General features: G+C 36.5%; 69 protein-coding genes, 1 tRNA gene and 3 pseudogenes (2 of these 73 only partly in view). 64 read left to right on the forward strand and 9 right to left on the reverse strand.

Translation table 11 applies throughout. The features are described 5' to 3' along the window. Positions 1-169 carry the end of a DNA repair protein RecN gene (recN, locus tag IGM04_RS03585; protein WP_086317714.1) on the forward strand. Its footprint begins 1,505 nt before the window's first position, so only the last 169 of its 1,674 coding nucleotides appear in the window; the start codon falls outside the window, past its left edge; it ends in the stop codon at positions 167-169. A 90-nt stretch (positions 170-259) separates the two neighbouring features. Here the strand turns inward: recN and IGM04_RS03590 are convergent, their stop codons facing one another. Both IGM04_RS03590 and IGM04_RS03595 read right to left on the reverse strand, forming a co-directional pair. Beyond that, positions 260-370: a DUF4044 domain-containing protein gene (locus IGM04_RS03590; protein WP_002383399.1), complete on the reverse strand. Its 111-nt coding sequence runs from the start codon at positions 368-370 to the stop codon at positions 260-262. Between the two features lie 67 nt (positions 371-437). Next, positions 438-1,403 carry a magnesium transporter CorA family protein gene (locus IGM04_RS03595; protein ID WP_002386196.1) on the reverse strand — a complete coding sequence of 322 codons (966 nt, stop codon included), beginning with the start codon at positions 1,401-1,403 and terminating at the stop codon, positions 438-440. A gap of 244 nt (positions 1,404-1,647) precedes the next feature. On the opposite strand from IGM04_RS03595, the gene IGM04_RS03600 reads away from it, so the two are divergent. The 17 genes from IGM04_RS03600 to ileS all read left to right on the forward strand — a co-directional run bounded on the left by IGM04_RS03600 (position 1,648) and on the right by ileS (position 20,143). Beyond that, positions 1,648-2,040 (forward strand): DUF3397 domain-containing protein, encoded by a 393-nt coding sequence (locus IGM04_RS03600; protein WP_002383401.1) that lies wholly within the window; start codon positions 1,648-1,650, stop codon positions 2,038-2,040. 233 nt (positions 2,041-2,273) lie between these two features. After that, positions 2,274-2,759: a division/cell wall cluster transcriptional repressor MraZ gene (gene mraZ, locus IGM04_RS03605; protein WP_002383402.1), complete on the forward strand. Its 486-nt coding sequence runs from the start codon at positions 2,274-2,276 to the stop codon at positions 2,757-2,759. Between the two features lie 14 nt (positions 2,760-2,773). Further along, positions 2,774-3,730, forward strand: coding sequence for a 16S rRNA (cytosine(1402)-N(4))-methyltransferase RsmH (rsmH, locus tag IGM04_RS03610; protein WP_002355891.1), 957 nt, complete (start codon positions 2,774-2,776; stop codon positions 3,728-3,730). Positions 3,731-3,746: 16 nt separating this feature from the next. Next, complete coding sequence (gene ftsL, locus IGM04_RS03615; RefSeq protein WP_002358883.1) at positions 3,747-4,154, forward strand: cell division protein FtsL; 408 nt, start codon at positions 3,747-3,749, stop codon at positions 4,152-4,154. Next, positions 4,154-6,382 (forward strand): penicillin-binding protein, encoded by a 2,229-nt coding sequence (locus IGM04_RS03620; protein WP_002381310.1) that lies wholly within the window; start codon positions 4,154-4,156, stop codon positions 6,380-6,382. Before ftsL ends, IGM04_RS03620 begins: the two co-directional genes overlap by 1 nt. Before the next feature lie 27 nt (positions 6,383-6,409). Then, positions 6,410-7,375, forward strand: a complete 966-nt coding sequence (mraY, locus tag IGM04_RS03625; RefSeq protein ID WP_086317715.1) for a phospho-N-acetylmuramoyl-pentapeptide-transferase — start codon at positions 6,410-6,412, stop codon at positions 7,373-7,375. Between the two features lie 22 nt (positions 7,376-7,397). Continuing rightward, the gene (gene murD, locus IGM04_RS03630) at positions 7,398-8,768 is read left to right on the forward strand and encodes a UDP-N-acetylmuramoyl-L-alanine--D-glutamate ligase (RefSeq protein ID WP_002397923.1); all 1,371 of its coding nucleotides are present in this window, start codon (positions 7,398-7,400) and stop codon (positions 8,766-8,768) included. Between the two features lie 4 nt (positions 8,769-8,772). After that, on the forward strand, positions 8,773-9,864 hold the full coding sequence (gene murG, locus IGM04_RS03635) for an undecaprenyldiphospho-muramoylpentapeptide beta-N-acetylglucosaminyltransferase (RefSeq protein WP_002378131.1): 1,092 nt from the start codon (positions 8,773-8,775) through the stop codon (positions 9,862-9,864). Between the two features lie 8 nt (positions 9,865-9,872). Beyond that, positions 9,873-10,997, forward strand: coding sequence for a cell division protein FtsQ/DivIB (locus tag IGM04_RS03640; protein WP_010818305.1), 1,125 nt, complete (start codon positions 9,873-9,875; stop codon positions 10,995-10,997). A 173-nt stretch (positions 10,998-11,170) separates the two neighbouring features. Continuing rightward, complete coding sequence (ftsA, locus tag IGM04_RS03645) at positions 11,171-12,493, forward strand: cell division protein FtsA (protein ID WP_002355898.1); 1,323 nt, start codon at positions 11,171-11,173, stop codon at positions 12,491-12,493. A 26-nt stretch (positions 12,494-12,519) separates the two neighbouring features. Continuing rightward, positions 12,520-13,752: a cell division protein FtsZ gene (gene ftsZ, locus IGM04_RS03650; RefSeq protein WP_002355899.1), complete on the forward strand. Its 1,233-nt coding sequence runs from the start codon at positions 12,520-12,522 to the stop codon at positions 13,750-13,752. A gap of 16 nt (positions 13,753-13,768) precedes the next feature. After that, positions 13,769-14,446, forward strand: a complete 678-nt coding sequence (locus IGM04_RS03655; RefSeq protein ID WP_002358890.1) for a YggS family pyridoxal phosphate-dependent enzyme — start codon at positions 13,769-13,771, stop codon at positions 14,444-14,446. Positions 14,447-14,459: 13 nt separating this feature from the next. Continuing rightward, entirely contained in the window at positions 14,460-15,104 is a 645-nt protein-coding gene (locus IGM04_RS03660) for a cell division protein SepF (RefSeq protein WP_002355901.1), read from the forward strand. 28 nt (positions 15,105-15,132) lie between these two features. After that, positions 15,133-15,390: a YggT family protein gene (locus tag IGM04_RS03665; protein WP_002355902.1), complete on the forward strand. Its 258-nt coding sequence runs from the start codon at positions 15,133-15,135 to the stop codon at positions 15,388-15,390. 26 nt (positions 15,391-15,416) lie between these two features. Continuing rightward, positions 15,417-16,199, forward strand: coding sequence for an RNA-binding protein (locus tag IGM04_RS03670; RefSeq protein ID WP_002355903.1), 783 nt, complete (start codon positions 15,417-15,419; stop codon positions 16,197-16,199). A 151-nt stretch (positions 16,200-16,350) separates the two neighbouring features. Continuing rightward, positions 16,351-17,052, forward strand: coding sequence for a cell division protein DivIVA (gene divIVA, locus IGM04_RS03675; protein ID WP_002355904.1), 702 nt, complete (start codon positions 16,351-16,353; stop codon positions 17,050-17,052). 310 nt (positions 17,053-17,362) lie between these two features. Further along, positions 17,363-20,143 (forward strand): isoleucine--tRNA ligase, encoded by a 2,781-nt coding sequence (ileS, locus tag IGM04_RS03680; protein WP_086317716.1) that lies wholly within the window; start codon positions 17,363-17,365, stop codon positions 20,141-20,143. A 51-nt stretch (positions 20,144-20,194) separates the two neighbouring features. Here the strand turns inward: ileS and zwf are convergent, their stop codons facing one another. The 3 genes from zwf to IGM04_RS03695 all read right to left on the reverse strand — a co-directional run bounded on the left by zwf (position 20,195) and on the right by IGM04_RS03695 (position 22,926). Continuing rightward, positions 20,195-21,718, reverse strand: a complete 1,524-nt coding sequence (gene zwf / locus IGM04_RS03685) for a glucose-6-phosphate dehydrogenase (protein WP_002355906.1) — start codon at positions 21,716-21,718, stop codon at positions 20,195-20,197. Beyond that, positions 21,718-22,386 (reverse strand): metal-dependent transcriptional regulator, encoded by a 669-nt coding sequence (locus IGM04_RS03690; RefSeq protein ID WP_010822636.1) that lies wholly within the window; start codon positions 22,384-22,386, stop codon positions 21,718-21,720. Before IGM04_RS03690 ends, zwf begins: the two co-directional genes overlap by 1 nt. A gap of 171 nt (positions 22,387-22,557) precedes the next feature. Further along, positions 22,558-22,926 carry a DUF4828 domain-containing protein gene (locus tag IGM04_RS03695; RefSeq protein WP_002355908.1) on the reverse strand — a complete coding sequence of 123 codons (369 nt, stop codon included), beginning with the start codon at positions 22,924-22,926 and terminating at the stop codon, positions 22,558-22,560. Positions 22,927-23,124: 198 nt separating this feature from the next. Here IGM04_RS03695 and sfsA point away from each other — a divergent pair, with 198 nt between their 5' ends. The 15 genes from sfsA (at position 23,125) to IGM04_RS03770 (ending at position 37,485) form a co-directional block, all read left to right on the forward strand. After that, positions 23,125-23,856 (forward strand): DNA/RNA nuclease SfsA, encoded by a 732-nt coding sequence (gene sfsA / locus IGM04_RS03700; RefSeq protein ID WP_010822637.1) that lies wholly within the window; start codon positions 23,125-23,127, stop codon positions 23,854-23,856. Between the two features lie 105 nt (positions 23,857-23,961). Beyond that, positions 23,962-24,960, forward strand: coding sequence for a Gfo/Idh/MocA family protein (locus IGM04_RS03705; RefSeq protein ID WP_010822638.1), 999 nt, complete (start codon positions 23,962-23,964; stop codon positions 24,958-24,960). A gap of 26 nt (positions 24,961-24,986) precedes the next feature. Next, entirely contained in the window at positions 24,987-26,288 is a 1,302-nt protein-coding gene (locus IGM04_RS03710) for a DEAD/DEAH box helicase (protein ID WP_086317717.1), read from the forward strand. A 44-nt stretch (positions 26,289-26,332) separates the two neighbouring features. After that, the gene (locus IGM04_RS03715; RefSeq protein WP_002355912.1) at positions 26,333-29,038 is read left to right on the forward strand and encodes a sigma 54-interacting transcriptional regulator; all 2,706 of its coding nucleotides are present in this window, start codon (positions 26,333-26,335) and stop codon (positions 29,036-29,038) included. 227 nt (positions 29,039-29,265) lie between these two features. After that, positions 29,266-29,583, forward strand: a complete 318-nt coding sequence (locus IGM04_RS03720; RefSeq protein WP_002355913.1) for a PTS sugar transporter subunit IIB — start codon at positions 29,266-29,268, stop codon at positions 29,581-29,583. A 141-nt stretch (positions 29,584-29,724) separates the two neighbouring features. Then, entirely contained in the window at positions 29,725-31,188 is a 1,464-nt protein-coding gene (locus IGM04_RS03725; RefSeq protein WP_002364646.1) for a PTS sugar transporter subunit IIC, read from the forward strand. A gap of 43 nt (positions 31,189-31,231) precedes the next feature. Continuing rightward, complete coding sequence (locus IGM04_RS03730) at positions 31,232-31,450, forward strand: hypothetical protein (RefSeq protein ID WP_086317718.1); 219 nt, start codon at positions 31,232-31,234, stop codon at positions 31,448-31,450. Positions 31,451-31,463: 13 nt separating this feature from the next. Further along, positions 31,464-31,664, forward strand: a complete 201-nt coding sequence (locus IGM04_RS03735) for a DUF3188 domain-containing protein (RefSeq protein WP_002355916.1) — start codon at positions 31,464-31,466, stop codon at positions 31,662-31,664. Next, positions 31,664-32,074, forward strand: a complete 411-nt coding sequence (locus tag IGM04_RS03740) for a DUF3284 domain-containing protein (protein ID WP_002355917.1) — start codon at positions 31,664-31,666, stop codon at positions 32,072-32,074. Before IGM04_RS03735 ends, IGM04_RS03740 begins: the two co-directional genes overlap by 1 nt. 275 nt (positions 32,075-32,349) lie before the next feature. Then, the gene (locus IGM04_RS03745) at positions 32,350-32,676 is read left to right on the forward strand and encodes a PTS sugar transporter subunit IIB (protein WP_002355918.1); all 327 of its coding nucleotides are present in this window, start codon (positions 32,350-32,352) and stop codon (positions 32,674-32,676) included. Positions 32,677-32,698: 22 nt separating this feature from the next. Further along, a complete protein-coding gene (locus IGM04_RS03750; RefSeq protein WP_002355919.1) occupies positions 32,699-33,019 on the forward strand; it encodes a PTS lactose/cellobiose transporter subunit IIA in 321 nt (106 codons plus the stop codon). A 65-nt stretch (positions 33,020-33,084) separates the two neighbouring features. Then, positions 33,085-34,362, forward strand: a complete 1,278-nt coding sequence (locus IGM04_RS03755; RefSeq protein WP_002355920.1) for a PTS sugar transporter subunit IIC — start codon at positions 33,085-33,087, stop codon at positions 34,360-34,362. Between the two features lie 83 nt (positions 34,363-34,445). Next, a complete protein-coding gene (locus IGM04_RS03760) occupies positions 34,446-35,840 on the forward strand; it encodes a glycoside hydrolase family 1 protein (RefSeq protein WP_010822641.1) in 1,395 nt (464 codons plus the stop codon). 57 nt (positions 35,841-35,897) lie between these two features. Beyond that, the gene (locus IGM04_RS03765) at positions 35,898-37,091 is read left to right on the forward strand and encodes a GNAT family N-acetyltransferase (RefSeq protein ID WP_002378142.1); all 1,194 of its coding nucleotides are present in this window, start codon (positions 35,898-35,900) and stop codon (positions 37,089-37,091) included. Positions 37,092-37,411: 320 nt separating this feature from the next. Then, a tRNA-Arg gene (locus tag IGM04_RS03770) sits at positions 37,412-37,485 on the forward strand. A gap of 70 nt (positions 37,486-37,555) precedes the next feature. Here IGM04_RS03770 and IGM04_RS03775 read toward each other — a convergent pair. The 4 genes from IGM04_RS03775 to IGM04_RS03790 form a co-directional block, all read right to left on the reverse strand. After that, the gene (locus tag IGM04_RS03775; RefSeq protein WP_086317719.1) at positions 37,556-38,692 is read right to left on the reverse strand and encodes a site-specific integrase; all 1,137 of its coding nucleotides are present in this window, start codon (positions 38,690-38,692) and stop codon (positions 37,556-37,558) included. A gap of 74 nt (positions 38,693-38,766) precedes the next feature. Continuing rightward, the gene (locus IGM04_RS03780) at positions 38,767-39,504 is read right to left on the reverse strand and encodes a DUF4950 domain-containing protein (RefSeq protein WP_086317720.1); all 738 of its coding nucleotides are present in this window, start codon (positions 39,502-39,504) and stop codon (positions 38,767-38,769) included. Positions 39,505-39,592: 88 nt separating this feature from the next. After that, entirely contained in the window at positions 39,593-40,552 is a 960-nt protein-coding gene (locus IGM04_RS03785; RefSeq protein WP_010712200.1) for an ImmA/IrrE family metallo-endopeptidase, read from the reverse strand. Further along, on the reverse strand, positions 40,527-40,910 hold the full coding sequence (locus IGM04_RS03790; RefSeq protein WP_010712201.1) for a helix-turn-helix domain-containing protein: 384 nt from the start codon (positions 40,908-40,910) through the stop codon (positions 40,527-40,529). The genes IGM04_RS03785 and IGM04_RS03790 overlap by 26 nt, the downstream gene beginning before the upstream one ends. A 290-nt stretch (positions 40,911-41,200) precedes the next feature. On the opposite strand from IGM04_RS03790, the gene IGM04_RS03795 reads away from it, so the two are divergent. The 31 genes and pseudogenes from IGM04_RS03795 to terL form a co-directional block, all read left to right on the forward strand. After that, on the forward strand, positions 41,201-41,392 hold the full coding sequence (locus tag IGM04_RS03795) for a hypothetical protein (protein ID WP_010712202.1): 192 nt from the start codon (positions 41,201-41,203) through the stop codon (positions 41,390-41,392). An 11-nt stretch (positions 41,393-41,403) separates the two neighbouring features. Next, a complete protein-coding gene (locus IGM04_RS03800; protein ID WP_086317721.1) occupies positions 41,404-42,144 on the forward strand; it encodes a phage antirepressor KilAC domain-containing protein in 741 nt (246 codons plus the stop codon). Between the two features lie 15 nt (positions 42,145-42,159). Next, positions 42,160-42,498, forward strand: a complete 339-nt coding sequence (locus IGM04_RS03805; protein WP_010716883.1) for a DUF771 domain-containing protein — start codon at positions 42,160-42,162, stop codon at positions 42,496-42,498. Between the two features lie 2 nt (positions 42,499-42,500). Continuing rightward, positions 42,501-43,211, forward strand: a complete 711-nt coding sequence (locus IGM04_RS03810; RefSeq protein WP_086317722.1) for a Rha family transcriptional regulator — start codon at positions 42,501-42,503, stop codon at positions 43,209-43,211. A gap of 10 nt (positions 43,212-43,221) precedes the next feature. Next, positions 43,222-43,407 (forward strand): hypothetical protein, encoded by a 186-nt coding sequence (locus tag IGM04_RS03815; protein WP_002364665.1) that lies wholly within the window; start codon positions 43,222-43,224, stop codon positions 43,405-43,407. Between the two features lie 11 nt (positions 43,408-43,418). Next, complete coding sequence (locus IGM04_RS03820; RefSeq protein ID WP_002395693.1) at positions 43,419-43,592, forward strand: hypothetical protein; 174 nt, start codon at positions 43,419-43,421, stop codon at positions 43,590-43,592. A 200-nt stretch (positions 43,593-43,792) separates the two neighbouring features. Beyond that, positions 43,793-44,536, forward strand: coding sequence for an ERF family protein (locus IGM04_RS03825; protein WP_086317723.1), 744 nt, complete (start codon positions 43,793-43,795; stop codon positions 44,534-44,536). After that, a complete protein-coding gene (locus IGM04_RS03830; RefSeq protein ID WP_086317724.1) occupies positions 44,536-45,474 on the forward strand; it encodes a DUF1351 domain-containing protein in 939 nt (312 codons plus the stop codon). The genes IGM04_RS03825 and IGM04_RS03830 overlap by 1 nt, the downstream gene beginning before the upstream one ends. Further along, positions 45,471-46,112 (forward strand): putative HNHc nuclease, encoded by a 642-nt coding sequence (locus IGM04_RS03835; RefSeq protein WP_086317725.1) that lies wholly within the window; start codon positions 45,471-45,473, stop codon positions 46,110-46,112. The genes IGM04_RS03830 and IGM04_RS03835 overlap by 4 nt, the downstream gene beginning before the upstream one ends. A gap of 19 nt (positions 46,113-46,131) precedes the next feature. Beyond that, positions 46,132-46,974, forward strand: coding sequence for a DNA replication protein (locus IGM04_RS03840; protein WP_086317763.1), 843 nt, complete (start codon positions 46,132-46,134; stop codon positions 46,972-46,974). A gap of 4 nt (positions 46,975-46,978) precedes the next feature. Beyond that, a complete protein-coding gene (ssb, locus tag IGM04_RS03845) occupies positions 46,979-47,506 on the forward strand; it encodes a single-stranded DNA-binding protein (RefSeq protein WP_086317726.1) in 528 nt (175 codons plus the stop codon). 11 nt (positions 47,507-47,517) lie between these two features. Further along, positions 47,518-47,847 (forward strand): hypothetical protein, encoded by a 330-nt coding sequence (locus IGM04_RS03850; protein WP_086317727.1) that lies wholly within the window; start codon positions 47,518-47,520, stop codon positions 47,845-47,847. Positions 47,848-47,866: 19 nt separating this feature from the next. Next, the gene (locus IGM04_RS03855) at positions 47,867-48,073 is read left to right on the forward strand and encodes a hypothetical protein (RefSeq protein WP_002395813.1); all 207 of its coding nucleotides are present in this window, start codon (positions 47,867-47,869) and stop codon (positions 48,071-48,073) included. A gap of 52 nt (positions 48,074-48,125) precedes the next feature. Continuing rightward, the gene (locus IGM04_RS03860; RefSeq protein WP_025192285.1) at positions 48,126-48,986 is read left to right on the forward strand and encodes a DNA cytosine methyltransferase; all 861 of its coding nucleotides are present in this window, start codon (positions 48,126-48,128) and stop codon (positions 48,984-48,986) included. A 57-nt stretch (positions 48,987-49,043) separates the two neighbouring features. Continuing rightward, positions 49,044-49,793, forward strand: coding sequence for a DNA-methyltransferase (locus tag IGM04_RS03865; RefSeq protein WP_179189102.1), 750 nt, complete (start codon positions 49,044-49,046; stop codon positions 49,791-49,793). Between the two features lie 31 nt (positions 49,794-49,824). Next, positions 49,825-50,247 (forward strand): YopX family protein, encoded by a 423-nt coding sequence (locus IGM04_RS03870; protein ID WP_256924896.1) that lies wholly within the window; start codon positions 49,825-49,827, stop codon positions 50,245-50,247. After that, the gene (locus IGM04_RS03875) at positions 50,248-50,577 is read left to right on the forward strand and encodes a hypothetical protein (protein WP_179189103.1); all 330 of its coding nucleotides are present in this window, start codon (positions 50,248-50,250) and stop codon (positions 50,575-50,577) included. Beyond that, positions 50,577-50,801, forward strand: coding sequence for a hypothetical protein (locus IGM04_RS03880; RefSeq protein ID WP_086317729.1), 225 nt, complete (start codon positions 50,577-50,579; stop codon positions 50,799-50,801). Before IGM04_RS03875 ends, IGM04_RS03880 begins: the two co-directional genes overlap by 1 nt. Positions 50,802-50,844: 43 nt before the next feature. Next, positions 50,845-51,039 carry a hypothetical protein gene (locus IGM04_RS03885; protein ID WP_086317730.1) on the forward strand — a complete coding sequence of 65 codons (195 nt, stop codon included), beginning with the start codon at positions 50,845-50,847 and terminating at the stop codon, positions 51,037-51,039. Then, positions 51,036-51,287, forward strand: coding sequence for a hypothetical protein (locus IGM04_RS03890; protein WP_086317731.1), 252 nt, complete (start codon positions 51,036-51,038; stop codon positions 51,285-51,287). The genes IGM04_RS03885 and IGM04_RS03890 overlap by 4 nt, the downstream gene beginning before the upstream one ends. 11 nt (positions 51,288-51,298) lie before the next feature. Further along, on the forward strand, positions 51,299-51,538 hold the full coding sequence (locus IGM04_RS03895) for a hypothetical protein (RefSeq protein WP_086317732.1): 240 nt from the start codon (positions 51,299-51,301) through the stop codon (positions 51,536-51,538). Positions 51,539-51,540: 2 nt separating this feature from the next. Then, positions 51,541-52,089, forward strand: coding sequence for a DUF1642 domain-containing protein (locus IGM04_RS03900; protein ID WP_086317733.1), 549 nt, complete (start codon positions 51,541-51,543; stop codon positions 52,087-52,089). Next, on the forward strand, positions 52,090-52,407 hold the full coding sequence (locus tag IGM04_RS03905) for a replicase (RefSeq protein WP_086317734.1): 318 nt from the start codon (positions 52,090-52,092) through the stop codon (positions 52,405-52,407). Next, complete coding sequence (locus IGM04_RS03910; protein ID WP_086317735.1) at positions 52,401-52,589, forward strand: hypothetical protein; 189 nt, start codon at positions 52,401-52,403, stop codon at positions 52,587-52,589. The genes IGM04_RS03905 and IGM04_RS03910 overlap by 7 nt, the downstream gene beginning before the upstream one ends. Further along, positions 52,586-52,825: a hypothetical protein gene (locus IGM04_RS03915; protein WP_086317736.1), complete on the forward strand. Its 240-nt coding sequence runs from the start codon at positions 52,586-52,588 to the stop codon at positions 52,823-52,825. The genes IGM04_RS03910 and IGM04_RS03915 overlap by 4 nt, the downstream gene beginning before the upstream one ends. Continuing rightward, positions 52,826-53,245: a transcriptional regulator gene (locus IGM04_RS03920; protein ID WP_002404562.1), complete on the forward strand. Its 420-nt coding sequence runs from the start codon at positions 52,826-52,828 to the stop codon at positions 53,243-53,245. It abuts the gene before it with no gap. Positions 53,246-53,495: 250 nt separating this feature from the next. Further along, positions 53,496-54,281: a hypothetical protein gene (locus tag IGM04_RS03925; RefSeq protein WP_256924897.1), complete on the forward strand. Its 786-nt coding sequence runs from the start codon at positions 53,496-53,498 to the stop codon at positions 54,279-54,281. Between the two features lie 66 nt (positions 54,282-54,347). After that, positions 54,348-54,623, forward strand: a pseudogene (locus IGM04_RS03930) (helix-turn-helix domain-containing protein); the annotation flags it as partial. After that, positions 54,603-54,812: pseudogene (locus tag IGM04_RS03935) on the forward strand (HNH endonuclease); the annotation flags it as partial. The pseudogenes IGM04_RS03930 and IGM04_RS03935, both read left to right, overlap by 21 nt. 111 nt (positions 54,813-54,923) lie before the next feature. After that, positions 54,924-55,133, forward strand: a pseudogene (locus IGM04_RS03940) (HNH endonuclease); the annotation flags it as partial. Continuing rightward, positions 55,126-56,377 carry the 5' portion of a phage terminase large subunit gene (terL, locus tag IGM04_RS03945; protein ID WP_179189104.1) on the forward strand. 137 nt of this gene lie beyond the right edge of the window, so the window shows 1,252 of its 1,389 coding nt (coding positions 1-1,252); its start codon is at positions 55,126-55,128; its stop codon lies off the right edge, out of view. The pseudogene IGM04_RS03940 and the gene terL, both read left to right, overlap by 8 nt.

A 56,377-nucleotide genomic window follows, 5' to 3' on the forward strand; every position in this document is an offset into this window, starting at 1 on the left:
ACATTATTTTATTGAAAAAGAAATCGTGGCGGGTCGGACAGAAACAAGCGTCCGAATTTTATCTGAAAAAGAGCGAGTAAACGAAATTGCGCGTATGCTCGCAGGAAGTGAAATTACGAAATTAACCATTGAACATGCACAAGAGCTGTTGGCGATGGCGAAAAAATAGCCGCTCTATTTGAGCAAGTAAAAAAACAGCCCCTTCAATTGATAGAAGGGACTGTTTTTTTACTTTTAATGTGTGAAAAAGTTCTCCAGTTTAAAGACTAAGAATCGCTGTTAAAACAGTTGAACCTACAATTGCGATCAGCATTAGCCAAACCACGACTTTCGTGATTTTTGAAAAGCGACTTTGTTCTTTGTCGTTCATAAATGACACGTCCTTTTTAATTTCTGCTAATAGTGTACAACCTTTTCCTGAAAACAGCAACCTAAAGTTATAAGAGATTCTTTTTCTTTAAAATTCGAATACTAATTATGCAGATTAAGGTAGTGATGGCAAAAATAATCCAAAAGGAATATTCATGCTCTGCAAAAGGGAGTTTCACATTCATGCCGTAAATTCCTCCGATGATGGTCGGAATGGTCAGGACAATTGTTAAGGATGTTAAAATTTTCATGACATTATTTAAGTTATTTGAAACGATTGCTGAAAAAGTATTACTAATGTTATCAACTAATTTTAGTTGTATTTTAGTTGTATTCAGTCCTTGTTCTAGTTCAATCAGAATATCCCTTAAAAATGGCAAATGTTTTTCTGGATGATTAAAAATTTCAGCGCTATATAAACGTTTTAATACTTTTAAATTATCCGTTAAAGCTGCTTCGAAATAAACTAGACTTTTTTGAATGTCCATAATCTGATACAATTGACTATTTTCTGTGGCTACTTGGAGCTCTCCTTCAAGTTTGTTGGTTTGTTGGATAAGTGCTTGTAAGTTTTTATTGAAGGAAAGGGCCATTTTCCATGAAAGGGCTAAAATTAAGGCCTTTTCAATAGAAAGATCTTGATGCGTGAACGCCTCTTTTTGGATCCCATGAACGATGTCGTTAGGCCCATTGCTAACAGTAATTAGTTTGTTATCGACGGTTGCGATTAAAGCAATCGGCACCGTTTCTACTTGCAGATAGCCACTAGGACTGATACTAGCTTTGGGATAACGAAATAAAAGTAACGTAGGCGTTTGTAATTTTTCGTGGCGGAAACCTTCCACTCGAGCATTTTCTTCATCATCTAAAACGCCGGTAAGATAATCTGTTGGTAAGTGGTATTGATTGACGAGACGCTCGATTTCTTCTTCTGTAGGAGATTCTACCGAAATCCAACTTAGGGCTTCATCGTCTGGTGAACAAGGTTCAAAATAGTCATTTTTCAATAATAAATAATTAATCAAAAGATTCACCCCGAATCAACATTTTTTGTTCTAAATCCATTATAATAGAAGTATGACACAATACGAGAAGAAAAGCTTATAAAAAACATTCAAAAATAAGTGCCCGCGATAGGTGAGGCCTCGTTTTGAAAATGGTTTGATAAGTAATCCGTTTTTTATATGAAAAAGCAAGCAAAAAGGGCTTTTAGCACATATATTTAAACGAAATGAAACATCTGTGTAACGTTGATGAAGTATAGTTATAGCAGGTGGAATGAAAGGATTTGTTGAGAGAATGGTGTCGTTTTCGGCAATAATGTTATTTTGGTATATTTTTCCGGTAATTGTGCTCTTTGCGTGCAATTTTCTCGTGTCCACTTTTTCCCTAACGGAACGTTGGAAAATAAAAGCACCGGATTTGGCCATTCCGTTTTTATTCATAGGGATCCATGAGTTATCCAAAGATAGTTATGATGAATCGATTATGCCGTATTTTGTGATTTCTATTTTGTTATTAGGAGTCGCTGTTGCCCTGTTTCAAGCTTATTATTATGGAGAGATTTTATATAGACGATATTTCAAGATGTTTTGGCGGTTGACGTTTTTACTAACGTTTGTGTTGTATGTGTTGCTTATCTTGCTAAATATCAGTCATTATCTACTGTAATAAAGCGTGGAGACAATAGGGGAAATACGCTGTGGGAAAATGTCCCCCACAACTCCCCACTCCGTGGGGTTTTTTTGTTATTTGTGGGGTTATTTTATAAAAAACATAGTAAAAACCTTGTTATAATAACATTTTTTGTTGGGTGATGCTTGTTACATAAAAACCTGTAAATATTACAGAAATTTTAAATAACAGTTAAAAAATAGAAGTTTTTAGATTTATAGTGGTAGAAAGTGGTGGGATGTGGTAGACTTGTTCTATCAAGTGGAAAAGCGGGTGTATTGGCTATGCTTATGGGTGAATACCAACATAATATCGATGCCAAAGGCCGCCTAATCGTTCCATCAAAGTTTCGTGAGGAACTTGGTGAAAAATTTGTGGTAACGAGAGGGATGGATGGCTGTTTATTTGGTTATCCTTTAAATGAATGGTCACAACTTGAAGCAAAACTTCAAGAAATGCCCTTAGCTAAGAAAGATGCACGTACCTTTGTACGATTCTTTTATTCCGCTGCAACAGAATGTGAGATTGATAAGCAAGGTCGTATCAATATTCCGGCGAATTTACGAACACATGCCAGTTTAGAAAAAGGCTGTGTTGTTATTGGCGTCTCTAACCGAATTGAAATTTGGAGTGACGAACGTTGGCATGCATTCTCTGATGAAGCTGAAGAAAACTTTGATGAATTAGCAGAAACAATGATTGATTTTGGATTTTAGGAATGAGGCAAATGATGACTGAAGAATTTCGCCATTACACCGTTCTTTTAAAAGAAACAGTGGATGGATTACAAGTGAAGCCGGATGGCGTATACGTAGATTGCACACTCGGTGGTGCCGGACATAGTGAATACTTACTGACACAATTGAATGAGCACGGTCATTTATATGCCTTTGATCAAGACCAAAAAGCGTTGGCACATGCTAAGACTCGTTTGCAGAAATATGTAGACAAAGGTCAAGTGACCTTCATCAAATCAAATTTTAGAAATATTAAAGAAGAATTGGCAGAACACGGGGTGTTCCACGTTGATGGGATTCTATACGATCTAGGTGTTTCTTCACCACAATTAGATGAAGCGGAACGTGGTTTTAGCTATCATCAAGACGCGCCCTTAGATATGCGCATGGATCAAGATGCACCCTTGACGGCTCGCGAAGTGGTGAATACGTATAGCTATAGTGAGTTAGTAAAAATTTTCTTTCGTTATGGGGAAGAGAAATTTTCGAAACAGATTGCTCGAGAAATTGAACGTGTTCGCGAAAAGCAACCAATTGAAACAACAGGTGAACTCGTTGAGATTATTAAGACGGCGATTCCAGCTCCAGCAAGACGCAAAGGTGGACATCCTGCAAAACGAATTTTCCAAGCAATTCGCATTGCCGTTAATGATGAATTAGGGGCAGTTGAAGAGTCGCTAGAACAAGCAATTGATTTGCTAGCGAAAAATGGCAGAATCAGTGTGATTACGTTCCATTCGTTAGAAGATCGTATTGTTAAAACAATGTTTAAAGAATACAGTACGGTACAAGATTTGCCACCAGGCATTCCAGTGGTACCAGAAGAATTTCAACCAGAATTAAAAGTAATTACCAGAAAACCAATTTTACCAAGTGACAGTGAGTTATCTGAGAATAATCGTTCACGAAGTGCGAAGTTACGCATTGCCGAAAAAATAAAATCTAGATAGAGAGAGGGGTAGACACATGGCTGAATTGAAGAAAGTAAATGATTTCCATTATGAAGCACCAGAAATGGATCAGCCAACTGTGGCAACAGAGCAAGACAGAAAAATGCAAGAGGAAACACTACCTGTCCCCACTCTATTACCCAAAAAGAAACTAAAAAATGTCTCTTTACTAGAAAAATTAATCGGTGTTGTATTAGTTTGTGCAACGATTGGTATTGCAATTGCGACAATTCAAGTAAGAACGACAATTGTCCAAACCATGAACGATATTACAGAAACACAAGCAGTCATTAAAGAAAAGGAAGATAACGCTTTGAAATTGGAACAAGAAAGAAGCGAACTTTCTAAATCAGATCGAATCAAAGATGTCGCTAAAAAACAAGGACTAGAAAATAACGGCGACAATGTTAGGACTGTTAAATAATGAGTAAAAGACATAAATTTAAACAATTCATGAAAAAGAAAAACTTAAATCCGATGAACAATCGTAAAAAAGTAGGCATCATTTTATTCGCTACGAGTATTGGATTGTTCTTTTTATTTGCCTTTAGAACGACATACATTGTGGCAACAGGCAAAGTAGCCGGTGTATCACTAAAGGAAAAAACAGCTTCTCTATATGAAGGAAGCCAAGTGGTAAAAGCTAAGCGAGGATCAATTTTAGATCGATATGGTAATCCAATTGCAGAAGATGCTACTTCCTATTCGTTATATGTCGTATTATCAAAAAAATATACGGGACAAAATAATGAAAAGCTATATGCGGAGAAAAAAGACTTCGATGATATTGCTGAAATTTTAGCGAAATATACCAAACTAGACAAAAAAACAGCATTGAAATACTTGAATAATGGGATCCATGAAGATGGGTCAACACAATATCAAGTGGAATTTGGTACGGGTGGTCAAAACATCACCTTGGAAACACGCCAAAAAATTGAAGCAGATTTGAAAAAGAAAAAAATTTCAGGTGTTTATTTCAATGAACATCCAGCCAGATTATATCCCAATGGTCAGTTTGCTTCTCACTTTATTGGCTATACAAAAGCAGCCAATCCAGATGATGATAAAGAAGGCTTAGTAGGCGCAATGGGACTAGAACAGACCTATAATGATATTTTAAGTGGAACCGATGGCCGTGTGTATTTTGAAAAAGATATTTATGGCAATGCCTTACCAGGAACTGTGGCGGAAGAGAAAAAAGCAGTGGATGGTCAAGATATTTACACGACGCTAGATAGTCGCTTGCAAAATACCTTAGAAGATTTAATGACGCAAGTTAATGAAAAATATGAACCAGTTTCTATGACTGCCATGTTAATGGAAGCAAAAACAGGCGAAATTGTTGCCATGTCTCAACGGCCAACATTTAATCCTGAAACGAAACAAGGGTTAGACGATAATGGCACGTGGCAGAACCTATTAGTTGAAAGTCCTTATGAACCAGGCTCAACAATCAAATTATTTACAACAGCTGCTTCTATGGAACAAGGACAGTTTAATCCTAATGAATTATTCAATCGTGTTGGTGGAATTCAGGTTGGGGATGTAACTGTGAATGACCATGACTACACTCGGTTGAACGGCAAAGAATATTTGAATTATCGTCAAGCCATTTCTTGGTCTAGTAATATTGGTATGGTAAAACTAGAACAAAAAATGGGTGATGAAAAATGGATGGAGTATTTGAAAAAATTTGGTTTTGGTACGAGCACGCATTCAGGTTTAAGTGGTGAATCTGCTGGTAAATTGCCAGGAACAAACTTTGTAGATAGAGCAATGTCGGCATTTGGTCAAGCAATTACGGTTACTAATTTCCAAATGATGAAAGGTTTCTCAGCTATTGCAAATGACGGTTCAATGTTGCAACCTCATTACATCAGCAAAATTGTTGACAAAAATACAGGAAAAGAAACGATTACGGAACCACAAATCGTAGGAACCCCAATCAAAGCGCAAACAGCTCAACAGATTCGTACGTACATGATTGATACTGTTGAAGACCCGACTTACGGGATTGCGTATGATATTTATAAAGTACCAGGCTATCATGTTGCTGCCAAAACAGGAACTGCCCAGATTTCAGATGGTAAAGGGTACGTTGATGGAGCAAGTCAAGTCTTGTCTTCTGTAGTGGAAATGGTCCCAGCGGATAATCCTGAATATGTTTTGTATATTACACTTAGACAAGCAAAATCAGGTTCGCCTTCAGAAGCAATGGCGGCAATTGCAAACCCATTAATGAAATTAGCGTTAGACATTAAAGAGACAGATCCGGAAACAACGAAAGTAGCTTCTGATAAAGTCACAGTTGCTGATTATAAAAACATGACACCAGCGGAAGCGTTGGCCAATGCCAAAGTGAACGGGGTGGATCCTGTGATTATCGGTGATGGTGAAAAAATCAAGAAACAATCAACACCGTCTGGTCAAACATTAATGCCTAATCAGAAATTGATTTTGATCACAAATGGAACGAACTATATGCCTGATTTAACCGGCTGGTCGAAGAGCGATGTTACCAAGTTTGGTGATCTATTAGGTTTGACTGTCGAGTTTAAAGGTGAAGGCTATGTGACGAAACAAAGTATCGCTGCTGAAACTGAAATTACGGAGAAAAAATTAACCGTGACTTTAGAAGGCACAGAATAATAACGTAGAATAATTAGGAGAGATAACATGGAGTGGACACAGATTTTTATTCCCATAGTGGTGAGTTTTGCCATTACAGTGAGCGTAATGCCACTATTCATTGGCTATTTTCAAATGAAAAAACAAGGGCAGGTTACTCGTGAAGATGGCCCGACTTGGCATAGCGTGAAAACAGGTACCCCTACAATGGGGGGAGTCGTTTTCCTTGTAGCCAGCTTGATTACTTCATTAGCAATGGGGTTGTTCTTCCACCAATTTACGCCGTCTCTACTAATTATTCTATTTATTTTAGTATTATACGGTTTGTTAGGATATTTAGATGATTTCATTAAAGTCTTTAAAAAACGGAACATGGGCTTAAACTCTCGTCAAAAATTAATTGGTCAAATTTTTGGTGGGTTGGTTTTCTACTTTGTTTATCGAAGTGAAGGCTTTTCAGACACCTTAGATTTGTTTGGATTAGCAGAAGTTCCGTTAGGTATTTTTTATGGCGTGTTTATTATTTTTTGGTTAGTCGGTTTTTCTAATGCCGTGAATTTGACAGATGGGATTGACGGCTTAGTTGCTGGTTTAGGAACAATTTCATTTGGTACTTATGCAATTATTGCCTGGAAACAACAACAATTTGATGTTGTGATTATCTGCCTAAGTGTGATTGGTGGGCTGATTGGCTTTTTCCCTTATAATAGAAAACCAGCAAAAATTTTCATGGGTGATGTTGGTTCATTAGCATTAGGTGGATTGTTAGCAGCAATTTCAATTATTTTGCATCAAGAATGGACGCTACTTTTAATTGGACTTGTCTACGTTTGTGAAACAGCAAGTGTTATTTTACAAGTTGCTTCATTTAAATTATTTGGTCGACGGATTTTTAAAATGTCACCAGTTCATCACCATTTTGAAATGTGTGGTTGGTCTGAATGGAAAATTGATTTTGTCTTTTGGTCTGTCGGTTTAATCTGTTCAGGAATCACATTATGGATTCTTTTCTAATCTATCAAAGGGGAAATTGACAATGAAAAAAATAACAACCTATCAAAACAAAAAAGTGTTGGTTTTAGGACTAGCTAAAAGTGGTGTCAGCGCAGCGAAACTCTTACATGAGTTAGGTGCGCTCGTTACCGTTAATGACGCAAAACAATTTGATCAAAACCCTGACGCCCAAGATTTATTAACCTTGGGTATTCGTGTTGTTACAGGGGGGCATCCAATTGAATTGTTGGATGAAGAATTTGAACTAATTGTTAAAAATCCTGGCATTCCTTATACAAACCCACTTGTGGCAGAAGCACTAACTCGGAAAATTCCTATCATAACTGAGGTGGAATTAGCAGGTCAAATTGCCGAATGTCCAATTGTCGGCATTACGGGCACCAATGGCAAAACAACCACGACCACGATGATTGGTTTACTGCTAAACGCTGACAGAACGGCTGGTGAGGCACGTTTGGCGGGAAATATTGGTTTTCCAGCGAGTACGGTGGCTCAAGAAGCAACGGCCAAGGATGATCTTGTGATGGAACTTTCTAGTTTTCAGTTAATGGGAATTGAGACGTTTCACCCACAAATCGCAGTAATTACAAATATTTTTGAAGCACACTTGGATTATCATGGTTCGCGGAAAGAATATGTTGCTGCAAAATGGGCCATTCAAAAAAACATGACCGCAGAGGACACCTTGATTTTAAATTGGAATCAAGTAGAGCTTCAAACGTTAGCTAAAACCACAGCAGCCAACGTATTGCCTTTTTCAACGAAAGAAGCAGTAGAAGGGGCTTATCTTTTAGAGGGGAAATTATATTTTAATGAAGAATATATTATGCCCGCCGATGAGCTAGGGATTCCTGGCAGTCACAATATTGAAAATGCACTCGCAGCGATTTGTGTAGCTAAATTAAAAAATGTATCGAATGCTCAGATTAGACAAACTTTGACAAACTTTTCAGGCGTTCCCCATCGAACGCAATTTGTTGGCGAAGTTCAGCAAAGACGTTTTTATAACGATTCAAAAGCAACCAATATTTTAGCTACAGAGATGGCGTTAAGTGGGTTTGACAACCAAAAGCTACTTTTACTTGCGGGTGGCTTGGATCGCGGTAACTCATTTGATGAATTGGTTCCTGCTCTGCTGGGACTCAAAGCAATTGTTTTATTTGGAGAAACCAAAGAAAAATTGGCGGAAGCTGCTAAAAAAGCGAACATTGAAACAATTTTATTTGCTGAAAATGTTCAAACGGCGGTTACCATTGCCTTTGATTATTCGGAAAAAGATGATACTATTTTACTATCACCTGCTTGCGCAAGTTGGGACCAATACCCGAATTTTGAAGTACGCGGGGAAGCCTTTATGCAAGCTGTTCAACAATTAAAAGAAAGTGAAATGTGAGAAAATGAAGATACTAGTAACTGGTGGTGGCACAGGTGGGCATATCTATCCTGCGTTATCCTTCGTCGAACACGTCAAAAAAGAAGCACCTGCAACAGAATTCTTGTATGTGGGAACAGAAAATGGTCTAGAAAGTCAAATTGTGCCAAAGGCGAAAATTCCATTTAAAACGATTAAAATTCAAGGATTCAAGCGTTCGCTAAGTCCTCAAAATTTTAAAACAATTTATTTATTTTTAACAAGCATTAATAAAGCAAAAAAAATTATTCGTGAATTTCAACCAGATGTGGTCATTGGTACAGGTGGTTATGTTTCTGGTGCAGTAGTTTATGCGGCCCACCAATTGAAAATACCGACAATTATTCATGAACAAAATAGTATCCCCGGAATGACAAATAAATTTTTAAGTCGTTATGTGGATAAAATTGCGATTTGTTTTCCAGATGTCGCTAGTTTTTTCCCGAAAGAAAAAACAATTTTAACAGGGAACCCGCGGGGACAAGAAGTCGTAACGGTGAAAAAGTCAGCTATTTTATCAGAGTTTGGCTTGGATCCAGCAAAGAAAACGGTGGTTTTATTTGGCGGAAGTCGTGGCGCCTTGAAAATCAATCAAGCGTTTGAACAGGCCTTTCCTTTGTTTGAAGAGAGAGAGTATCAAGTTTTATACGCTTCAGGAGAAAGATATTATCAGGAACTTCAAGAAAGTCTAAAGCTTTCTGAAAAGAAATTGACAAACATAAGTGTGCAACCGTATATTGATAAAATGGTTGAAGTGATGGCTAATACCGATTTAATGGTGGGACGTGCAGGAGCAACCTCAATTGCGGAGTTCACCGCATTAGGATTACCAGCAATTTTAATTCCGAGTCCTTACGTCACGAATGATCATCAAACGAAAAACGCGCAAAGCTTAGTAAAAGTTGGTGCTGTTGAAATGATTCCAGATGCAGAATTGACCGGCGCTCGTTTAGTTGCGGCAATTGATGATATTTTATTAAACAATGAAAAAAGACAACAGATGGCAACGGCGTCCAAAGGGGAAGGCATCCCAGATGCAAGTGATCGTTTATATCAAGTTGTGAAAACGTTAGTCTGAGATAGGAGGTGTGGAAGATTAGTAACGAGAACGATATATTCAAAAAAAGAAAACCATTACCTCCAAAAAAATCGGAAGAGTCTCAACCTGAACTGACACCTTGGCAAAAACAAAACCAAGAATATTTGAAGAAGCAAGCGGAAGAAGCTGCTTTAAAAGGTGAAAACGAACAAGCAGAAGTCACCATCACTTTACAAGAACAAAGTCAAGAAGAGCCTCAACAACATCTTCCACAAGAAACAGTGGAAGAAGAGGAGCATTTTGCAGATCGTTTACCGAACGTTAAGAAAACACGGAACAAGCGCTTATACAGGCGTTTAGCCTTTATTTTAACTTGTTTAGGGACAGCCATTTTAGTGGCATTGTATTTTGTTTCGCCTCTTAGTCGATTGAGTGAAGTAACAGTTTCAGGCAACAAAAGTGTGGAGAGTCAAGCGATTATTCAGCAGTCAAAACTTGAAACGGGCAGTGGCTTATGGGAGCAGTATTCAAATAGAAATTATTTTTCTGCAAATATTCAGAAAAAGTTTCCAATTATAAAAAAGGCGAACATTAAGTTAAATGGTATTAATTCATTTAAAATTGATATTCAAGAGTATCAAATTGTCGCTCTTGCTGCGACTAAAGGCGGCTATCATCCGATTTTAGAGAATGGTAAAACTTTGGCGGAAACCACCAAAGCTGCTGAAAGTGGCAAACCAATTTTTGAGAATTTCAAAGAGGATAAATTAATCCCTGAATTAATGGCCTCTTACAACAAATTACCTCAAGAAATTAAACAAGGAATTTCAGAAATTAAATATGCACCATCCAAAACCAATAAAGACTTGATTAATGTCTATATGAATGATGGAAATCGAGTGATTGTTAATATTTCTGATTTAAGTGAAAAAATGGCTTATTATTCACAAGTAGCCGAGCAAATGGACAAACCTGGAATCGTTGATATGGAAGTCGGCATTTTTTCTTATCCGTATGAAAAAGAAAGTGAAGAAACGGGCAGTGAAGTTTCCGAAGATTCAGCGGTTGAAAATCAAGAAGTTGAGGACCCAAATGCAGGCGTAGCAACGGATGAAGCGAATAACGGTACGCCGACAAATGGAGAAAATCAAGAAGTGCAACAAGCAGAATAAGTTTTTTACAAAAATGTTTCAAAAATTAACGAACAAATTCGTATAATCTGCTTTCTAAAACCCCCATTTTTATGGTAAAATTGGAAGAAGTGAATAATACTAAAAAAGAGATAGTTAAACGGACGCCTTTGTCCGCTTAGATATTGGAATTAATAGGAGGAGGAATTCCGTTCATGGCAAAAACAGGAATGTATGTAGGCCTCGATATTGGTACAACTTCTGTCAAAGTAGTTGTCGCTGAATATATTGAAGGTCAAATGAACATCATCGGCGTTGGAAATGCAAAATCAGACGGTTTGAATCGAGGGATTGTCGTCGATATTGATCAAACAGTTCAAGCAATCCAACGGGCCGTTCGACAAGCCGAAGAAAAAGCCGGCATTCAAATTAAAAGCGTAAATGTTGGATTACCAGCGAATTTATTAGAAGTAGAAAGCTGTCAAGGAATGATAGCTGTTAGCAGTGAATCAAAAGAAATTACAGATGAGGATGTGCGCAACGTCGCATCTGCAGCTTTGGTTCGTTCAACTCCTCCTGAACGTCAAATTGTTGCAATCTTACCGCAAGACTTTACCGTCGACGGCTTTGAAGGCATCAAAGACCCACGTGGAATGCTTGGCGTTCGCATGGAGATGTTTGGCGTTGTCTATACTGGACCAAAAACAATCATCCATAACATCCGTAAATGTGTTGAAAAAGCTGGCTTAGGAATTAACGAATTAGTGATTACACCGCTTGCTTTAACGGAAACAATTTTAACAGATGGCGAAAAAGACTTTGGAACAATTGTCATTGATATGGGTGGCGGTCAAACAACGACATCTGTTATCCACGACAAACAATTGAAATTTACTCATGTTAACCAAGAAGGCGGCGAGTTCATCACGAAAGATATCTCAATCGTATTGAATACTTCTTTTAACAACGCCGAAGCCTTAAAAATTAATTATGGGGATGCTTATCCAGAAAGAACTTCAGCAAACGAAGAGTTTCCTGTTGATGTTATCGGTAAGTCAGAGCCTGTAAGAGTGGACGAACGTTACCTTTCAGAAATTATTGAAGCGCGTGTGGAACAAATTTTGAGAAAATCAAAAGAAGTTCTGGATGAAATTGATGCGTTTGAATTACCTGGAGGCGTTGTGTTAACTGGTGGCGCCGCTAGTATGCCAGGTATTGTCGATTTGGCGCAAGAAATTTTTGAAGCCAACGTAAAACTATACGTACCAAATCACATGGGCTTACGTAACCCAGTCTTTGCTAATGTCATTAGCATTGTGGAATATTCAGCGCAACTAAACGATATTTATCACATTGCCAAATATGCAATCCCTGGTGAAAAATCGAAACCAGCACAATCAGTCGCTGTCCAACAAGAAGTTCGCTATGACACATATGCTGAACAGCCTCAAGAAGAATACGAAGAATTCAACGAACGTGAGTCTGGTGAAAAAGTGACAGGCAAAATCAAAGACTTCTTCTCGAACATTTTCGACTAATCACACAAACAGGAGGATACGATATCATGGAATTTTCATTAGACAATAACATTAACAACGGTGCAGTCATTAAAGTTATCGGTGTAGGTGGCGGCGGCGGAAACGCTGTAAACCGTATGATCGAAGAAAACGTTAAAGGCGTGGAATTTATCACAGCCAATACAGACGTTCAAGCATTAAAACATTCAAAAGCAGAAACAGTGATTCAATTAGGCCCTAAATACACTCGTGGTTTAGGTGCTGGTTCACAACCTGAAGTTGGCCAAAAAGCTGCAGAAGAAAGTGAACAAGTGATTTCAGAATCATTACAAGGCGCGGATATGATTTTCATTACTGCTGGTATGGGTGGCGGAACTGGTACAGGTGCTGCCCCAGTAGTTGCAAAAATCGCTAAAGAATTAGGCGCTTTAACAGTTGGTGTAGTAACTCGTCCATTTAGTTTTGAAGGTCCAAAACGTGGTCGTTTTGCCGCTGAAGGAATTGCCTTATTAAAAGAAAACGTTGATACACTACTAATTATCTCAAACAACCGCTTATTAGAAGTCGTTGACAAGAAAACGCCAATGCTTGAAGCATTTAGAGAAGCTGATAATGTATTACGTCAAGGTGTTCAAGGGATTTCAGATTTAATCACTGCACCAGGTTACGTAAACTTGGACTTTGCTGACGTGAAAACAGTGATGGAAAACCAAGGAACAGCTTTAATGGGAATTGGTGTAGCGAGCGGCGAAGAACGCGTAATTGAAGCAACGAAAAAAGCTATTTCTTCACCATTGTTAGAAACATCAATCGATGGTGCGGAACAAGTCTTATTAAACATTACTGGTGGCTTAGACATGACCTTGTTTGAAGCGCAAGATGCTTCAGATATCGTTACAAATGCTGCTTCAGGTGATGTGAACATCATCCTAGGTACATCAATCAATGAAGATTTAGGCGACGAAATTCGTGTAACAGTAATCGCTACAGGTATTGATGAATCAAAAAAGGATAGAAAACCGCACCGTCAAACAAGACAAGCGGTTCAACCAATGCAACAAACAACTCAATCTGTGGAAATGGATCAACCAAAATCACAAGAAGAAGCAAGTGCTTTTGGCGATTGGGATATTCGCAGAGAACAAAATACACGTCCAAAAGTTGATGAATCTTCATTAGAACAAGTAGACAAAAAAGAATTTGACACATTCCACCGTGAAGAACCAAATCACAATGATGACGAATTAAGTACGCCACCATTTTTCCGCAGAAAACGATAAGGAGCATCGATTAGAAATGATAGCTGAAAACTTAACAAATATTAATAATCAACTTCAGCTAGCATGCAAAAGCTCACAGCGCTCTGTTGCTGATGTGACAATGATTGGCGTCACTAAATCAGTAGGAATTGAGGAAGCAGCAGAGCTTGTTCAGCTTGGTGTCCAGAATTTAGCTGAAAACCGAGTAGATAAGTTACTAGAAAAGAAAGCTGGATTGGAAAAATTTAATGATATTCAGTGGCATTTAATTGGTAATTTACAACGTAGGAAGGTAAAATTAATTATTAATGAGATAGATTATTTTCATGCATTAGATAGTCTGAGTCTAGCCAAAGAAATTCAAAAAAGAGCAACGAAAGTTATTCGTTGTTTTGTTGAAGTGAATATAACTGGGGAAGAAAGCAAGCACGGCTTTCGTAAAGAAGACGTCTTACCTTTCATTCAAGAACTTGCTGATTTGGACAAAATTCAAATCGTCGGTCTAATGACTATGGCACCTTTTGGGGCAAGTGAAGAAGTATTACATGCAACATTTAGAGAATTAAAAGAGCTGCAAATGACCGTAAATGAGAAACATTTATCTTTTGCTCCTTGTACAGAACTTAGCATGGGAATGAGTAACGATTTCCCAATCGCAGTTGAAGAAGGTGCAACTTTTATACGAATCGGAACAGCGTTATTCAGAGATGCGTAAAGGAGAGGAATTTATGTCAATTTTTAACAAGGATGCGTTATCGAGCTTTTTTGGCTTATCTGGCGAAGAAGATGATTATTATGATAACTACGAAGAATATGAAGAGCGCAAAGCAGTTAATGAACCACCGCGTCGTGCAGCTCGGCCTAAACCACAACGCCCTGTTCAACAACAGGAAAGTTACAGTCAGCCAGCTTATACACAACAAAGTGAGCCTGTAGTTGAAAAACCTTCTGCACGCTATCGTTCTGCTGAAGCGCATCAAGAAAGAGACACACAACAAGCTGCTTACACAGAGAAAAAAGTGGTTTCTATGCGTAGTTCTAATCAATCAGCGACTACGAATACAAGACGAGCACAAGAAAGCACCGCCAATGCAAAAACACATAAAATTACTATTATTGAACCACGTGTGTATTCAGAAGCAATGAGCATTGCGAAACATTTATTTGCTGAAGAAGCTGTGCTAGTTAATTTTACATTAGTAGAAGAAGACCAAGCACGACGCATCGTTGATTTCTTAACTGGTACTGTGTATGCTTTAGACGGAGATATTCAGCGCGTTGGCAATGAAATCTTCTTATGCACACCAGCGAATATGGAAATTGATAGTGCGACAGCACAATCTTTAGCCAACAAACAATTCTTTGATTTCTAAGCCTTAGGGAGGTGTTATTATCGCAACACTGATTACTCTATTATACAAAGGCGTTCAAATCTATTCAGGATTACTAGTGATTTACGCGCTACTTTCATGGTTTCCAGGAGCGTATGATTCTGCTTTCGGGCGTTTGCTCTCTAGAATTTGTGAACCATATTTAAGTTTGTTTGACCGTTTGAATTTAAGGATTGGAATGGTTGGATTTAACGTAATGGTAGGGATTATTGTCCTTAACCTAGCAGCGGGTGGCTTAGCAGTCATTTTACGAGCTATTGTTTATTAATAACTTTTAGAAAGGATGATTTATCTATGAACGCAAATGTGTATCAACATTTCCGCAAAGATGAACATCCTTTTATTGACACTGTCGGGGATTGGCTAGAGCAAGTGGAGATGCAATACGCGCCTTATTTGACAGACTTTCTTGATCCTAGACAGGCGTATATTTTGGAAACGTTGATTCGACAAAACAGTGATTTATCGTTTACTTTTTATGGTGGTTATGAGCAAGCAGAACGAAAACGCTGCTTGATTTATCCAGCGTATTACATACCAGAAGAGACAGATTTTGGTGTTGTATTATTTGAAATTATTTATCCATCTAAATTTGCGACATTATCTCATGGGAAAATTTTAGGCACCTTGATGAATGTTGGGGTTCGTAGGGAAGCCTTTGGAGATATTATTTCCGATGGTGATAAGTGGCAGGTTTTTATAGCACAAGAAGTAGCTGGCTTCGTTGTTAACCAAGTTGACAAAATTGGTAAAATTACTGTTCGTTTAGAAGAGCGTGATTATACACAAATTTTGATACCGAAGGATGGTTGGCAGGAAGAGCGAACGACTATGAGCTCTTTGCGGCTGGATAGTGTGATTTCCGCCGTATTTAATATTTCAAGGCAGCGATCAAAACAATTGATCGAATCTGGTAAAGTAAAAGTCAATTGGACAGAAACGACACGACCAGATTTTGCTTTAGACTTATTAGATATTGTTTCGATACGGGGATTTGGGCGCCTTCAGATTCAAGAATTAGAAGGAAAAACAAAGAAAGAAAAATTTCGTGTCCTCTTAGGGGTATTGAGAAAATAATCTCGAACTTTTGTTTAAGAAAACCATTTTGGCTGTTCATTCAGACGAAGTTGTGTATAATAAAAAAAGTAAGATATTTGCTATTTCAGGATTAGTATGAGAATGTGTTCATAAGGGGTTTTACAAAAATAATCCAAAGAGGTGAAGGAATATGGCATTAACTCCATTAGATATTCAAAACAAAGACTTCTCAACAAAAATGAGAGGCTATAACCAAGACGATGTAGATGACTTTTTAGATCAAGTCACACGTGATTATGAAGATGCATTACAAAAAAATCGTGAACTTGAGAAATCATTAAAACACGCAGAAGAAAAATTACAATACTTCAATGAATTGAAAGATGCATTGAACCAATCAATTATTGTTGCACAAGATACCGCTGATAAAGTGAAATCAAGTGCCAATAAAGAATCAGAAATGATTATCACTTCGGCAGATAACCAAGCCAAAGAAACCTTGGTAGAAGCTGAACGTAAATCAAATGCAATGATTGCAGATGCTGAAGCGAAATCAACACAAATCTTAGCAGAAGCAATTGAACGTGCCCGTCAATTAGCTGGGGAAACAGAAGACTTGAAGAAGAAAACACGTGTCTTCCATCAACGCTTAAGCTTAATGCTTGAAACTCAATTAGAGCAAGTGAAGAGTGAAGAGTGGGAAGAGATTTTAAAGCCTTTTTCTAGTTATGTCGGAGACAAACATACAGCAGTTAAGGAAATTCTTGATGAACAAGACCTTGACAACGAAAATGAAACTGTTGTAAACTCTGAAGAGAACACAGATGCTGTAGTAGAAAAAAAGCCTGTAATTGAAGTCACTGAAGAAACAATTGAAGAAGAATCAAAATAGATAGAACAGAACGTTTAATGTTTATTCTTAGCAGCGAGTCAATGATAGTGAAAGTTTGACAGACACTGGCATTAAACAGATCCTCTATCCTAGATGCAGTTCTGAACACTTGAGTAGGAACTGCCGGATAATTACCGTTATCAATTTCAGAGAAAGTAGGGGCAACTCTACTTTGAATTTGGGTGGTAACACGAGTACTTCGTCCCTTGGGATGGAGTACTCTTTTTTTATCTACTTTTATCAGCTATCGTTCATCTTTAGTATGAACTAACACAATTAAATCGATAAAATGAAAGCGAGGCAAATGCATATGAAAATGAAAGAAACATTGCAATTAGGAAAAACAGCTTTTCCAATGCGTGGGAACTTGCCAAACCGTGAAGCAGAATGGCAAAAAGATTGGGAAGAAAAAGGCTTATATGAACAACGTCAAAAATTAAACGAAGGAAAACCAACCTTTGTTTTACATGATGGCCCTCCGTATGCAAACGGAAATATTCATTTAGGACATTCTTTGAATAAAATCAGTAAAGATATTATTATTCGTTCAAAATCAATGTCTGGTTTCCGTTCTCCTTATGTGCCTGGTTGGGATACTCATGGTTTACCAATTGAGCAAGTGTTAACCAATAAAGGGGTTAAACGTAAAGAAATGACTGTCGCTGAGTATCGCGAAAAATGTAAAGAGTATGCCTTATCACAAGTCGATAAACAACGTAACGATTTTAAACGTTTAGGTGTGTCAGGCGATTGGGAACATCCATACATTACGTTAGATCCAGAGTATGAAGCAGCAGAAATTCGTGTTTTTGGTAAGATGGCAGAAAAAGGCTATATTTATAAAGGCTTAAAACCAATTTATTGGTCTCCTTCAAGTGAATCTTCTTTAGCAGAAGCAGAAATTGAATACAAAGATGTAAAATCACCTTCTATTTACGTAGCTTTTAATGTGGCCGATGGTAAAGGTCTTTTAGATAACGAGACAGCCTTCGTCATCTGGACGACAACCCCTTGGACATTACCAGCCAACTTAGGTATTTCAGTTAATCCTGATTTTACGTATGTTGAAGTGAAGGCAGACGGTCGTAAATTTGTAATTGCTAAAGATTTATTAGCAACAGTTAAAGAAGCGGTTGGTTGGGAAGAAGTAGAAGTCTTGCGAGAATTTTCTGGTGAAAAATTAGATCGTATGACAGCTCAACATCCATTCTATGATCGAACATCACTTGTTATGCTAGGCGACCACGTGACGCTAGATGCTGGGACTGGCTTAGTTCATACCGCACCAGGGCATGGTGAAGATGACTATATCGTTAGCCGTAAATATGATTTGCCTGTTATTTCTCCTGTTGACAGCCGTGGGGTCTTTACAGATGAAGCACCTGGTTTTGAAGGAATTTTCTATGACAAAGCGAATCCAATGATTACTGAGTTATTAGAAGAAAAAGGCGCGTTATTAAAATTAGATTTCTTTACGCATAGTTATCCACATGATTGGCGTACCAAAAAACCAGTTATCTACCGTGCAACGCCACAATGGTTTGCTTCAATCTCTAAATTCCGTCAAGATATTTTAGATGAAGTTGAGAAAGTTGACTGGCTAATTCCTTGGGGAAAAACACGTTTATATAATATGATTCGTGACCGTGGTGATTGGGTAATCTCTCGCCAAAGAGCGTGGGGTGTACCATTACCGATCTTCTATGCTGAAAACGGGGAAGCCATCATTACGCCAGAAACAATTGAACATGTAGCGAATTTATTTGCAGAACATGGATCAAATATCTGGTTTATGCGTGAAGCAAAAGAGTTACTACCAGCAGGCTTTACACATCCAGGTTCACCAAATGGCGAGTTTACCAAAGAAACAGATATCATGGACGTTTGGTTTGACTCAGGTTCTTCACATGAAGGAGTTTTACGAGAAAGAGAAGAGTTAACTTTCCCAGCAGATATGTATTTAGAAGGTTCTGACCAATATCGTGGTTGGTTTAACTCAAGTATTACAACAAGTGTCGCTATCAATGGAGTAGCGCCTTATAAATCAATTATTTCTCAAGGGATGGTTCTCGATGGCGAAGGCCGTAAGATGAGTAAATCGTTAGGCAATACTATCTTACCTGAAAAAGTTATCAATCAAATGGGTGCAGATATCTTACGCTTGTGGGTAAGTAGTGTTGACGCGGAAGCCGATGTGCGTGTCTCAATGGATATCTTAAACCAAGTATCTGAAGTGTACCGGAAAATCCGTAATACTATGCGTTTCTTGTTAGCGAATACGAGTGATTTTAATCCAGCTGAGCATACTGTAGCTTATGCTGATTTACGTTCTGTAGATAAATACATGACGGTTCGTTTAAATCAAGTCATTCAAGAAATCCGTGAAAATGGTTATGAAAAATATAATTTCATGCATATTTATCGGACAGTTATGAACTTCTTAACTGTGGATCTATCTTCTTTCTATTTAGACTTTGCGAAAGATGTCGTTTATATTGAAGCTGAAAACGATTATCAACGTCGTTGTATGCAGACTGTTTTCTATCAAACATTGGTTTCATTAACAAAACTATTGACACCAATTATTCCACATACAGCGGAAGAAATTTGGAGTTTCTTACAAGAAGAAGAAGAGTATGTGCAATTAGCTGAATTCCCAGGTTACGAAACGTTTACTAATGAAGAAGAATTGATGGATACATGGGCAGCCTTTATGGATTTCCGTGACAATGTCTTAAAAGCGTTGGAAGAAGCTCGTCATTCTAAATTAATCGGTAAATCGTTAGAAGCCAAAGTGATCGTTTATCCAAATGAACAAATTCGTCAATTAATGACAGCTGTTGATGCAGATATTGCTCAATTACTAATTGTTTCCGACTTTGAAGTATCAAAAGAAGTAGCACCTAGTGAAGCTGTTCAATTTGAAGACATGGCTATTTTAGTTGAAAAAGCAGAAGGCGAAACGTGTGACCGTTGTCGTTCCGTTCGTCAAGATGTGGGCTCAGATGAAAAATTACCAACACTTTGTGGCCGTTGTGCACACATTGTTGAAGAAAACTATCCAGAAGCGGTTGCTGAAGGATTCGAATAAACAAGGAAAAAGATCCGCTAGTTGTTAACTAGCGGATCTTTTTTGGCTTATTTATTGATCAAGTTGACCGCGGTCACGGTACCAGTTATCTGGTTGCCATTCCCAAGTAAAGCCATCTTTTTCTAATAAGTCGAAGGCAGCTTGCGGGCCCATTGTGCCAGCGGCATAATTAGGGAAAGAAACGTCTGTTTTATCCCAAGCATGTCGAATAATGTCAACAATGCGCCAAGATTGGGCAACTTCGTCCCAATGAGAGAAGTTTGTACTATCGCCATTTAGGCAGTCTAATAGAAGTTTTTCATATGCTTCTGGACTATTTTCAGTCATTTCAGCACTTTGACGGAAATCAAGTTTCACTGGAGTTGTATTGAACCCTTGACCGATTTCTTTTCCATTTAAGGTTAATGAAAATCCTTCAGTTGGTTGGATATAGATAGTTAAAACATTCGGTGGTAAATCGGTTTTATCGCATTCTTCACACGTATCATCTTTGAAGACATTAATAGGTACTTGTTTAAAGACGATGTTAATACGTGTGCCTTTTTCAGTTAATCGTTTACCTGTGCGAACATAGAAAGGGACGCCAGACCAACGGAAATTATCAATTAAAAATTTACCCGCAACAAAAGTTTCAGTGGATGAAGTTTCTGCCACATTCGGTTCATCACGATAGGCTGCAAATGTTTGATCAGCTAGCTGACCTTCGCCGTATTGGCCACGCACGAAATTTTGAAGGGCTTCTTCTTCAGAATAAAGGCGGATCGCACGTAAAGCTTTTACTTTTTCAGTCCGAATTTCTTTTTCAGAAAAGGCAACAGGAGGCTCCATAGAAAGCAAAGCAACGACTTGTAAAATATGATTTTGAACCATATCTTTTAGTGCACCACTGTGGTCATAATAGCCGCCACGATCCTCGACACCTAAGCTTTCAGCGAAGGTGATTTGGACATTATCAATGTAACGATTGTTCCATTGTGATTCAAAAATATTATTGGCAAAACGAATGGCTGAAATATTTTGGATCATTTCTTTGCCTAAGTAATGGTCAATTCGGAAAATATCTTGTTCAGGAAATGCAGCACGAATTTCTTCATTTAATTCGTAGGCAGATTCATAATCAGAACCAAATGGCTTTTCGATAATTAGACGATCAAAGCCTTCTTCCGAAATAATATGTTGTGATTTCAAGTGATTAACAATGGTTCCAAAGAATTGAGGGGCCATAGCTAAATAGTAAACGTGATTGCCTTCTAAGTGGTATTGTTCATTTAGGCGATCAGATAATTCTTTTAAGGTATTATAATGTTCCGTATCATTCACATTATGTGATTGGTAATAGAAATGACTAGAAAATTCAGTCGCCTCTTCGGCCGTGGGATTTAAGTCTTGAATGGTTTCACGAACGATTTCACGATAGTATTCGTCTGTCCATTCCCGACGTGCGGTACCAATCACCGCAAAACGCTCAGCTAATAATCCTTTTTTATATAAGCGGAACAGGGAAGGATACAATTTGCGTTTGGCAAGATCACCTGTCCCCCCGAAAATAGTAAATAATGCTACTTTTTCATTCATTAGTTTTCCTCACTTTCTCTAATCAACGGCTCAACAAAAATTGTGTTTGCTGCTTTAAAGCTGACGGATAATTCTTTGTTTTCATTATAAATGGTGATCGGTCCTTCATATGCAGCAATTTCTTTAATCGTGTATTCTTCTTGAATATTTAAATCAATGGAAACTAAATAATCCAGTAATTCTTTTTCGTCTAAGACACGTGCAATCCGAATTTTTGTGCCAACAGGGTAGTCTGTTAACGTTTGGCGTTTCTCCTCATGAATGGGTTGATTATCTTCGGGAATAACACCACCGTGTGGACAAAATTTTGGATGATTTAAATAATCCGCTAAACGGTTCACAAGCGTCTGTGAAGTGACATGTTCTAAAACTTCTGCCTCTTCGTGCACATCATTCCAAGTGTAATTTAAGTGCTCTACTAAAAAGACTTCCCAGATTCGGTGTTTGCGAATTAACGTACTCGCTTTTTTTAAGCCTTTTTCAGTTAATTGTACCCCTTGATAAGGAGAATGCTCAACCAAATCTTCTTTTACTAACTTTGAAATCATCTCACTAACCGAAGCTGCCGAAACATCGAGTCCAGAAACAATTTGTTTATTATTCACTTTAACTTCGTCGCCACCTAATTCAAAAATTAATTTTAAATAGTCTTCGCGATTTGGTGTCATAGGGGCTCATCCTTTCAAAAAAACATCATCCTAAGTTTATCAGAAAAAGGCGCATTTGACTATTTAATAATATTCAAGTTGTAAGAAAACTTTCTGAATGCTTTGGCAAGGGATGTAAAAAAATAAATCACCCACCGCACATACTTCATTTTATGTGTCGTGGGTGATTTATTAATTGTAGATGGCCCGTTCTAGTGTGTAGGTTTCATCGTCGGCTTCATCGTAAAGCGTCGCAGGGACACCATTTTCACATTGAATGATTAAATGGTAACCTAACTTGTCTAAGATAACTAAGCGTTTAGGGGTTAATTCAACAAGCAAGGCATGCGTTTGTTTGCCATCAATGAAAACATTGAAAGATGAGGTGATTTCCAAGGTGTGTTGCGTGGCTTTCTTCACGTCTACAAACCACCAATGTCCAGTATAGTTGTGTTGAAGCTCCTGTGGGGAAGGGAGCTGTTTATTTTTTTTCCAGAGGATAGAGCCTGCTAATCCAGTAAGTAAAGATGCACCAACCAAGAAAGTCCAATGCTTTTTCAAAGAAATTCCTCCTAACCTTCATTTTCATTTATTCGTCTTCGTTACCTTTATTATATAGAACTTGTCTAAAATATTCGACTAAATCGCTGAGAATTGACAAATATTTAATGATTGACACAAGATAGTAAAATTGTTGGTTTTGGTCTATACTTTTCCTTGTTTTTTTATGGTATAGTGTGTAAGAAAGGAAGTCTGTGTATGAAGTACCCGAATGTCCAACTTGCTTATTTTATCGAACGACCCAATCGGTTTATTGCACACTGTCGTTTAATGGAAACGAATGAAGAAGTGGTCACACATGTCAAAAATACTGGCAGAGGGAAAGAAGTTTTTTTACCAGGTGCTGTTGTGGCGCTTAGTTATCAACCATCGCCTAAAAGAAAAACAGATTACGATTTGATTGCAGTAAAAAAAGGTTCTTTTTGGATTAATATTGATAGCCAAGTACCGAATACATTAGTCAATGAAGCGTTAAAAAATGGTCAAATTGTGCTTCCTGGTTTAGTTGGTACGATCCAAACTGTTAAACGTGAGCAACGATTTGCACATTCAAAATTTGATTTTTTAGTGGAAACGGATGCGGACGAACAAGCTTTTGTCGAAGTGAAAGGCATGACTTTAGAAAATAAAGGCATCGGTGCTTTTCCTGACGCGCCAACACTTCGTGGCTTGAAGCATGTCACTGAACTAATAGCTGCAACTAAAGCGGGTTACCGCTGTTACATTTTGTTTGTGGTCCAATTTGAAGAAATTAAGCAAGCAACGATTCACCAAGAGATGCAACCTGCCTTTGCTGAAAATGTGGGTGCTGCAATTGATCAAGGTGTGCAAGTCCTTGCTTACAATTGCCACGTAACACCAGCAACGATTGAACTTAAGTCACAGGTAACCTTTGATTTATTACAGGCATTTGATGATCCTAATAAATAACTTGAAGAACTCCTAGCGCTTTAAGGCAGGGTAATTACGTGACTTTTGTACGAGAGATTACTATTATAAAGAGAGTAAATAAACAAAAAATGGAGGTTTTTGATTATGATACATTTAGGCGTAATTGGTACCAATTGGATTAGTCATCAATTTGTTGCAGCAGCTTTAGAAACGGGTGCGTATGATTTAACGGCTGTTTATTCTCGGAAACTAGCAACGGCACAAGAATTTGGTTCTCGCTATGGGGATGTGGAATATGCAATTGATTTAGAGACGTTTTTTGGTATTGCACATATGGATACGGTTTATATTGCCTCACCAAATTCATTACATTTTGAACAAGCGAAACAAGCAATTTTAGCGAAAAAAAATGTAATTGTTGAAAAACCAGCTTTTTCAACGCCTGATGAGATGGCAGAAATTATTGAATTAGCGAATAAAAATCGTGTGTATTTCTTTGAAGCGGCCCGTAATATTCATGAGCAAAGTTTCCAAAAAATTGCTGAATTATTGCCATTAAAAAACCAAATTTTAGGTGCGAATTTTACGTATATGAAATATTCTTCTCGCTATGATCAAGTATTAGAAGGCAAAGAGCCAAATATTTTTTCTCCTCATTTTTCTGGGGGAGCCTTAGCAGATTTAGGCGTTTATTTAGTTTATGCAGCCTTGGGCTGGTTTGGCGTACCAAACGAAAGCCATTATTTTGCTAGTAAAATTGCGACAGGTGTCGATGGCTTAGGAACAATTATTTTACGATATGATCAGTTTGACGTGACGTTAAACACTGGGAAAATTAGTGATTCTTTTGCGCCATCCGAAATTTACTTTGAAAACGGGACCTTGATTTTAGACAGTGTCAATGCTATTTCTTCGGCTGAGTACCATGATCGCGCAAATGAAGAACGTGATGTCTTAGATATTCAAGTAGCCGATAATCCAATGATTGAAGAAGCTCGTGATTTTGCAGCAGTTTTAAATAACCCAACAGATAAGTATTGGGGCACCAAGTATGAAGAATGGGTTGAGCTTGCTCGAAATGTCAATAAAGTAGTCACTGATTTACGTCATAGTGCCGGCATTATTTTTGATGCTGATAAATAAGAATTAAGCGATAGGAAAGGAACAATATGAGATTTTTAGAACAACTTCCAGAGGCTTGGCAAGAGCAGTGGCAAGCTTCTGGCTTTAACGAACTATCAACAATCCAAGAAAAAAGTTTTACGCTCCTTCGCGAAGGAGAAAATGTTTTAGGAATTTCGCCGACAGGAACTGGAAAAACACTTGCTTACATGCTGCCTTTACTCTTAACTGTTGAAAAAGGACAGGGAAATCAATTGTTGATTATTGCTCCGTCTCAAGAATTAGCTATGCAAATTGCTGAAGTTGCTCGGACTTGGGCTAAGCCACTTCAATTAACGGTTCAAACGTTAATCGGTGGGGCAAATGTTTCACGTCAGATTGACAAGTTAAAAAAACGTCCTGAAGTGTTAATCGGAACACCAGGTCGAATTTTAGAGTTAATGAAGAATAAAAAAGTCAAAGCTCAGTTGTTAAAAACAATTGTAATGGATGAAGTTGATCAACTTTTCCAAGAGGAAGAGCTAAGTTTAACCAAGCAAATTTTGACACACACACCAACCGAATACCAACTTGTTTTTTATTCAGCGACTGCTGATCGTGTCGTGAATCAAGCGCAATCTTTAAGCCAAAAATTACAGGTGATTGATGTGACGGAAGAAGATACTTCAGCAGGTCAAGTCGCCCACTACTTTATTCGGTTAGCACCAAGAAAAAAAGCTGATTACTTACGTCGTTTGGCCCATACAGAAGCATTCAGAAGCATGGTCTTTTTCAATCAAGTTGCTGATTTAGGTGCAGCAGAAGAAAAATTAGTTTATGAGAATGTGCCAGCTATTGGTCTGGCTTCAGATCAAAGTAAACAGTTGCGTAAATTGGCGATCGATCAATTTAAAGCAGAACGAGTGAAGTTGTTACTAACCACGGATATTGCGGCACGGGGCTTAGATTTCACAGGGGTCCCTTACGTCGTAAACGTAGATGTTCCTTTAACCGAAGAGAGCTATATTCATCGTTCTGGTCGCGTTGGCCGGATGGGTGCACAAGGGGCAGTGATTACGTTTATCAACGACGGCACCAAAAGAGATTATCAACGTTTGATGAAACAATTGGCCATTCCCTATCAGGAAATCTTTTTATATGATGGTGCACTTCATGAGCAGCCAAAAGCCAAAGATGAACTAGAAAAAAAGAACGTAGCCAAAGATACGTATTCAGAAAAAAAGAGTACGAAAGAAAGAAAACCAGAAACAGTAAATTCTGTTGTCAAAGAACCACAAGAAACACGCAAAAAGAAGAAAAACAAAAAGAAAAACACGAAAAACAAAGGAGCTCGTAAAGCGAAGAAATAACGCTTTACGAGCTTCAAGCAGAACGTTGTATCGAGGAGGATTCCATGAAATCTCGGAAGGAAGAAATCTTAGCGTTACTTCAAAAAAATGAAACTGGCTTAACGGCAGGAGCGGTAGCAGAACAGTTAATGATTGATCGCAGTAATGCCAGCCGTTATTTAAATGAATTATTCAAAGAAAAGAAAATTACTAGAAGTACTGGACGTCCTGTTATCTATTCAGTGCCAACAATCAATGAAGGAGAACAAGTCCATGTAGATGAGTCTACCTCTGTTAGTTTTGACACATTAGTAGGTGCCAATGATTCTTTAAAAGTGAGTATTCAGCAGGCCAAGGCGGCTATTTTATATCCACCAAGAGGTTTGCATACGATTATTTTTGGGAAAACAGGAACAGGGAAATCTCTTTTTGCTGAATGTATGTACCGTTTTGCCATTGATTCAAAAACCTTAGATGAAGATGCCCCTTTTGTCTCTTTTAATTGTGCTGATTATGCACAAAACCCACAATTATTATTTGGTCATATCTTTGGCGTAAAAAAAGGCGCCTATACTGGTGCGAATGAAGATAGTCCAGGCTTAATGGCAAAAGCAGATGGCGGGATTCTCTTTTTAGATGAAATTCATCGTTTACCGCCAGAAGGTCAAGAAATGCTCTTTACGTTTATTGATAAAGGCGTGTACCGTCCATTAGGAGAAAGTGGCCAAACCTATGAAGCCTCTGTTCAAATTATTGGTGCGACAACGGAATCCTCAGAAAACTTTTTAACCACTTTTAATCGGCGGATTCCGATGTCGATTACATTACCATCTTTAGATGCACGGACGCTAGATGAGCGTTATGCCATCATTTCGTTATTTATTCAGCAAGAGGCAACACGTTTGGGCCAACAAATTGATATCGAACGCGAAGCAGTTTTGGCGTTCATGTTATACGATGCAGAAGGAAATATTGGTCAGGTGAAGCGGGACTTAAAATTAGTTTGTGCTAAGTCATTTCTTTATTATCGGACGCACAATTTAGAACATTTGGTTATCCGTAAACGGGATTTGTCGTTACCTGTCCAAAAAGGATTATTAAAAATTAAAGAAGTACCTGAGCGCTTGGATCAATTTGTCGACAGTAAAAGTAATTATTTATCTTTCCAACCAGGTACCAACAAAATTGTTTGGTCGCAAGATCCAGCTAGAGACATGCAAGTTTACAATGAAATCGAAGAAAAAGTCGCTGACTTGTCTGAAGCTGACTTAGAAAATGTTGATTTAGAAGAATTGATTTCTAAAGATATGAATGCGTATTTTAAAAATTATGTCGAAGAATTAACCCAACATTCTTTACATAAGGAGTTATTACCAGAAGCTATTTGGGACTTAACGAATCGTCTTTATGATATCGCAGAAGAGCGTTTGGAACACACGTACAACGAAACAGCACGCTTTGCCTTTGCGCTTCATTTACAAAGTACGATTGAACGTGTCAAAGAAGGTCACGTGATTGTCCATCCTGATTTAAATAATGTCCGTAAAAATATGAAAAAAGAATTTCAAGTAGCCTTAGATTTATCTTCTATTATTGAAGAAGAGAACAACATAGAGATTCCTTTCGATGAAATTGGCTTTATTAGTATGTTTTTATCTATTAATGTCGGTAAAGAAGAAAGAACTCCAGAAAATAATGTTGGTGTGTTCGTCTTAATGCATGGGGATTCTACTGCCTCAAGTATGTTGAAAACCGCCCAAGAACTTTTAGGAACGTCAATCGGAACAGCGATGAATATGCCGTTAACGATGGAAGTTCAAACAATGTATGAACAATTACGAAACCAAGTAATTACGCAAAAAGAATCGTTAAATAATGGGATTTTATTACTGACGGATATGGGTTCATTAAATTCGTTTGGAAATATGTTGTTTGAAGAAACAGGTATCCGAACGAAGGCGATTACAATGACGAGCACAATGATTGTCTTAGAAGCTATTCGAATGGCAAGCGTGGGACGAAGTTTAGAGGACATTTACCAAAATATTCAACTTTCTTTTGAAAGCGTTGTGAGAGAACAATTTCGCTCTAGTCTGCAAAAACGTCAAAACGTTAAAAAAGCAGTAATCGTGACGTGCTTTACTGGAGAAGGGGTTGCCGCAAAACTATACCAACGAATCTTACCAGTTATTGATGAAACAAAAGTGGAACTGATTCAAATGCAATTTATTGAACGAGAAACGTTTAAAAAGCATATCGACAACTTGATGGAAGAATATGAAATTAAGGCCATTGCGGGAACTGTGGATGTTGAATATCAAAATATTCCCTTCTTTTCCGTCTATGATATTTTTGATGATGAAAAATTAAATGTACTGAAACGGATTGCTAGTGATGAAGTGGCGATTGATACAATTGTTCATTCACTAAGTGGCGTCATTACTTCTGTGGACTCCTTACAAAAATTAATTCTCATGTTACAAAAAACAGTTCATCAAATACAAACAGACATGCATATTATTGTTGAACCAGGGGTGGATGCCGGAATTATGATTCATTTGGCTTTTCTGGTAGATGCTTTAATTAAAGGAGAAGAAGCAAGAACTTTTCCAAACTTAGCGGAATATGTTAAAACACATCGTTTAGAAATCGATGTCGTACGCACGAATTTTATGTTAATTGAACGGGCGTATCGTGTGACGATTCCAGAAGCGGAAGTTGCGCATGTTACCCAAATGTTCTTAGAAAATGAAATTAAAAGTAAACAATAATAAATAAAAAAACATCAAGAAATGAGAAAACGCTCTCTTTTTTCTTGATGTTTTCTTTTTGTAAGTTACACACAATTTCATGTGTGTAAGCGTTTTCTTTTAGTGTGTGCACTCTTTTTTTATGACAAAAGCTGTTATATCAGTATTTTAATGAGGGAAAAACTTGGCACAATAATTGCTATAAATAAAGTGTATAACGTCATAACTTTTAAGGAGATGAAGAAAAAATGGCAAAAAAAACAATTATGTTAGTTTGTTCCGCAGGAATGAGCACGAGTTTATTAGTAACAAAAATGCAAAAAGCAGCAGAAGATCGTGGCATGGAAGCAGACATCTTTGCAGTATCGGCTTCTGAAGCAGATACAAACTTGGAAAATAAAGAGGTGAATGTTTTACTTTTAGGTCCACAAGTTCGTTTCATGAAAGGGCAATTTGAACAAAAATTACAGCCAAAAGGGATTCCTTTAGATGTAATTAACATGGCAGACTATGGCATGATGAATGGCGAAAAAGTTTTAGATCAAGCAATCTCATTAATGGGATAAGGAATTAAAACGTTCAAGAAAAGTGAATAGCAAATAAGGATAGTGCATGTTACCAAAGGTTTTATTTTGTACGCTCGATTCATTCGTTTAATGAGGCTACTGCCTTTTTAATAAATATAAATGGATACAGGAGGAATAAAAATGAACGGATTAATGGCATGGATGGAAAAATATATCTTACCAACTGCCGCAAAAATTGGTGCACAGAAACATCTGGTGGCACTAAGGGATGCTTTTATTGGTACATTACCTGCGACAATGGCTGGATCAGTCGCCGTAATGATTAACGCAATTATTCGAGATCTTCCCCAAGAGTTTGTCTCAACTTATGCGGCAAGTTTGGAAGCAGACAAAGGTATTTTTGCAGTATTGAATGTCATCATTGGGATTAATGGTTTTGTTTGGAATGGTACATTGGCTATCGCTGGTTTGATTTTCGCTTTTTCTTGGGGCTATAACTTAGCGAAAGCATACAATGTGAATGAGCTAGCTGGTGGGATTGTCAGTTTAGCTACCTTAATTTCAGGTGTTGCTTTTGCACCAAATAACACAGCTGAATTAGCTGTAAAAGTGCCAGAAAAGATTGCCAACGCAATTAATGGGGCAGAAATTGGTGCGTCAATTGCTAATAATCAATTGACTGTCAATCCATGGGGTTGGTTAAATCTCAATCATCTAAATGGTAACGCTTTCTTTACGGTGATGATTATGGGCGCTTTATCAACCATTATTTTTTGTAAATTAATGCAAGCGGATTTAACAATAAAAATGCCTGACTCTGTTCCGCCAGCAGTTTCAAAAGCGTTTGCGGCAATTTTACCAGCAACAATCGCGTTGTATGTCGTAGCGATTATTAACTTTACGGTGTCAAAACTTTCAGGCGGTCAATTATTAATTGACTTAATTCAAAAATATATCGCGGAACCGTTCCTTGGGTTATCACAAGGACTAGGAGCTGTGTTAATCGTAACAGTTTTTGTTCAAATTTTCTGGTTCTTTGGTATTCATGGGCCAAACGTTTTGGCACCAGTTCTTGAAGGAATTTGGGGACAAGCACAATTAATCAATATTGATATTTTCCAAAAAGGTTACGAAGGAAAAACAGGAACAGCTGCGGTTTTAGCCGCTATTGACGACGGTAAAGCCTACATGTGGGTCCGTGGTTCGTTTGATGCTTTTGCTTGGTTTGGTGGTTCAGGCGGTACAATCGTCCTAATTATTGCAATCTTGTTATTCTCCAAACGAGCAGATTATTTAACAGTCGGTAAATTATCATTAGGACCTGGGATCTTTAATATCAATGAACCGATTATGTTTGGTTTACCAGTTGTTCTTAATCCAATTATGTTTATTCCATTTGTAATTGCGCCATTAGTTGCTACTACAATTGGCTGGGTTGCAACGTATCTTGGGCTAGTCGCCCCAGTTTCTCAACAAGTCGCATGGGTGACACCGCCGTTGCTATTATCTTTCTTAGCGACAGGTGCCGACTGGCGCGCACCAATCGTAGCGTTGGTATGTATGGTAGTCACTTTCTTGATTTGGACACCGTTTGTTATCGCTGCTAACAAAATGGATCCTGCATTAGGCGAAAGTGAGCAATAGGCAATAAAAACAGCAATTACTTGTATAGAAAGGAGCGAGCGGCATGATTTCGATTGCAAGTGCAATGAAGCAAGAGGAAATTATTACTTTACTAGAGGCATATCAAGGGGAAAATGAAACATTTACTTTTAAAGAAAAGAATGGTATTAAGTTATTTTTTGAACTTGAAGGAGACCCTGAAACTGCTGCACAAGTTGCAAAACAGCTGATTAAGGAACAACCTTGGGGTGGCGTTTTATACTTCCAAGCAACGGTAGTCTAAAAAGATAGGATGGATGAAAATGATTAGAAATGGATTATTTTTATGTAGTATTGGCTTCTTGATTGTTTTGTATTCGTTGAATCCCAGCTCCTTAAACTATGATTTATTAAGTCTGACAACGGGGATTTTTTTCATTGGACTTGGTGGTTACCTGTTTTTTAAAGGAAAAAAAGTTGCTGAAGAAGAGGCGACAAAGGATGAGGTGAAACGGTAATGGAAATTACGAAAACATTAACTATTTCAGCAGATGAATTTTACACGCAATTAATGAATTCTGTTATTTTTGATATCCGTAAGCAAACAGGCAAAACTCTTACAAGAAAGCAGTTACGTAAGTTTGAATATATCAAAGAATATAGTAAAAATAGTCGCGCGAAAATAGTTATTGAAGAAGCTGTAGAAAATAAGACCTATCAATTTCGAACATCCACAACTAAAAATGATTTCTCGGTGCGGTATGAGCTCCAGCCAATTGATGAAAAAAGCTGTGAACTGCGTTATACAGAAACAATGGTTTCTTATGGGGCGTTACAAAAACTGAATGATGCAGTATTAGGTATCTTTTTAAGTTATTTTAAAAAGAAACAGTTTTATAAAATGCTTAAAATGATGGAAACTGCTTAAAGGGAAAAAGCGGCTTTTGTCCAGTTGATTCTCTTCAGCTTTAGAAAGTGAGCGATGAGTCGTTTCGACTTATCGCTCACTTTTTTTTGTTGCCCTATTATTTTGGAAACGCACACAAAAAAGCTGTGTGTAATCGTTTTATTTTTAGTGTGTACACGCTTTCCATGTTGAAAAACGTTGTCATATCAAGTTTTTCAATGTGTTAAAACTTGGCACGCTTCTTGCTTATATAAAGGTGTAAAGCAAAACAAAGAGAATTTAGGAGATGAAGGAAAATGGCAAAAAAAACAATTATGTTAGTTTGTTCCGCAGGAATGAGCACAAGTTTATTAGTAACAAAAATGCAAAAAGCAGCAGAAGATCGTGGCATGGAAGCAGACATCTTTGCAGTATCGGCTTCTGAAGCAGATACAAACTTGGAAAATAAAGAGGTAAATGTTTTATTATTAGGCCCACAAGTTCGTTTCATGAAAGGGCAATTTGAACAAAAATTACAACCAAAAGGGATTCCTTTAGATGTCATTAACATGGCGGACTATGGCATGATGAATGGCGAAAAAGTTTTAGATCAAGCAATTTCATTAATGGGATCATCAAACTAGAGCAGAAAATGGGGTAGAGGTAATGGACGGACAACAGAACTTAGAAGCAATCATGGGTTTAATCATGTATGGCGGAAATGCTAAAAGCGATGCAATGGAAGCGATTGCCGCAGCAAAATCGGGGGATTTTGAATTAGCAGACAAAAAAATTGCAGATGCAGAAGAATCACTTGTACATGCACATCATTCGCAAACAGGAATGTTAACAGAAGAAGCAAAAGGCAATAACATGCAAGTAACATTGTTAACAGTGCACAGTCAAGATCATTTAATGACTGCGATTGCATTTACAGATTTAGCAAAAGAAATTATCGATCTTTATCGCCGTATTGATAACGAGTAATCTCGTTGTCAATGCGTCTTATAAGAAAAACGCGCTTGAGAAAGCGTTAATTAGGAGGAATAACAATGGACGGATTTGTTCAATGGATGGAGAAACACTTTATGCCGAAAGCGTCAGTTATCGCAGCGCAACGGCACTTGGTAGCAATTCGTGACGCGTTTGTCGTAACGATGCCATTAATGATTTTAGGGGCTTTGGCGGTATTAATTAATAATATTCCAATTCCAGGATATGAGGACTTTTTAAACAAAATTTTCCCAATGATGTATAACGATGCACCAATTTGGAAAAGCTTTGGTGGTAACATTTGGAACGGTACATTCGCAATCTTTGCCGTTTTAGTAGCCTTTTTAGTAGCACACAATTTAGTTAAATCTTATGGAAAAGACGGCATTGCAGCCGGTACAGTTTCTGTAGCTTCATTCTTCGCAGTTGGCGGCTTAGAAGGCATGGGCGCAACTGGATTATTTATTGCTTTGATTATTGCACTTATTTCAGGAGAACTATTCCAACGTTTATCTGGCAATCCTAAATTAGTTATCAAAATGCCTGATGGTGTACCACCAGCAGTAGCAAAATCATTTGCGGCATTATTACCAGCAATGATTACAATCAGTTTATTTAGTTTAATTACATCAATTCTATTTGCTTTAGGAATTGACAATATCGTTATTTCATTCTATGAAGCAGTTCAACAACCATTTATGGGACTTGCAAACAGCTACCCATCAGCATTATTGTTAGCTTTCATTACACCATTCTTATGGTTCTTTGGTTTACATGGTGCCAACATGGTTGACCCATTAATGCAAACAATCAACGTACCAGCGATTGATGCGAACATTAAAGCTTTAGAAGCAGGTAAAGCAATTCCTTATATTGTAAACAAACCTTTCTTTGATTCATTTGTAAACTTAGGTGGAACAGGGGCAACATTAGGTCTGTTAATTGCTATCTTTATCGTTGGTCGTCGTAACAAACCATACAAAGTCATTACAAACTTAAGTTTAGCACCAGGACTATTTAATATTAATGAACCAGTCATGTTCGGTTTACCAATTGTTTTAAACCCAATCATGTTTATCCCATTCATTTTAGTCCCAATGGTTCTTGTAACTGTTGCGTATGTGGCGACAGCAACTGGTTTAGTACCAGCTGCAACCTTTATGCCACCTTGGGTAACACCACCAATTATTGGCGGATTTTTAGCAACGAAGAGTATCGCCGGCGGAGTTTTAGCAGCTGTTAACTTATTGATTTCTATTTTGATCTACATGCCTTTCGTAAAAGTAGCAACAGATCAATACTTGAAACAAGAAGCAGCCGCAGAAGCAGCTGAGTAAAAAATCGAAGGATTGAATCGTCCGGACTCTTACGGAGGGTTCAATCCTTTTTTTAATGATTAAATCGTAAAGGAGCAAATAACATGAAATATCAATTTCCAGAAAATTTTTGGTGGGGTTCTGCAGCCAGCGGTCCTCAAACAGAAGGCGTTTTTGAAGGTGATGGTAAAGGTCAAAACATTTGGGATTTTTGGTATCAAGAAGCGCCAGAAAAATTTTTTCAACAAGTCGGTCCAGATAAGACCTCACAATTTTATAAAAAATACCAAGAAGATATTCAGTTAATGAAAGAAACGGGACATAACTCTTTTCGAACATCCATTCAATGGAGCCGTTTAATTCCAGATCCTACAACAGGGAAAGTCAATCAAACAGCAGTTGATTTTTATAATCAAGTGATTGATGATTTATTAGAACAAGGGATTGAGCCCTTTATGAACTTGTATCATTTTGATATGCCGATGGTACTTCAAGAAAAAGGTGGTTGGGAAAGCCGTGAAGTGGTTGATTTGTATGTTGACTTTGCCAAAACCTGTTTTGAATTGTTTGGCGATCGCGTGAAAAAATGGTTTACGCACAATGAACCAATTGTACCAGTTGAAGGTGGTTATCTCTATGGCTGGCATTATCCTGATAAAGTGAATCTAAAAGAAGGGATTCAAGTACTCTATCATGAAGCTTTAGCTAGTGCCAAAGCGATTGCCGTCTATCATTCTATGAACTTATCAGGTGAAATTGGCATTATTTTAAACTTAACGCCGACTTATCCTCGTGATGAGCACAACGAAGCCGATGTAAATGCGGCTAAATTTGTCGATGGTTTCTTTAACCGTTCGTTTTTAGACCCGGCTGTTAAAGGTCATTTTCCAGAAGATATGGTTGCTTGGGTGAAAGCAAATGACTTGTTGCCAGAAACAACACCAGAAGATTTAGCAATAATTGCTGAAAATACTGTGGACTTATTAGGAGTAAACTACTATCAACCACGTCGTGCCAAAGCAAAAGAAACACCTGTTGAAACACGACCAGAAGGCTTACTTCCAGAAGATTTTTATGATGTCTACGATATGCCTGGCAAAAAAATGAATCCTTACCGTGGCTGGGAAATCTACGAAAAAGGCATTTATGATACATTAATGAATTTAAAAGAAAATTATGGCAACATTCGCTGCTACATTTCAGAAAATGGCATGGGCGTAGAAGGAGAAGAACGCTTTGTCAATGAACTAGGAGTCATTGAAGATGATTATCGGATTGAATTCGTGCAGGATCACTTGAAATGGGTGCACCAAGCGATTCAAGAAGGTAGTAATGTTCAAGGATATCATATGTGGACGTGTATGGATAACTGGTCTTGGCTCAATGCCTATAAAAATCGTTATGGCTTCATCGCTGTGGATTTAGATGATGATGCGAAACGGACCATTAAGAAAAGCGGTCGTTGGTTCAAAGAAATGACAGCAAATAACGGCTTTTAGAAAGAGAATCGTTTCTGTGATAAAATGAATTGATACAATGTGCGAGGAGGAAAGAAAATGACAACTAAAAGAGTCAAAAAAATGGGCAAAGAAGAAATGAAAGAGATGTTTGATCTTGTCATCTATGCTTTTAATCAGGAACCCACGGCGGAACGCCAAGAACGTTTTGAAAAATTGTTATCACATACGCAAAGCTATGGCTTCCTAATTGATGAGCAATTAACAAGTCAAGTGATGGCGACACCTTTTCAAGTGAATTTCCATGGTGTCCGCTATCCCATGGCTGGAATTGGCTATGTGGCTTCTTATCCAGAATATCGTGGTGAAGGCGGCATCTCTGCTATTATGAAAGAAATGTTGGCTGATTTAGCGAAACAAAAGGTTGCCCTTTCTTACTTAGCACCGTTTTCATATCCATTTTATCGTCAATATGGCTATGAACAAACATTTGAACAAGCGGAGTATACAATTAAAACGGAAGATTGGCCACGTGTTAAACGAGTTCCGGGTACCATTAAACGAGTTTCTTGGGCTGACGGTAAAGAGGTCATTAAAGACGTATACCTTGAAAATCAAAGAGCGCACTCTGGTGGTGTGATCCGTGAAACTTGGTGGCTGGATTATACGCTGAATCGTGCAAGTAAACCAAATAATCAAGCGATTTATTATTCGTCAGAAGGGAAAGCAGAAGGCTATGTGATTTATCGGATAGCTGCTGGCACCTTTGAAATCGTAGAATGGAACTATTTAACTAATACAGCTTTTAAAGCTTTAGCTGGGTTTATTGGCTCACATAGTGGTTCCGTCCAATCGTTTCATTGGATTAATGGTTTTGCTGGAAAAGATTTAAATGATTTAATGCCAACGCCAGCAGCTTCTGTAAAAATTTTACCTTACATGATGGCACGAATCGTTGAGTTACAAACATTTCTTGAAAAGTATCCATTTCAATCAGGAGAAAAAGAAACGTATTCTTTAGAGATTGAAGATTCCTATGGGCCATGGAATGAAGGTATTTGGACAATCACAATTGACGAACAAGGAAAAGCGACAGTGACTAAAGGTGCTGTGGAAAAGGAAGGGACTGCTGCTTTGAAAGCAGATATCCAAACGTGGACGCAACTATTCTTGGGCTATCGTTCAGCAGAGACGTTATCTTTTTATGAACGCTTGCAAGGAGACGCAACGACAGTTCAACGTTTAGGCCAACGTTTAGTCAAAGGCATGCCAATTTTAGAAGATTATTTTTAAAAGTGTGTTTATTCGCAAAAAATGACAGAACCTACTATAATAAAAATGTAAAAAGAATTATTTTAGAAAGGTGATGGGGACAATGGCGAAAACGAAACAAGAAAAAGTTGCACGCAATAATAAAATTGGGCAATATATAGCTATTGCGACAGGACTTTATTATTTAGGAAAAATGATTCTTGATCGGCGGCAAAAAAAATAATAGATAAAAGAACGACGTGTTTCACTGAAAGAAAGTATCTCGCATAATTGTTTATGCGGGATACTTTCTTTTTGTCTATTGACAGATGTAGTGAAGACTTCTAAAATTAAAACAGATTGTTCTCGTAGCTCAGTAGGATAGAGCAACCGCCTCCTAAGCGGTAGGTCGCTGGTTCAATTCCAGTCGGGAACGTAAAAAACACCTTTCAAATGTTGATTTGATAGGTGTTTTGTTTTATTTGTGCCAAAAATGTGCCAAATTGTTAATTACTTTTATAGATTTTATCGAATACAGAATCAATCATTTCATCATTTTTGTTATCTAGCTCTTTTATAATGTGTAAGTAAGTAGTTATCGTTGTATCTAAACTTGAATGCCCTAGCCTTTTAGAAACATATATAGTATCACAACCTTGATATAATAGAACTGAAGCATGCGTATGACGTAAACCGTGTAAGGTGAATTTTTTTGTTACACCTATTTCAGATAGTTTTTTTCTCAAGTATTTAGTTACTGCGTTATTAGAAATAAGCCCGTTTTGAGAATTGTAAAAGATAAATTGTTCAGGGTTTTGTACCTCTAGTTTATCAAACAATTCTTTTTGAGCTTTCTTGTATTCTTTTAGTAATTGAGCAGTATGAAAATCAATTTTTATTTTACGTACAGAACTTTCGTTTTTAGTTTTTCCCCAGCAATTCATTTTGTAATTCCACGTTTTATGAATATCGATTATTTCATCCTCGAAATTTATATCGTTCCAAGTTGTTCCTAGTAACTCTGCAAAACGCATACCTGTAGCACCAGCTACCACAACCATAATTGGCGATGCGTAGTGTGGGTCAATTCCTTTTTCAGCTAATTCCATTAACCGCTTAAAATCACCGTAATCTAAAAATTTATCATTTTTGGTTTTATCTGATTCTTTACCTTTAATTACAGCTTTTCTAGTTGGATCAAATAGAATAAGTCCTTCCTCAACCGCATCTTTAAGCGATGCTCTGATATGGTTATTAAATTTAATGACAGTTGACTTCATATGCTCTTCGGCAAACTTGTTTAAATATCGTTGGTACAATGGTCGGGTAAGCTGTGAAAGAATTATATTTGGCATATATCTTTCTATATTGTTGAGTGTATCTTTGTATTTTCTATATGTTATTTCAGAAACGACATCTTTTTTATATAGATTCATCCAATCTTTAAAGTATTCAGAAAACAAGATATTTTGTTTATCACCTTGAAGCCCCTTTTTTAAATTATATTCAATTTCATCAGCTGCTTCTTTGGCTTCTCGTTTAGTTTTAAACCCGCTTTTTCTTAATTTGCTATGCGTGCCATCTTGTTTTTTATAAGATATTTCGTATTGCCAAGAATTTCCCCGCTTTATAAATCTAGCCATTGTATCACCTCCAATATTTGATTAAAACGCCTGTTGTGAATCAAAAACGTGTAGACCCGTCAAAGAGAGGGATTCTATTTAACTCGAAGATACATGCCAGGATAATAGGCCCAGTTTCCACCATTTAACTCTTCTAATTGCTCAACAGTTAATCCGTGTCGTGCAGCAAAGTCACGCCCGAGTTCATTTTTTCCTAATTGGTCATAAACTGCCTGTTCTCCAGATTGTTCGGAATTTTGAGGTTCTTCACTAGGTGCTTGCGTAGTTTCAGCTTGTTGTTGTGGTTCAGAAGGTTGAACATCTGCTTGTTGCCCTTGATTGTTTCTCTCAATTAATTGTTCCATCGTAATATTACCTAGATAACTATAAACTTGTCCACCAGCTGACAAAGTACCATCTATATTTTTGACTAATGTTCCTGGAGTATTATTTAAAACATATGACATTATTTGATTGCCATTTTCATCAATGCTAAAGCTCAAATTTTGGAGCGGAGCATTTGATTGAGTAGTGCTAGTCAATGTTCCGTCAGCATTTATAAAGAATAAATTATCACTTTGAGGGATACCCCAGCCTCCGACAAAATCATTAAGGCCTACTTGAGGTGTCTGTTCTTCAATAGTAGATGAATTTACAACACTAGATGTTGTTAACGTAGAACTTTGACTCTTTTCTTTCGTGTCACTTGATGATTCTTTAGCGCTTGATGAAATACTAGTAGATGAACTACTAACGTTTGCTTCTTTTTTTGTGTTATTCGAACAAGCAGATAGTAATAATAATGATAAACCTAGTAAAACAATTTTTTTCATTTCTCAATCACTCCTATTTTTTGTTATAATATTTTTATAAGCAAATCTCGAGATGAGGTTTTAAGTCCGTGTTGTCGCACGGGCTTTTTTATTTTTTGTTAGTATCATCATCAGAGTATAATCCAAGTTCTTCAAAAATATCTTGCCAAAATGGCTTACTCCCGTATTTATCTATATATGCTTTTTGTAATGCAATTTTAGAAGCTTCTTCTGCACGTTTTTGTTCTTCTGCAATTTTAGCGTTAATCTTATAATTTATTGCGTGGTAAATATTGATATTTTGATTACGTATTTTGAATACATAGTTTAAAGCTAAATGCTGTGGCAGATGTAATATATGTTCAAAATAGTTTAAAAGACGATTGTGCATAGCTGGTTCGCTCATTTTAGTAGCTCTACACATGTCTTTAAATCTATATTTTTTCTCAAGCATATATTCTAATCGCTCTGTTGGACAGAAAAGAATAGATGCAATATTGTTCGCTTCGTTTTCAAATGGTATTAGTTCAGGAGAATAATGACCTTCTACCTGCTCATTGGCTAATGAAACAAAAACTTGCTTTTTTTTACCATCAAGGATATGAAAATAGAAATGACACAACTCGTGTAAGATAGTAAATATAACTCGTTGAAGCACACGATCTTGATTAATCATTATTAATGTTCTTTTTCCGCTTGGAATTGTGATGCCTGAAATTCTATTGACAATGCCGATAGGCAAAAATTGAAAATCTGCATTAAAGACTAAATCTTTGTATCTTATCCATGATAAGTCACTTTGAGTTGAAGGCCATTCATTATCTAATGAAAAGATCTCAGTAGGGTCAGCTTCAAAAAAAGCAAAGTGTATATTAAATTGTGATTGAAAAAAAGAAATTATATTTTTATAAGTTAATTCCTTAATTTCAATGTTTTGAAAACGAGCTATATTTGAAAGTAATATATTTGCTTTTTTTACATAATCTAAATATTCATCTGTCGTTACGTGTTGATATTCATATTTCGTCATAGCAGTTACCCAATTAATCTTTCCACTTAGTGTCATCATTCAACAATCCCTTAGCGATTTTCATCATGCCTTTAAGAGAACTATTGAATTTTTTCTTTTCTTCTTCTGTCATGTCTTCACTTTCCATTCGAAACGCAGCTAAAAGTTCATTTTCCTCTTTGTCTTTAACCTGATCTTTCTCTGCAGAAACAGAAAAATTGGGATTTTCTGTCCGGCCCAACAAATAATCAATAGATACATCGAAATAATCAGCTACTTTTTTCAATTTGTCAGAACCAGGGGTATTCTTACGCCATCTGTTAATTACCCCATTCCCAAATCCTAATGTTTCTTCTAATTGTCTTATTGACATTTTCTTTTCGCTAGCAAGTAATTTTATTTTTTCGTATAAATCCACTTGTATCAACCTTTCTAGGAATACAAAGAAAAATGTATACAAAAAATCTACAAAAGTGTTGACAATGTAGAAAATATGTATATAATTATCCTTGTAAGTTAATTGGATAGAAAAAAAGCAAACTAAAAACACACCTTACAGCATTAAGTTTGGCGACCGAGTGCAAAATAAAGGCTTTGTTATTGGCTTATTAACTATGTCCTGATTGTAGAATATTTGTATACATAAGTCAATAGTTTTTACAAAAATTCTATCCAGTTTTCTTTCAAAAAACGGAAAGGAGATAAAACATGAGCAATATTAATAGTGGTCGTGAAGCTATTAGATCATTTATGGAAAAGAACAATATTTCAGAAAGAGATCTTGCAACTGCTTATGGTAAGTCAAGAACATGGATTCAGCGTGTTTTGAGTGGAAAAGATAAGGGACCAGCGGTAAATGCTTTTATTTTAGAAGTAATTAGAGATCACAAAATTAGATAGGAGGAATGAAAATGGATACACAAATATTTGAAAATAATCTATTTCAATTAGAAGTCAAAACTGAAAAAGGTGAATCGTTGTTTGATGTTGAGACAGTAGCAAGAAGTTTAGGATTCACAGAAGTGAAGAATGGTAAGGAATATGTTCGATGGAGAACTATCAACGGATACCTAAAAAAATATCTTTCGCAAGAAGTTGCGAAAACCGATTTTATCAGCGAACCAATGGTTTATAAATTAGCATTCAAAGCAAACAATGCTTTAGCTGAAAAATTTCAAGATTGGTTAGCAACTGAAGTGTTACCACAAATTCGCAAGTATGGAATGTATGCAAAAGATGAATTGCTAGATAATCCTGACTTATTACTAGATGTGGTTACTAAGTATAAAGAAGAACGAACTTTACGTTTAATGGCTGAACAGAGAGTAAATGAATTACAACCTAAAGCAACTTACTATGATTTAGTGATTCAAAATAAAACGTTGTTATCTGTAACTAAGATAGCAAAGGACTATGGAATATCTGCACGTAAGTTAAATAGTTTATTGCATGAATTTGGAATTCAGTTTAAACAAGGTGACATGTGGTTTTTGTATCAGAACTATGCAGATAAGGGCTATACCCAAAGTTTCACACATGTAATTGATGATGAAAACAGTCGTATGAGTACGAAATGGACTCAAAAAGGAAGATTATTTATTTATGAAATTATGAAACAAAATGGATGGTTGCCATTAATTGAACAAAATTAGATAGGAGGTACATTCATGTCTCAAACACAATACTTAGAAGCTAAAATTCCAGTACCTTCAGATTACGTTATTATCTCTAAAGTTGAATATGAAGAATTAAAAAAAGCTGATGAGACAGGAAACTGGATGACGTTGAAAGAAGTATTAGACAGGGTAAATCGTGGATATGAATGGTTTACCAGTAATGTATTGAAAAATCCCAGATATAGAAAAATATTAGACGTAGATAAAAATAAAGATGGCTTTGTTTATTATCCAGGGGACGGTCGCGATACTTATCTTTTTCAGAGAAGAAAAATGCTTGAATTTTTAGATGAAAATTTTGCAGATATTTTAAAGAAAGGAAGTAATTAAAAATGAACAATTTAGTAATAATGAAAGACCAACAAGCGGTCACAAGTAGTTTACAAGTTGCAGAAGTATTTGAAAAACAACATAAGCATGTTTTGGAAGCTATTGACGAATTGAAACAAGGGGTAGCCGAAAATTCGGCACACCTATTTTACGAAGATTCCTACATTCATCCACAAAACAAACAATCATATCGCCAAGTAATTATGAACCGTGACGGATTCACACTACTAGCAATGGGATTCACAGGTCAAAAGGCATTGCAGTTCAAACTGAAATATATTGAGGCTTTTAATCAAATGGAAAAAGAAATTCAACAGCCTAAACTTCCAACCTCGCAAAGAGAATTGGCGATGCTTGCTTTATCAGCAAATGAAGAAACAAATGAGCGTGTAGATGTAATTGAAAAAGAAGTAGCCGACTTAAAAGACAATCAAAAAATCGGTGCAGATGATTATGGCTACTTATCACGCCGAGTTCATCAACGAGTAGCAGAAGTTGCAAGAGGATTTGGGAAAATCACAAAAGAACAGCGTGGCAAGCTTTACAAAGATATTAATTCAGGTATTAAGCAAATCACAGGCGTGGGTACTCGATCACAATTAAGAGAAAAACATTATCCAATCGTAATTGAATATATCAATGACTGGGAGCCGTCTACAGCCACAAAAACAGTTGTAAGACAAATGAGTTTAGACTTAAACGACATAGCATAGGGAGAATATTATGGCTTATACAACTGAACAAGAAAGCTGGATACTCAACCAAATCAAAAAAGAGCGTAAACAGCTACAAGATGATAGAGCAGCGCTTAGACAATCAGAACAACTGACCGAAGGGAAAGCATATCAAATTGAAAAAGAACTTGAATTTTTAAGATACTTAGAGATTCAAAATAGAATGCATATTTAAGGAGAAATGAAATGAGAAAAATTTATAACTTAAGAAGAATTGCAGTACTACTAATCGTATTCGGATTGGGACTGATAGTAGGCGGAAATTTTAATCCGATTATCCAAAATATATATATCGGCTTATTCATCATTTGGACACTGTTTTATGATCTGGCACTTGAAGATAGAGAGGTTAAGAAATGACAAGAAAAGACAAATTAGAACAAACGAAAAAACTTGCTGATTTATGGTATCAGCAACAGAAAAATAAAATATACATTGCCCAACAAAAAGAGCGCAGAGGTGTCGCATGACGACAAAAAAGCGACTTAAGCCGGCAAGCAATAAGTCGCATACAAAAATTATACAAGAAAAATTATATCACAGAAACGAGGTCTTGTTAAATGGCTGAACAACTAAATGTTTATCAAAGATTAGCAGAAGTAAGAAAAAAAGTATCTTATTTAAAAAAAGAGCAATCAGGAAGTCAATTTAATTATGTTGGATCAAGTGATGTCCTAGGAGCTTTACATTCAAAAATTAATGAAATGGGATTGTTATTACAACCAGCAATTACAGGCCATAAAGTTAAGGACCAGATAGAGATTATAAATCAATACAATAAGTACACAAAACAAACAGAACAGAAACAAAGAATAACATATTTTACTGAACTTGAGATGACTATGCGCTGGATTAATATTGATAATCCAGAAGATTTTTTGGAATCAAAGTGGTATGCACAAGGTGTTGATATTGCTGGTGAGAAGGGTGTAGGTAAAGCATTAACTTATGCAGAAAAATATTTTTTATTGAAATTTTTTAATATTGCAACAGATAAAGATGATCCTGATTCATTTCAAAAGAAGCTTGATGCTAAAGAACCAATAAATATGGTTAATGGTAAACAAATATCAGAGATGAACGATTTAATAAGAAAAGTAGCGGAACTAAGCTCAAGCGATATGCAAGTTGTTAGAAATGGATTGTTGCAACATGTTGGTGCACAAACATTAGACAGTATGACAGATAAACAGTATCCAGAAGCAATGAGACAGTTAAATAAGTGGAAAAGTAACTATGAAATAGAGATCAATAAAAACAATACAAATGATCAAGTAAAAAATATTAACTGGGGGCAAAGGTAATGACAAATGAATTAACAACAAATGTACAGTTTAAAGTAGATTTTAAAGCCAGTGAAATAACAATTCAGAACGAATCGCAACTAAAAGAAATGGTTGATAAAGCAGTAAATCATTACTCAAGTATGATTTTTACAGATGCGAATATTCCAGAAGCCAAGCAAGCAAAAGCGGATTTAAATAAAGTGGCGACACTTTTAGATAATGAGCGCAAAGCAATAAAAAACGAGTATAACAAACCCTTGAAATCGTTTGAAGACAAAATTAAAACTTATGTTGGACAAATTAAGCTAGTAAGTGATGGCATCAACGAAAGTATCCAATTATATGAAGAAACAGAACGTTCTAAGAGGCTTGAAAAAATCAAAGATACTATTAAAGAAATGTCAGAAAACTATAGTGTTGAGTTAGAAGAAGTAGGTATTAGAAATAACTGGTTAAATAAGAGTTCTTTTACTGCAAAAGGAGAAATAAATAAAAAAACTTTAGAAGAAATTGCTGCCGATATGACAATGATTTTTAAAGAAAAAGAGCGAGTTATAGGAGAAAAAGCGATTATAGAAAATTATGTAAAGGCACTAGGATTAGAGCCTTACTCGTGGTTAAGCCAAATTGATAACGGAAAAACAGCTGCAGAATTGATGGTTGAGATTGATGCTGCACTAGCAAAGAAAAAAGCCGCTGAAGAAAGGGCTATAGAACAACAGAAAGCACATGAAGAATATGAAGCAGCAATGCGAGAATTAAATGAAACAGTCGTAGAAGATAAAGTAATTGACAAAAATACAGGAGAAATAGTCAGTGAACTATCACCAAAAGCGGAAGTAAAAGATACAAATAAAAATACAGTAACATTACGACTTTCAGGTTCGCACAGTCAATTGACAGCACTTAATGAGTTCATAGTTGATAGTGGCATTATGGTGGAAGTGATTGAGTGATTGGAAAAATCATAAACCACAAAGGAAATAAATTGGTCATCGAATTTGAGGATGAAATAAATTCAAATTTTCTCGAACTTCTGGCTAATAACGATGATAATTTAGCGAAAGTTGAATTCTTAGATAATCGACGGATGTCTCAAAAACAGAATGCACTTTCTCACGTTCTAATAGCCGATGTAGCACGTTGGAGCTATGACGAACCTAAATGGATTGAAAGTGTCTTGAAATATTACTACGAGGCTAAGAGTGGTGTTTATTTTGAACATAGTAGAGCTACCAAGAATGAAGCGACTGAGTGGATCGGTTTCTTGATTGAGTTTATTTTGAAAAACGATATACCACTGGAAAAAAGATACCAATACTTGCTTGAAAACAACAAATGGTTTTATTACTGTCTGAAATATCGTAAGTGCTGTATTTGCGGTAAGCATGCTGACGTTTGCCATATTGAAGTTGTTGGTATGGGGCGTAATCGTAAAAAGATTAATCATGAGACATTCACATTTTATGCAGGATGTCGTCAGCACCATCAAGAGGAGCACCAAATAGGTACTAAGAACTTTTTGAATAAGTATCAAATTAAACCAGTCAAATTAAACATCGAAGAGCGTAAAAAGTTAAACATAGGAGGATAGAACGGTGGCTGAAAGAAGAATGTTTGCAAAGACCATCATTGATAGCGATGCATTTTTAGACATGCCGCTGTCAACTCAATCTCTTTATTTTCATTTGTCAATGCGAGCGGATGATGATGGATTTATTAATAATCCTAAGAAAATCCAACGAATGGTTGGATGTGGAGATGATGATTTAAAGCTATTAATGGCCAAAAGATTTATTTTAGTTTTTGATAGCGGAGTTATTGTTATCAAGCATTGGAAAATTCATAACTATATCCGAAATGATCGATACAAACCAACTCTATATCAAGAAGAAAAGGCTGAATTAGCTGAGAAAAATAGTAAGGCATATACCTTTAAAACCGAGGTTATAGAGAGTGAAAACCATCTTGGTATACCAGATGACAACCGTATGGGATACCAAATGGATACACAGGTTAGGTTAGGTAAGGATAGGTTAGTTAAGGATAAAAAAAAGAATAGTGTTGAGCCGAGCTCAACTATGCCTGAATTATTCGAAAAAGTTTGGAAAACTTATCCAAAGAAAACCAACAAGAAAAAAGCTAGAGAACAATTTTTAAAGAAGTTCAAGACGGAAGAAGATTTAGAGCCGTTTAAAAAAGGATATAAGGACTATCTTGCGTATATTAAATTAAACGATTGGTATCACCCGCAAGAATTGTTTCGTTGGATACGTGATGATCGTTACAACGATGAATATGATCTGTCTCAAACAAATAAGCAGCCTGCGTATTCTAAGGCGCCAGTGAGACAAGAGCAGTTACCAAATTGGACTGGAATGCAAGAAGATGTGCCTTTATCAGCTGAAGAATTAGCTGAATTAGAACGACAAAAACAAGAATTATTAGGAGAGTGACAATATGATAAACCAAGTTGTGTTAGTTGGACGTTTAACGAAAGATATAGATTTACGCTACACCGCTAGTGGTTCAGCTGTTGCGACCTTTACACTTGCTGTGAACCGTAACTTTACAAACCAAAACGGCGAACGAGAAGCGGATTTTATCAACTGTGTAATTTGGCGTAAGCCTGCTGAAACAATGGCTAATTATGCTCGCAAAGGAACATTATTAGGAGTTGTTGGAAGAATTCAAACTCGTAATTATGACAACCAACAAGGCCAACGTGTCTATGTGACTGAAGTTGTTTGCGAAAGTTTCCAATTATTAGAGTCAAAAAGCACCAATGAGAATAGAAATAGCATTCAGAGTTCGCAGAATAGCGTTACAGGCGTTCAAAATAATTTCGAGAGTAATTATGCCAAAAATCAAAACAAAGGCTTAAATCAGCAAAATAACAGCCAACAAATGTCGTTTGGTGGAGATGTAGATCCGTTCGCAGGTGCAGGTAATTCAATCGACATTAGCGATGATGATCTGCCTTTTTAGGAGGTTAAAAAATGAACAGTGTAATTTTTGAAGATATAGCACGTATTCAAGCTGAAAAAAAGCAAAAGCGAAAAGAAATGCTTAAGTTAATGAATGAAAACCCAGATTGGTATAAACATCCAAAAAGCATGGTCTATCGTCAAATTAAAATGCTTGGTAATGATATTGGTGAGCAAACAATGGATAAATCTAAACCAATCAATTCAATTGATAAAGACAAGTTCACCATTCAAGAATATTTGTATTTGCAATGGATTGGTTATTCAGTGAATGCAATCATAGAAGCGTTAGGAATGCCTAGAAGCAAATTTTGGGAATATAAAGCTGAACATTTAAATTAGATTTATGAAATGAAAGTGAGTGTTCATTTTGCTGGAGATATATTACACGCCAACATCCGCTATTATTGCGGATGCACTGGCTAAAACATATGAAGTCGTTTCTTTAGAAACAGCTAGAAATATTGCCAAGAAATTTAAGGCTAGTTTAAAGCAGAAAACGGACCTTTATGTAATTGAAAGTATTTTGATTGATGCTGGTTATAAAAAAGAGCCAGTGAATTTATAGAAGGGAGTGGAGGTTTGGTCGACCACAAAGAATTCTTTACTCCTTTGAAATTATGGAAATTATAGCGAAGAGTTATTTTTCAGGTGCTGGTGGAATGGATTTAGGTATGCTGCAGGCAGGAATAAACGTTGTGGAATCTTTTGAAATAGATAAAAAATGTTGTGCGACTTTAAGAAAAAATTTTAATCACAAAGTTAATGAATGCGATATATCAAAAATTACAGTTTTGGATCAGCAAGATGCAGATGTATATATAGGCACGTTTCCTTGTACAAAATATTCAAGCATTGCTGACATCAGTGGTACTAGAATCGGCGATGACTTATTTTTACATTTTTTTAGGCATGTTGCATTAGCCCAGCCAGAAATATATGTTGTAGAAAATGTGCCAGGGATGAAAAAATTTCAAGTAGTAATGGAATGCTTAACAAAACTACCCGATTACTATATTCGAGTTGAATGCCCTGTGAATGCTAATTTTTGGCTCCCGCAAGAGCGGAAAAGATTAATTGTTATAGGTAGCAAGCGGCCTTTTCCCAAATTGGATTATCCAGGACAAATAACAAACTTAAGACTAAAAGATATTTTAGAAAAAAATCCTAACGTATCAGTTCCCGACTATGTTAGCAGTAGGTTAAATGGAAAGTATAGAGATAAACCCATAATTACTAACTTAGACGGAATAGCACCGACAGCGGTTGCGCACTATGCCAAAGATAAAAGTACCCGTTTAGTTGATGATGGATTAAGAATAAGACCATACTCTTTACTTGAATGGCAGAGACTTCAAGGGTTTCCTGACTGGTTCTCTTTTGAAGGGACCGATAATGATGGGATGAGAATGGTTGGAAATGCAGTAGCCGTCCCAATGGCGGAATGGATTGGAAAACATATAGTAGAATACTTTAATTAATAGAAAGGAGCGGAGATTTGCGGCCGCGATTAAAAAGCTTTTTGCTCCTTTGGAAGTATGAAACTAAACAAAATATATAACGAAGATTGCTTAAAAGGAATGAAACGAATACCAGATAAGAGCATAGACATGATTCTATGCGATCTGCCCTATGGAACAACGAGAAATAAGTGGGACAGTATTATTCCTTTAGACAAACTTTGGGAGCAATATAATCGCATAATTAAAGACAATGGAGCAATCGTTTTAACGGCACAAACACCATTTGACAAAGTCTTAGGTATCTCAAATATAGCAAATTTAAGGTATGAATGGATTTGGGAAAAAACAACTGCTACTGGCCATCTAAATGCTAAAAAGATGCCTATGAAAGCTCATGAGAACATACTGGTTTTTTATAAAAAACTACCAACGTATAATCCGCAGAAAACGATAGGCCATACGCCTGTTAATAGCTATACAAAATATCAAGACGATGGCAGCAATTATGGAAAGACAAAAGTTGGAGTATCTGGTGGTGGTTCTACAGAAAGATATCCAAGAAGCGTTATCAGATTCTCTACGGATAAGCAAAAATTAGCATTGCACCCAACGCAAAAGCCCGTTGCGTTGTTTGAGTATCTGATTCAGACATATACGAATGAAGGTGACATTGTGCTTGATAATTGCATTGGTTCAGGTACAACTGCAGTTGCTGCAATTAATACTAATCGTCAGTTCATTGGTTTTGAGAAAGAAAAAGAATATTTTGATGTTGCCATTGAGAGAATTAAGAAAGCGAGTGAAGAAGATGATTCCAAGATTTAGAGCGTGGAAAATTGAGGGTGAGTACTCAAGGATGCTTACCACAAATCAAGCTGTTATGACTGCAATTAAAAATTGCTACGATGGCGTAGGCGTTGCTGAAGGAACGACAGGTTATCATTATACGGATACAACGCTTAAACCACAAAAATACATTCTCATGCAATCAACAGGATTTAAAGATGATAACGGAGTTGAAATTTTTGAAGGAGACGTGGTCAACATTCATTGGTTTTATACGGATTATGATCCTGAAACTCTCGGAGCTATTGAAAACGAAGCAACAGCAGAAAAAGTAGTGATAACAAAAGAATTCGGAAATCTTGGATTCTGGTGGAATAGCGGTGATGATTGGGTTGATTTGGCAACGTTGGCACTTACTGTCCAATTGCATGAAGAATCATTCGAGCTTTTAGGCAATGTCCACGAGAATCCAGAATTATTGGAGGGGAATTAAATGCATGAACTAATAAAAGAAATTGAACGTCAATTAGAAATGGATCGCATTGAAGAAGGAAATATGTCAGCAGAAGATGTTTTATACATCGTAAAAGGTTTTAAAAGACCATATCTAAACGAAAATCAGCAGATTGTGCTTGATTGGTTGAAAAATGACATGCTAGACGATTCCGATTTTTACAACACAATATATAATTCTAGGTTCTTATATGTTAATGGAGAGCCGCACCGAAAAGAAAATATAGCATTCATGAAATTGAAAAACAAAGAGTTAGCGCAAGTTATCCAAGCATTTAGCCAGTGGGCTATTGAACAGGAGGAAGAGTGATGTTTATTGAACTTACAGCGATGGATGGGAACGTTGAGTTTGTAAATGCCAACCACATCAAGTGTATTTGTAAATCTAACATGCCGGGGGGAGGATCAATTATCGAATGGACGCATGCTCCAGCTTGGAATAATAATCCTACGGACTATAACTCCTACTACAAAGAAACTCCGAAAGAAGTATTTAATAAAATATATTATGTATGTCATGAAGAAGGACGTTAGCTAATTCCGCAATCGTCAGCGATAACAAACAGGAGGGGACAAAATGAGCAAGTATATCATCACAGCTGATAAAGAAAACCAAGGATGGCTAGAGGCTTTCAATTCTTGGGCAGGCCACTCGTATCAAATGAATCAAGAAGTGAACGAGGAACATATTGATCGTCTGGAAATTAACGTTGAGAGATTTAACCATGAAATTGCATGTGGTCCAGCTATTAGATTGGAGGAAGTGGAATGAAAGTAATTGATAAAAACAAAAATAAAGCAGTGGAAGTGGACAGTGTGTCAAATAATGGTGAAATCTACCATGTGTATGATGAAGGGAATCAATATCGGTTATTCAAGGATGAGGTTCAAGTGATAAACCAAGATACATGCATTCACGAATATGAAGTATATGCTTATCCTACTGGATCTAATCCCACTGACATAGAAATGGCAGGACACTGTAAAAAATGCGGTTATGATACACATGAACAGTTTTAGGAGGAACAGCGATGAATAAACTTAATATTCAAGAAATAAAAACAAGAATAGAACAAACGTTTCCTGAATTGGTTTTAGGATGGTCAAGTGATACTGGCATCCCAAGTATTTATTCAAAACGACTTTGTCGTGTAATAGCCTATACGTATCATGGAAAATGGATATTGAAATCTGAAATAAGTGAATATTCCAATCATATTGCAGCTATTATCAATTTGTTGGAACAATGGGATGGGAAAAAGGAGAATTAGCGATGAATAACCAAAAATTGATTAAGAAATGGGAAAGTAAGGAAGGTGTTCCGTCATATGAAATAAGCGCCTTTCCAGTTAATCCATCTTTAAATGAAATGTATATTGCAGGTTATGGCGTTGCACGAAAAGAAATCCTAGACGATTTAAAACAACTAGACGAACCGAAAAAAGTCGTGGTGCCGAAGTTTGTTGCGGAATGGATTGAGTTATATAAAAAAGAAAATAAAACTACTTTGTGGCATGTGATGAATAAGATTATAAATGAAAAGTTTTTAAACCATCAAAACATTGTAATTTGGTTTGAAAATGATAGTAACAAACATATTCTGGAACAAGCTTGGGTAAACGGCTACGAAGTCGAGAAAGAGCAATTGTATTATGTTTTTGACACGACAACAAAACAATATTTAGGTGTAGATAAAGTTTTAAACAAAGCATTCTGGTTATCGTCTCAGAACAGCGGAGCAAGAACACCGCTAACAGAACAAGAAATCAAAGCAATTGATGAACGTTACTGGCCGTTTGCTGTGAAAGTGGGGAATAAATAAATGAAAATTATTGCTAAAGGTCGAGGAACTGGAAAAACAACAGAGCTAGTTAAAGAATCAGCGAGAACAGGTCAGTATATTTTAGCAGCGAATAAAGCTCATGTTCAAGCCATTGAACAAATTGCCAAAAAAGTAGGCGTTACTATTCCATATCCTGTTACGGTGGATGAAATTGTAAGAATGGATCGCTTTACATGTGGCAGTTCCATTCAACGAAATGGATTGCTGGTTGATGAAGCAATTATGGTTTTAAGTAAACTAATTGGCTTAAAAATCACTGGTGCGACTATATCTCTTGAAGGAGAACAACAATGTTAAGTTATCCAGAAGTTTATATTTTAGGCCGTCAAGTCGAGGGCGTTTATGTTGAATACATGAGAAGAACCTTTTACACATTATCAGATGCTAAACGTAATGCAGATTTTTATAACAAACACTATAATGGCGAATGGAAAATTTTAAAATACGGTAGACCGATAACGATTGAGGTGCAGAAATGAAATCGCTAAGTGAAAAAGCAGAAGATTTTTTACAAGATAAGTACAGAAAAACATACTCATACTCATTGGAAAAAATTGGTTACGATATCAGAAACGCAATTCATCAACAAAAAGAATTAATTGAGCCTAGATACATGGACACGCTAGACATAGAAACATATACAGCAGAATTAATCGCAACAATGGACTATCTGCATGATAGACAACTTAAATTAATTTTAGGAGATGATGATTAGTTGCGGACGTCAACATTTAACTATATCAAAGATATTTTAGGAGACTATTATAAAACCGATGACTATATTCGGCAACGCGAAGAAGAATTACGTTATCCATTTAGAGAAAGTGATTTGAACAGTGGCATTAAAGGATCACACGGAAATAATGAAGCTGCTGCCAATTTACTTATTACGATTGAACAAGACAGGCGGCTAGCAAGCTTAGAACGGAATAAACGCATTATTGACAAAGTGCTTAGTGAATCGTGCGAAGATACCATCACTATCATTCAAGAACTTCATTTTAAAAAACGGCCTAGATTCACTATGCAAGGATTAATTGATCAAGGGAAAATATTTTGTAGTAGAAGAAAGGCCTTCGAATTACAAAGAATATTTTTTGAAGAAATCGCAAAAGAATTAAATTTAGATATATAATTTGCACTATTTGTGCACTATCGAGGTTATTTCACATGGTAAATTAGTAGTGTGAGAAGTGTAAGGAAATCAAAAATAAATATTATCTCGTTGCTAACACTGATCACACTATCACTCGCAAACTGATACGTTCTCTTATTAGAGGGGAGGTGAAGAGCCTTCTCTTTTTTTCTATAGGTTTGCGAGTGCTGCTATTATAAAAACTAAACCTTTGGTATACTTAAATAAAAAAATATCAGGGGTGTTTTAGATGGAATGGTGGCAATTGTGGATTCCTTTTGGTGGAACTATAGCGGGAATTTTTGCAAATGTATATATTAATTATAGACAGACAAAGAAAAATGAAGAACTTCAAAAAGAAATAACTCAAAAACAAATTGACGCTAATTTAAAAGCAAAGGCAAGAATAGAATGGATTAGCGGCGTGAGAGAAAAGTCATCTGAACTTATGTCATTGTTACTCTCATTGCAGAAAGAAGAAATTTCATTTCATGAACAATGGTTAAAAGTGGAAGAGACATCTGAATTATTAAAGCTTTTCTTTAGTTCAAAGACGATTGAAGATATAGAAAAAGATATCCATGTCCAAGAGGATAATATTTTTGTGTCTGAAAAAGCCGAGGAAATTCTTTATAACGAATGTAACAACAACGGTAAGAATATATTTGTTAGAAGATATATTGAATGTTTAATAGAATTGTACGAAAATGATAAATATAAATCCAAGGCAAAATATAGAAAAACAATTGCTAAAATTTTGAATAGAGATTTGTTTAATCAGACATCGTTGTACTTTGAAGGTGTAGATAAAATGGTAGAAGTAAAAAATAGTCCAGAAAAAACAGGAAAAGACTATCTGAATGAAGAAAAAATATTCGAATATGAGAGATTAAAAACTAGTATACCTTATAATCAAAATAGGTTAGAAAAGGTAGATCAAGAGCTACAAAAATATAGAGAAGTAATTAGTGAGTTTTCAAAAATTATTTCTTATTATTTAAAAATAGAATGGGATAAAGCGAAAAAGGGACAATAAGAATGATAATAGATCACTCACTGAGTGGTCTATTTTTGTACATAAGATTACACAGGGGGTGAGGTCATGGCAAAGTACACAGAGTGGATTTCTGAAGAAGGATTAATAAAAATAGGTGGGTGGGCTAAAGACGGCCTCACCGATGAACAGATAGCGCAAAATATTGGAATTAGTCGTTCTACGTTAAATGAATGGAAAAAACGATTTCCGGACATTAAGGACACCATAAAAAGAGGTAAAGAAGTTGTAGATCGCCAAGTGGAAAATGCACTGTTTAAAAGTGCAATAGGTTACGAATACACCGAAATTACTAAAGAAAGAATGGCAGATAACGGACAAAAGAAACGACATAATGGCGAATCATCTTTGACAGAAGAAGAGTGGGAAACAGCACTTGCTTATTTTAATTACCGTTGTGCATATTGTGGTGATTCAGATGAGATGACTAAGGACCATCTAGATCCATTAAAAAATGGCGGCGAGTTAACTTTTTCAAACGTAGTTCCTGCATGTCGTTCTTGCAACTCAAGTAAAAAGGATCATCAATGGCTGTCGTGGTATCAAAATCAATACTTTTACGATAAATATAAAGCAAATAAAATCACTGATTATATATCATTCGTGCTAAGCCTTCCGAAAAAAGAAGAAAACACAGAGCTAGTTGTTACAAAAGAAGTAACAAAACAGGTGGCTCCTAATCCAACATCTGCTATTTTCTGGTTAAAAAATAGAAAACCAGATGTATGGAGAGATAAGAAACAAACGGAAGTTTCAGGATCCATGCAGTTAAATAATCCATTTAAAAATCTTACAGAAGAAGAATTAAGAAAGCTTGCTGAAAGTGATGAATAAGATTGTTTTGGGTGCGAAGTTAGAATTATCCCGTCGTTATTTTTGGGAATATTGCAAGTTAACGGCATCTGACTTTTATAAGCAAGACAGAGAGTACTTAAAAGAGTTATGTGATGACTTGCAAGAATTCATTTATGATAGCGATGATGACGTTCTAGTTATCAACGAACCGCCGAGACACGGGAAATCGAGAACTGCTAGTAAATTCGTAGAATGGTTGTTAGGGAATGACACGAGAAAAAAAATAATGACGGGATCATATAACGAAACGCTATCTACAACATTTTCTAAAAGCGTAAGGAATACTATTCAAGAAATAAAAGCTGATGAAAACAGAGTTGTATTTTCAGATGTATTCCCTGGTGTAGAGATAAAGTCTGGTGATGGGGCCATGAACTTGTGGAGTTTGACTGGCGGATATAATAATTATCTGGCAACGTCACCAACTGGCACAGCTACAGGGTTTGGTGCAGACATTATTATCATTGATGATTTAATCAAAAATGCTGAAGAAGCAAATAACGCTATGATGTTAGAGAAACACTGGGAGTGGTTTGTTAATACGATGCTATCTCGTTTAGAAACAGGCGGCAAAATCATCATCATTATGACCAGATGGAATTCTAATGATTTAGCAGGTAAAGCATTAAAAGAATTACCGCAATCAGGTTATAAAGTAAAACATATTAGCATGAAAGCGTACGATGAAGAAACGGATACAATGCTTTGTGAGTCTGTGCTTTCCAAGGAAGAATATTTCCGCAAAAAGAAAACAATGGGTGCAGACATTGCTTCAGCTAACTACCAACAAGAACCAATTGATTTAAAAGGACGACTGTATCAAAAGTTTTCAACTTATGAAACGCGTTCAAATTATATCAAAATATGGAATTATACAGATACGGCAGATAAAGGTGCTGACAACTTGTGTTCAATTGTTTTTGGTGAGACAGAAGACCATAAAGCAGAAGTATTGGATGTTCTGTTTACAAAAGAACCAATGGAACAAACGGAAACAGCGCATGCAGAACAAATTAAAAATAATCAGGTGAACCATGCCCGCATTGAGTCTAACTCTGGTGGGCGTGGTTTTTCTCGTAATTCAGAAAGAATCGTTAAAGAACGAGGATATCGTGGAGCTTATTACGAGCCATTTCATCAATCGGCAAACAAACAATCGCGTATCCTTTCTAATGCGGCACTTGTTGAAAATAACGTGTTTTTCCCTTCTGATTGGAAAATAA

This window comes from Enterococcus sp. DIV2385 (assembly GCF_051711925.1).
GTDB classification, from domain to species: Bacteria; Bacillota; Bacilli; order Lactobacillales; family Enterococcaceae; genus Enterococcus; species Enterococcus faecalis.

Coding starts and splice junctions, on each gene's coding strand:
- IGM04_RS03820 (WP_002395693.1), top strand. CDS start 43,419: ATGAGAAAAATTTATAACTTAAGAAGAATTGCAGTACTACTAATCGTA.
- IGM04_RS03620 (WP_002381310.1), top strand. CDS start 4,154: ATGAGTAAAAGACATAAATTTAAACAATTCATGAAAAAGAAAAACTTA.
- IGM04_RS03810 (WP_086317722.1), top strand. CDS start 42,501: ATGAACAATTTAGTAATAATGAAAGACCAACAAGCGGTCACAAGTAGT.
- IGM04_RS03870 (WP_256924896.1), top strand. CDS start 49,825: ATGCTTACCACAAATCAAGCTGTTATGACTGCAATTAAAAATTGCTAC.
- IGM04_RS03715 (WP_002355912.1), top strand. CDS start 26,333: ATGAAATCTCGGAAGGAAGAAATCTTAGCGTTACTTCAAAAAAATGAA.
- IGM04_RS03850 (WP_086317727.1), top strand. CDS start 47,518: ATGAACAGTGTAATTTTTGAAGATATAGCACGTATTCAAGCTGAAAAA.
- IGM04_RS03740 (WP_002355917.1), top strand. CDS start 31,664: ATGGAAATTACGAAAACATTAACTATTTCAGCAGATGAATTTTACACG.
- IGM04_RS03765 (WP_002378142.1), top strand. CDS start 35,898: ATGACAACTAAAAGAGTCAAAAAAATGGGCAAAGAAGAAATGAAAGAG.
- IGM04_RS03875 (WP_179189103.1), top strand. CDS start 50,248: ATGCATGAACTAATAAAAGAAATTGAACGTCAATTAGAAATGGATCGC.
- IGM04_RS03745 (WP_002355918.1), top strand. CDS start 32,350: ATGGCAAAAAAAACAATTATGTTAGTTTGTTCCGCAGGAATGAGCACA.
- ileS (WP_086317716.1), top strand. CDS start 17,363: ATGAAAATGAAAGAAACATTGCAATTAGGAAAAACAGCTTTTCCAATG.
- rsmH (WP_002355891.1), top strand. CDS start 2,774: ATGACTGAAGAATTTCGCCATTACACCGTTCTTTTAAAAGAAACAGTG.
- IGM04_RS03590 (WP_002383399.1), bottom strand. CDS start 370: ATGAACGACAAAGAACAAAGTCGCTTTTCAAAAATCACGAAAGTCGTG.
- IGM04_RS03860 (WP_025192285.1), top strand. CDS start 48,126: ATGGAAATTATAGCGAAGAGTTATTTTTCAGGTGCTGGTGGAATGGAT.
- murD (WP_002397923.1), top strand. CDS start 7,398: ATGAAAAAAATAACAACCTATCAAAACAAAAAAGTGTTGGTTTTAGGA.
- IGM04_RS03760 (WP_010822641.1), top strand. CDS start 34,446: ATGAAATATCAATTTCCAGAAAATTTTTGGTGGGGTTCTGCAGCCAGC.
- ssb (WP_086317726.1), top strand. CDS start 46,979: ATGATAAACCAAGTTGTGTTAGTTGGACGTTTAACGAAAGATATAGAT.
- IGM04_RS03885 (WP_086317730.1), top strand. CDS start 50,845: ATGAGCAAGTATATCATCACAGCTGATAAAGAAAACCAAGGATGGCTA.
- IGM04_RS03800 (WP_086317721.1), top strand. CDS start 41,404: ATGGATACACAAATATTTGAAAATAATCTATTTCAATTAGAAGTCAAA.
- IGM04_RS03795 (WP_010712202.1), top strand. CDS start 41,201: ATGAGCAATATTAATAGTGGTCGTGAAGCTATTAGATCATTTATGGAA.
- IGM04_RS03805 (WP_010716883.1), top strand. CDS start 42,160: ATGTCTCAAACACAATACTTAGAAGCTAAAATTCCAGTACCTTCAGAT.
- IGM04_RS03915 (WP_086317736.1), top strand. CDS start 52,586: ATGAAATCGCTAAGTGAAAAAGCAGAAGATTTTTTACAAGATAAGTAC.
- IGM04_RS03780 (WP_086317720.1), bottom strand. CDS start 39,504: ATGAAAAAAATTGTTTTACTAGGTTTATCATTATTATTACTATCTGCT.
- IGM04_RS03830 (WP_086317724.1), top strand. CDS start 44,536: ATGACAAATGAATTAACAACAAATGTACAGTTTAAAGTAGATTTTAAA.
- IGM04_RS03750 (WP_002355919.1), top strand. CDS start 32,699: ATGGACGGACAACAGAACTTAGAAGCAATCATGGGTTTAATCATGTAT.
- ftsL (WP_002358883.1), top strand. CDS start 3,747: ATGGCTGAATTGAAGAAAGTAAATGATTTCCATTATGAAGCACCAGAA.
- divIVA (WP_002355904.1), top strand. CDS start 16,351: ATGGCATTAACTCCATTAGATATTCAAAACAAAGACTTCTCAACAAAA.
- IGM04_RS03705 (WP_010822638.1), top strand. CDS start 23,962: ATGATACATTTAGGCGTAATTGGTACCAATTGGATTAGTCATCAATTT.
- IGM04_RS03710 (WP_086317717.1), top strand. CDS start 24,987: ATGAGATTTTTAGAACAACTTCCAGAGGCTTGGCAAGAGCAGTGGCAA.
- IGM04_RS03655 (WP_002358890.1), top strand. CDS start 13,769: ATGATAGCTGAAAACTTAACAAATATTAATAATCAACTTCAGCTAGCA.
- IGM04_RS03905 (WP_086317734.1), top strand. CDS start 52,090: ATGAAAATTATTGCTAAAGGTCGAGGAACTGGAAAAACAACAGAGCTA.
- IGM04_RS03825 (WP_086317723.1), top strand. CDS start 43,793: ATGGCTGAACAACTAAATGTTTATCAAAGATTAGCAGAAGTAAGAAAA.
- ftsA (WP_002355898.1), top strand. CDS start 11,171: ATGGCAAAAACAGGAATGTATGTAGGCCTCGATATTGGTACAACTTCT.
- IGM04_RS03735 (WP_002355916.1), top strand. CDS start 31,464: ATGAAAATGATTAGAAATGGATTATTTTTATGTAGTATTGGCTTCTTG.
- IGM04_RS03925 (WP_256924897.1), top strand. CDS start 53,496: ATGGAATGGTGGCAATTGTGGATTCCTTTTGGTGGAACTATAGCGGGA.
- IGM04_RS03895 (WP_086317732.1), top strand. CDS start 51,299: ATGAATAAACTTAATATTCAAGAAATAAAAACAAGAATAGAACAAACG.
- IGM04_RS03910 (WP_086317735.1), top strand. CDS start 52,401: ATGTTAAGTTATCCAGAAGTTTATATTTTAGGCCGTCAAGTCGAGGGC.
- IGM04_RS03775 (WP_086317719.1), bottom strand. CDS start 38,692: ATGGCTAGATTTATAAAGCGGGGAAATTCTTGGCAATACGAAATATCT.
- IGM04_RS03890 (WP_086317731.1), top strand. CDS start 51,036: ATGAAAGTAATTGATAAAAACAAAAATAAAGCAGTGGAAGTGGACAGT.
- IGM04_RS03690 (WP_010822636.1), bottom strand. CDS start 22,386: ATGACACCAAATCGCGAAGACTATTTAAAATTAATTTTTGAATTAGGT.
- IGM04_RS03670 (WP_002355903.1), top strand. CDS start 15,417: ATGAACGCAAATGTGTATCAACATTTCCGCAAAGATGAACATCCTTTT.
- murG (WP_002378131.1), top strand. CDS start 8,773: ATGAAGATACTAGTAACTGGTGGTGGCACAGGTGGGCATATCTATCCT.
- mraY (WP_086317715.1), top strand. CDS start 6,410: ATGGAGTGGACACAGATTTTTATTCCCATAGTGGTGAGTTTTGCCATT.
- IGM04_RS03880 (WP_086317729.1), top strand. CDS start 50,577: ATGTTTATTGAACTTACAGCGATGGATGGGAACGTTGAGTTTGTAAAT.
- IGM04_RS03840 (WP_086317763.1), top strand. CDS start 46,132: ATGTTTGCAAAGACCATCATTGATAGCGATGCATTTTTAGACATGCCG.
- IGM04_RS03730 (WP_086317718.1), top strand. CDS start 31,232: ATGATTTCGATTGCAAGTGCAATGAAGCAAGAGGAAATTATTACTTTA.
- IGM04_RS03785 (WP_010712200.1), bottom strand. CDS start 40,552: ATGATGACACTAAGTGGAAAGATTAATTGGGTAACTGCTATGACGAAA.
- zwf (WP_002355906.1), bottom strand. CDS start 21,718: ATGAATGAAAAAGTAGCATTATTTACTATTTTCGGGGGGACAGGTGAT.
- IGM04_RS03720 (WP_002355913.1), top strand. CDS start 29,266: ATGGCAAAAAAAACAATTATGTTAGTTTGTTCCGCAGGAATGAGCACG.
- IGM04_RS03660 (WP_002355901.1), top strand. CDS start 14,460: ATGTCAATTTTTAACAAGGATGCGTTATCGAGCTTTTTTGGCTTATCT.
- sfsA (WP_010822637.1), top strand. CDS start 23,125: ATGAAGTACCCGAATGTCCAACTTGCTTATTTTATCGAACGACCCAAT.
- IGM04_RS03815 (WP_002364665.1), top strand. CDS start 43,222: ATGGCTTATACAACTGAACAAGAAAGCTGGATACTCAACCAAATCAAA.
- IGM04_RS03725 (WP_002364646.1), top strand. CDS start 29,725: ATGAACGGATTAATGGCATGGATGGAAAAATATATCTTACCAACTGCC.
- ftsZ (WP_002355899.1), top strand. CDS start 12,520: ATGGAATTTTCATTAGACAATAACATTAACAACGGTGCAGTCATTAAA.
- IGM04_RS03865 (WP_179189102.1), top strand. CDS start 49,044: ATGAAACTAAACAAAATATATAACGAAGATTGCTTAAAAGGAATGAAA.
- IGM04_RS03900 (WP_086317733.1), top strand. CDS start 51,541: ATGAATAACCAAAAATTGATTAAGAAATGGGAAAGTAAGGAAGGTGTT.
- IGM04_RS03755 (WP_002355920.1), top strand. CDS start 33,085: ATGGACGGATTTGTTCAATGGATGGAGAAACACTTTATGCCGAAAGCG.
- IGM04_RS03600 (WP_002383401.1), top strand. CDS start 1,648: ATGAAAGGATTTGTTGAGAGAATGGTGTCGTTTTCGGCAATAATGTTA.